Origin of the sequence: Microcoleus sp. F4-D5 (assembly GCF_036704885.1) — a bacterium.
Lineage (GTDB): Bacteria > Cyanobacteriota > Cyanobacteriia > Cyanobacteriales > Microcoleaceae > Microcoleus.
This window is the reverse complement of sequence record NZ_JAUBSX010000034.1, coordinates 1-55,967: the sequence shown is the minus strand read 5'-3', so window position 1 is coordinate 55,967 and position 55,967 is coordinate 1. Positions and strand designations below refer to the sequence as shown.

General features: G+C 46.9%; 64 protein-coding genes and 4 pseudogenes (1 of these 68 running past the window's edge). 51 read left to right on the top strand and 17 right to left on the bottom strand.

Annotation, left to right across the window (positions count from 1 at the left end):
- Window positions 1–89 carry the final stretch of a DUF4327 family protein gene (locus QUA80_RS17400; RefSeq protein ID WP_242719673.1) on the top strand. It extends 142 nt beyond the left edge of the window, so only the last 89 of its 231 coding nucleotides appear in the window; the start codon falls outside the window, past its left edge; the stop codon is at window positions 87–89.
- Window positions 90–163: 74 nt separating this feature from the next.
- Here the strand turns inward: QUA80_RS17400 and QUA80_RS17395 are convergent, their stop codons facing one another.
- On the bottom strand, window positions 164–568 hold the full coding sequence (locus tag QUA80_RS17395) for a hypothetical protein (protein WP_333426378.1): 405 nt from the start codon (window positions 566–568) through the stop codon (window positions 164–166).
- Window positions 569–574: 6 nt separating this feature from the next.
- On the opposite strand from QUA80_RS17395, the gene QUA80_RS17390 reads away from it, so the two are divergent.
- Window positions 575–784 carry a hypothetical protein gene (locus QUA80_RS17390; protein ID WP_333426377.1) on the top strand — a complete coding sequence of 70 codons (210 nt, stop codon included), beginning with the start codon at window positions 575–577 and terminating at the stop codon, window positions 782–784.
- Between the two features lie 141 nt (window positions 785–925).
- Here QUA80_RS17390 and QUA80_RS17385 read toward each other — a convergent pair whose 3' ends face one another.
- Window positions 926–2,059, bottom strand: a complete 1,134-nt coding sequence (locus QUA80_RS17385; RefSeq protein WP_333426376.1) for an ABC transporter ATP-binding protein — start codon at window positions 2,057–2,059, stop codon at window positions 926–928.
- Between the two features lie 50 nt (window positions 2,060–2,109).
- Window positions 2,110–2,680: pseudogene (locus QUA80_RS17380) on the bottom strand (HD domain-containing protein).
- A 144-nt stretch (window positions 2,681–2,824) separates the two neighbouring features.
- Here QUA80_RS17380 and QUA80_RS17375 point away from each other — a divergent pair.
- The 9 genes and pseudogenes from QUA80_RS17375 (at window position 2,825) to QUA80_RS17340 (ending at window position 13,263) form a co-directional block, all read left to right on the top strand.
- Entirely contained in the window at window positions 2,825–3,448 is a 624-nt protein-coding gene (locus tag QUA80_RS17375; protein ID WP_333426375.1) for a Uma2 family endonuclease, read from the top strand.
- Window positions 3,449–3,695: 247 nt separating this feature from the next.
- Window positions 3,696–3,917, top strand: a pseudogene (locus QUA80_RS33835) (SDR family NAD(P)-dependent oxidoreductase); the annotation flags it as partial.
- 277 nt (window positions 3,918–4,194) lie between these two features.
- Complete coding sequence (locus QUA80_RS17370; protein WP_333426374.1) at window positions 4,195–4,416, top strand: hypothetical protein; 222 nt, start codon at window positions 4,195–4,197, stop codon at window positions 4,414–4,416.
- A 105-nt stretch (window positions 4,417–4,521) separates the two neighbouring features.
- Window positions 4,522–7,287 (top strand): ATP-binding protein, encoded by a 2,766-nt coding sequence (locus QUA80_RS17365; RefSeq protein WP_445302253.1) that lies wholly within the window; start codon window positions 4,522–4,524, stop codon window positions 7,285–7,287.
- Window positions 7,280–8,611 carry a response regulator gene (locus QUA80_RS17360; protein WP_333426372.1) on the top strand — a complete coding sequence of 444 codons (1,332 nt, stop codon included), beginning with the start codon at window positions 7,280–7,282 and terminating at the stop codon, window positions 8,609–8,611. Before QUA80_RS17365 ends, QUA80_RS17360 begins: the two co-directional genes overlap by 8 nt.
- A gap of 255 nt (window positions 8,612–8,866) precedes the next feature.
- Window positions 8,867–10,960 (top strand): ATP-binding protein, encoded by a 2,094-nt coding sequence (locus QUA80_RS17355; RefSeq protein ID WP_333426371.1) that lies wholly within the window; start codon window positions 8,867–8,869, stop codon window positions 10,958–10,960.
- 22 nt (window positions 10,961–10,982) lie between these two features.
- Window positions 10,983–11,201 (top strand): hypothetical protein, encoded by a 219-nt coding sequence (locus QUA80_RS17350; RefSeq protein WP_333426370.1) that lies wholly within the window; start codon window positions 10,983–10,985, stop codon window positions 11,199–11,201.
- Window positions 11,198–12,727 carry a thymidylate synthase gene (locus tag QUA80_RS17345; protein WP_333426369.1) on the top strand — a complete coding sequence of 510 codons (1,530 nt, stop codon included), beginning with the start codon at window positions 11,198–11,200 and terminating at the stop codon, window positions 12,725–12,727. Before QUA80_RS17350 ends, QUA80_RS17345 begins: the two co-directional genes overlap by 4 nt.
- Window positions 12,724–13,263, top strand: a complete 540-nt coding sequence (locus QUA80_RS17340) for a dCMP deaminase family protein (RefSeq protein ID WP_333426368.1) — start codon at window positions 12,724–12,726, stop codon at window positions 13,261–13,263. The genes QUA80_RS17345 and QUA80_RS17340 overlap by 4 nt, the downstream gene beginning before the upstream one ends.
- A 241-nt stretch (window positions 13,264–13,504) precedes the next feature.
- On the opposite strand, the gene QUA80_RS17335 is transcribed toward QUA80_RS17340, so the two are convergent.
- From QUA80_RS17335 to QUA80_RS17325, 3 genes are all read right to left on the bottom strand, one after another.
- Window positions 13,505–13,990, bottom strand: coding sequence for a salt stress protein, Slr1339 family (locus tag QUA80_RS17335; protein ID WP_333426367.1), 486 nt, complete (start codon window positions 13,988–13,990; stop codon window positions 13,505–13,507).
- A gap of 73 nt (window positions 13,991–14,063) precedes the next feature.
- Window positions 14,064–14,669 carry a VWA domain-containing protein gene (locus tag QUA80_RS17330; RefSeq protein ID WP_333426366.1) on the bottom strand — a complete coding sequence of 202 codons (606 nt, stop codon included), beginning with the start codon at window positions 14,667–14,669 and terminating at the stop codon, window positions 14,064–14,066.
- 120 nt (window positions 14,670–14,789) lie between these two features.
- Window positions 14,790–15,266, bottom strand: coding sequence for an NAD(P)H-quinone oxidoreductase subunit N (locus tag QUA80_RS17325; RefSeq protein WP_333426365.1), 477 nt, complete (start codon window positions 15,264–15,266; stop codon window positions 14,790–14,792).
- Window positions 15,267–15,701: 435 nt separating this feature from the next.
- On the opposite strand from QUA80_RS17325, the gene rplC reads away from it, so the two are divergent.
- From rplC to prfA, 31 genes are all read left to right on the top strand, one after another.
- On the top strand, window positions 15,702–16,337 hold the full coding sequence (gene rplC, locus QUA80_RS17320; RefSeq protein ID WP_333267894.1) for a 50S ribosomal protein L3: 636 nt from the start codon (window positions 15,702–15,704) through the stop codon (window positions 16,335–16,337).
- 190 nt (window positions 16,338–16,527) lie between these two features.
- Window positions 16,528–17,160, top strand: a complete 633-nt coding sequence (gene rplD / locus QUA80_RS17315; protein ID WP_006635000.1) for a 50S ribosomal protein L4 — start codon at window positions 16,528–16,530, stop codon at window positions 17,158–17,160.
- Window positions 17,153–17,461, top strand: a complete 309-nt coding sequence (locus tag QUA80_RS17310) for a 50S ribosomal protein L23 (protein ID WP_332958394.1) — start codon at window positions 17,153–17,155, stop codon at window positions 17,459–17,461. The genes rplD and QUA80_RS17310 overlap by 8 nt, the downstream gene beginning before the upstream one ends.
- Window positions 17,462–17,636: 175 nt before the next feature.
- Window positions 17,637–18,500 (top strand): 50S ribosomal protein L2, encoded by an 864-nt coding sequence (gene rplB, locus QUA80_RS17305; RefSeq protein WP_333039612.1) that lies wholly within the window; start codon window positions 17,637–17,639, stop codon window positions 18,498–18,500.
- Window positions 18,501–18,613: 113 nt separating this feature from the next.
- Window positions 18,614–18,895 (top strand): 30S ribosomal protein S19, encoded by a 282-nt coding sequence (rpsS, locus tag QUA80_RS17300; protein ID WP_041623488.1) that lies wholly within the window; start codon window positions 18,614–18,616, stop codon window positions 18,893–18,895.
- Between the two features lie 94 nt (window positions 18,896–18,989).
- The gene (gene rplV, locus QUA80_RS17295) at window positions 18,990–19,349 is read left to right on the top strand and encodes a 50S ribosomal protein L22 (protein ID WP_333426364.1); all 360 of its coding nucleotides are present in this window, start codon (window positions 18,990–18,992) and stop codon (window positions 19,347–19,349) included.
- A 114-nt stretch (window positions 19,350–19,463) separates the two neighbouring features.
- Window positions 19,464–20,192: a 30S ribosomal protein S3 gene (rpsC, locus tag QUA80_RS17290; RefSeq protein WP_333426363.1), complete on the top strand. Its 729-nt coding sequence runs from the start codon at window positions 19,464–19,466 to the stop codon at window positions 20,190–20,192.
- Between the two features lie 115 nt (window positions 20,193–20,307).
- Entirely contained in the window at window positions 20,308–20,727 is a 420-nt protein-coding gene (gene rplP / locus QUA80_RS17285; RefSeq protein WP_333234754.1) for a 50S ribosomal protein L16, read from the top strand.
- A gap of 159 nt (window positions 20,728–20,886) precedes the next feature.
- Window positions 20,887–21,168 (top strand): 50S ribosomal protein L29, encoded by a 282-nt coding sequence (gene rpmC, locus QUA80_RS17280; protein ID WP_333426362.1) that lies wholly within the window; start codon window positions 20,887–20,889, stop codon window positions 21,166–21,168.
- A 67-nt stretch (window positions 21,169–21,235) separates the two neighbouring features.
- Window positions 21,236–21,484 (top strand): 30S ribosomal protein S17, encoded by a 249-nt coding sequence (gene rpsQ / locus QUA80_RS17275; RefSeq protein WP_006634992.1) that lies wholly within the window; start codon window positions 21,236–21,238, stop codon window positions 21,482–21,484.
- Window positions 21,485–21,592: 108 nt separating this feature from the next.
- Window positions 21,593–21,961 (top strand): 50S ribosomal protein L14, encoded by a 369-nt coding sequence (gene rplN / locus QUA80_RS17270; protein ID WP_006634991.1) that lies wholly within the window; start codon window positions 21,593–21,595, stop codon window positions 21,959–21,961.
- A 1-nt stretch (window position 21,962) separates the two neighbouring features.
- Window positions 21,963–22,325 (top strand): 50S ribosomal protein L24, encoded by a 363-nt coding sequence (rplX, locus tag QUA80_RS17265; RefSeq protein WP_333426361.1) that lies wholly within the window; start codon window positions 21,963–21,965, stop codon window positions 22,323–22,325.
- A gap of 145 nt (window positions 22,326–22,470) precedes the next feature.
- Complete coding sequence (gene rplE, locus QUA80_RS17260; protein ID WP_333426360.1) at window positions 22,471–23,016, top strand: 50S ribosomal protein L5; 546 nt, start codon at window positions 22,471–22,473, stop codon at window positions 23,014–23,016.
- Window positions 23,017–23,038: 22 nt separating this feature from the next.
- A complete protein-coding gene (gene rpsH / locus QUA80_RS17255) occupies window positions 23,039–23,440 on the top strand; it encodes a 30S ribosomal protein S8 (RefSeq protein ID WP_190737227.1) in 402 nt (133 codons plus the stop codon).
- 184 nt (window positions 23,441–23,624) lie between these two features.
- Window positions 23,625–24,173, top strand: coding sequence for a 50S ribosomal protein L6 (gene rplF, locus QUA80_RS17250; RefSeq protein WP_015178716.1), 549 nt, complete (start codon window positions 23,625–23,627; stop codon window positions 24,171–24,173).
- A gap of 2 nt (window positions 24,174–24,175) precedes the next feature.
- On the top strand, window positions 24,176–24,538 hold the full coding sequence (gene rplR / locus QUA80_RS17245) for a 50S ribosomal protein L18 (RefSeq protein WP_333426359.1): 363 nt from the start codon (window positions 24,176–24,178) through the stop codon (window positions 24,536–24,538).
- Between the two features lie 162 nt (window positions 24,539–24,700).
- On the top strand, window positions 24,701–25,246 hold the full coding sequence (gene rpsE, locus QUA80_RS17240) for a 30S ribosomal protein S5 (protein ID WP_333426358.1): 546 nt from the start codon (window positions 24,701–24,703) through the stop codon (window positions 25,244–25,246).
- Window positions 25,247–25,392: 146 nt separating this feature from the next.
- Window positions 25,393–25,839, top strand: coding sequence for a 50S ribosomal protein L15 (gene rplO / locus QUA80_RS17235; protein ID WP_333426357.1), 447 nt, complete (start codon window positions 25,393–25,395; stop codon window positions 25,837–25,839).
- Window positions 25,840–25,941: 102 nt separating this feature from the next.
- A complete protein-coding gene (gene secY, locus QUA80_RS17230; protein WP_333426356.1) occupies window positions 25,942–27,246 on the top strand; it encodes a preprotein translocase subunit SecY in 1,305 nt (434 codons plus the stop codon).
- Between the two features lie 5 nt (window positions 27,247–27,251).
- A complete protein-coding gene (locus QUA80_RS17225; RefSeq protein WP_333426355.1) occupies window positions 27,252–27,833 on the top strand; it encodes an adenylate kinase in 582 nt (193 codons plus the stop codon).
- A gap of 291 nt (window positions 27,834–28,124) precedes the next feature.
- Window positions 28,125–28,349: a translation initiation factor IF-1 gene (gene infA / locus QUA80_RS17220; protein WP_006276978.1), complete on the top strand. Its 225-nt coding sequence runs from the start codon at window positions 28,125–28,127 to the stop codon at window positions 28,347–28,349.
- A gap of 368 nt (window positions 28,350–28,717) precedes the next feature.
- Window positions 28,718–28,831: a 50S ribosomal protein L36 gene (gene rpmJ / locus QUA80_RS17215; RefSeq protein ID WP_015178722.1), complete on the top strand. Its 114-nt coding sequence runs from the start codon at window positions 28,718–28,720 to the stop codon at window positions 28,829–28,831.
- A gap of 83 nt (window positions 28,832–28,914) precedes the next feature.
- The gene (gene rpsM, locus QUA80_RS17210) at window positions 28,915–29,298 is read left to right on the top strand and encodes a 30S ribosomal protein S13 (protein ID WP_333234747.1); all 384 of its coding nucleotides are present in this window, start codon (window positions 28,915–28,917) and stop codon (window positions 29,296–29,298) included.
- 84 nt (window positions 29,299–29,382) lie between these two features.
- Window positions 29,383–29,781, top strand: a complete 399-nt coding sequence (gene rpsK / locus QUA80_RS17205; RefSeq protein ID WP_006634980.1) for a 30S ribosomal protein S11 — start codon at window positions 29,383–29,385, stop codon at window positions 29,779–29,781.
- Between the two features lie 174 nt (window positions 29,782–29,955).
- Window positions 29,956–30,900 (top strand): DNA-directed RNA polymerase subunit alpha, encoded by a 945-nt coding sequence (locus QUA80_RS17200; RefSeq protein WP_332958426.1) that lies wholly within the window; start codon window positions 29,956–29,958, stop codon window positions 30,898–30,900.
- A gap of 132 nt (window positions 30,901–31,032) precedes the next feature.
- Window positions 31,033–31,383, top strand: coding sequence for a 50S ribosomal protein L17 (gene rplQ, locus QUA80_RS17195; RefSeq protein WP_006634978.1), 351 nt, complete (start codon window positions 31,033–31,035; stop codon window positions 31,381–31,383).
- A 29-nt stretch (window positions 31,384–31,412) separates the two neighbouring features.
- Complete coding sequence (truA, locus tag QUA80_RS17190) at window positions 31,413–32,273, top strand: tRNA pseudouridine(38-40) synthase TruA (RefSeq protein WP_333426354.1); 861 nt, start codon at window positions 31,413–31,415, stop codon at window positions 32,271–32,273.
- Between the two features lie 86 nt (window positions 32,274–32,359).
- Window positions 32,360–32,815: a 50S ribosomal protein L13 gene (gene rplM / locus QUA80_RS17185; RefSeq protein WP_015178725.1), complete on the top strand. Its 456-nt coding sequence runs from the start codon at window positions 32,360–32,362 to the stop codon at window positions 32,813–32,815.
- The gene (gene rpsI / locus QUA80_RS17180) at window positions 32,815–33,228 is read left to right on the top strand and encodes a 30S ribosomal protein S9 (protein ID WP_333426353.1); all 414 of its coding nucleotides are present in this window, start codon (window positions 32,815–32,817) and stop codon (window positions 33,226–33,228) included. The genes rplM and rpsI overlap by 1 nt, the downstream gene beginning before the upstream one ends.
- 196 nt (window positions 33,229–33,424) lie before the next feature.
- Entirely contained in the window at window positions 33,425–33,733 is a 309-nt protein-coding gene (rpmE, locus tag QUA80_RS17175) for a 50S ribosomal protein L31 (RefSeq protein WP_333426352.1), read from the top strand.
- 317 nt (window positions 33,734–34,050) lie between these two features.
- A complete protein-coding gene (gene prfA, locus QUA80_RS17170) occupies window positions 34,051–35,145 on the top strand; it encodes a peptide chain release factor 1 (protein ID WP_333426351.1) in 1,095 nt (364 codons plus the stop codon).
- A 15-nt stretch (window positions 35,146–35,160) separates the two neighbouring features.
- Here the strand turns inward: prfA and QUA80_RS17165 are convergent, their stop codons facing one another.
- A complete protein-coding gene (locus QUA80_RS17165) occupies window positions 35,161–35,598 on the bottom strand; it encodes a hypothetical protein (RefSeq protein WP_333426350.1) in 438 nt (145 codons plus the stop codon).
- Window positions 35,599–35,736: 138 nt separating this feature from the next.
- Here QUA80_RS17165 and QUA80_RS17160 point away from each other — a divergent pair, with 138 nt between their 5' ends.
- Genes QUA80_RS17160 through QUA80_RS17150 form a run of 3 tightly spaced genes read left to right on the top strand, consistent with a single transcriptional unit; the run spans window position 35,737 to window position 36,898 of the window.
- Window positions 35,737–36,102: a helix-turn-helix transcriptional regulator gene (locus tag QUA80_RS17160; RefSeq protein ID WP_333121186.1), complete on the top strand. Its 366-nt coding sequence runs from the start codon at window positions 35,737–35,739 to the stop codon at window positions 36,100–36,102.
- Between the two features lie 43 nt (window positions 36,103–36,145).
- The gene (locus QUA80_RS17155; protein WP_333426349.1) at window positions 36,146–36,499 is read left to right on the top strand and encodes a helix-turn-helix transcriptional regulator; all 354 of its coding nucleotides are present in this window, start codon (window positions 36,146–36,148) and stop codon (window positions 36,497–36,499) included.
- Window positions 36,500–36,550: 51 nt separating this feature from the next.
- Window positions 36,551–36,898 (top strand): helix-turn-helix transcriptional regulator, encoded by a 348-nt coding sequence (locus QUA80_RS17150; RefSeq protein ID WP_333426348.1) that lies wholly within the window; start codon window positions 36,551–36,553, stop codon window positions 36,896–36,898.
- Window positions 36,899–37,163: 265 nt separating this feature from the next.
- On the opposite strand, the gene QUA80_RS17145 is transcribed toward QUA80_RS17150, so the two are convergent.
- The 4 genes and pseudogenes from QUA80_RS17145 to QUA80_RS17130 form a co-directional block, all read right to left on the bottom strand.
- Complete coding sequence (locus tag QUA80_RS17145; RefSeq protein WP_333426347.1) at window positions 37,164–37,625, bottom strand: hypothetical protein; 462 nt, start codon at window positions 37,623–37,625, stop codon at window positions 37,164–37,166.
- Between the two features lie 2 nt (window positions 37,626–37,627).
- Window positions 37,628–38,417 (bottom strand): annotated as a pseudogene (locus tag QUA80_RS17140) (IS630 family transposase); the annotation flags it as partial.
- A gap of 60 nt (window positions 38,418–38,477) precedes the next feature.
- Window positions 38,478–39,203 carry an IS1 family transposase gene (locus tag QUA80_RS17135; RefSeq protein WP_333426346.1) on the bottom strand — a complete coding sequence of 242 codons (726 nt, stop codon included), beginning with the start codon at window positions 39,201–39,203 and terminating at the stop codon, window positions 38,478–38,480.
- 64 nt (window positions 39,204–39,267) lie between these two features.
- Window positions 39,268–39,598: pseudogene (locus QUA80_RS17130) on the bottom strand (helix-turn-helix domain-containing protein); the annotation flags it as partial.
- Window positions 39,599–40,519: 921 nt separating this feature from the next.
- Between QUA80_RS17130 and hemL the strand changes: the two are divergent.
- Window positions 40,520–41,818 (top strand): glutamate-1-semialdehyde 2,1-aminomutase, encoded by a 1,299-nt coding sequence (gene hemL / locus QUA80_RS17125; protein ID WP_333426345.1) that lies wholly within the window; start codon window positions 40,520–40,522, stop codon window positions 41,816–41,818.
- Window positions 41,819–42,249: 431 nt separating this feature from the next.
- On the opposite strand, the gene QUA80_RS17120 is transcribed toward hemL, so the two are convergent.
- Window positions 42,250–43,458, bottom strand: a complete 1,209-nt coding sequence (locus QUA80_RS17120; protein WP_333426344.1) for a glycosyltransferase family 4 protein — start codon at window positions 43,456–43,458, stop codon at window positions 42,250–42,252.
- A 108-nt stretch (window positions 43,459–43,566) separates the two neighbouring features.
- Window positions 43,567–45,879, bottom strand: a complete 2,313-nt coding sequence (locus QUA80_RS17115; RefSeq protein ID WP_333426343.1) for an IMS domain-containing protein — start codon at window positions 45,877–45,879, stop codon at window positions 43,567–43,569.
- 446 nt (window positions 45,880–46,325) lie between these two features.
- Between QUA80_RS17115 and pdhA the strand changes: the two genes are divergently transcribed.
- The 3 genes from pdhA to QUA80_RS17100 all read left to right on the top strand — a co-directional run bounded on the left by pdhA (window position 46,326) and on the right by QUA80_RS17100 (window position 49,807).
- A complete protein-coding gene (gene pdhA / locus QUA80_RS17110) occupies window positions 46,326–47,363 on the top strand; it encodes a pyruvate dehydrogenase (acetyl-transferring) E1 component subunit alpha (protein ID WP_333426342.1) in 1,038 nt (345 codons plus the stop codon).
- 235 nt (window positions 47,364–47,598) lie between these two features.
- Complete coding sequence (locus QUA80_RS17105) at window positions 47,599–48,051, top strand: clan AA aspartic protease (RefSeq protein WP_333426341.1); 453 nt, start codon at window positions 47,599–47,601, stop codon at window positions 48,049–48,051.
- A gap of 574 nt (window positions 48,052–48,625) precedes the next feature.
- Window positions 48,626–49,807: an NAD(P)/FAD-dependent oxidoreductase gene (locus QUA80_RS17100; RefSeq protein ID WP_333426340.1), complete on the top strand. Its 1,182-nt coding sequence runs from the start codon at window positions 48,626–48,628 to the stop codon at window positions 49,805–49,807.
- Window positions 49,808–49,863: 56 nt separating this feature from the next.
- Here QUA80_RS17100 and QUA80_RS17095 read toward each other — a convergent pair whose 3' ends face one another.
- From QUA80_RS17095 to QUA80_RS17080, 4 genes are all read right to left on the bottom strand, one after another.
- Window positions 49,864–50,364, bottom strand: coding sequence for a hypothetical protein (locus tag QUA80_RS17095; protein WP_333426339.1), 501 nt, complete (start codon window positions 50,362–50,364; stop codon window positions 49,864–49,866).
- Between the two features lie 67 nt (window positions 50,365–50,431).
- Window positions 50,432–51,529 (bottom strand): M24 family metallopeptidase, encoded by a 1,098-nt coding sequence (locus tag QUA80_RS17090; RefSeq protein WP_333426338.1) that lies wholly within the window; start codon window positions 51,527–51,529, stop codon window positions 50,432–50,434.
- 152 nt (window positions 51,530–51,681) lie between these two features.
- On the bottom strand, window positions 51,682–52,770 hold the full coding sequence (gene galT / locus QUA80_RS17085; RefSeq protein ID WP_333426337.1) for a galactose-1-phosphate uridylyltransferase: 1,089 nt from the start codon (window positions 52,768–52,770) through the stop codon (window positions 51,682–51,684).
- Window positions 52,771–52,979: 209 nt separating this feature from the next.
- On the bottom strand, window positions 52,980–53,471 hold the full coding sequence (locus QUA80_RS17080) for a helix-turn-helix domain-containing protein (RefSeq protein WP_333426336.1): 492 nt from the start codon (window positions 53,469–53,471) through the stop codon (window positions 52,980–52,982).
- A 221-nt stretch (window positions 53,472–53,692) separates the two neighbouring features.
- Between QUA80_RS17080 and QUA80_RS17075 the strand changes: the two genes are divergently transcribed.
- Window positions 53,693–54,547: a hypothetical protein gene (locus tag QUA80_RS17075; RefSeq protein WP_333426335.1), complete on the top strand. Its 855-nt coding sequence runs from the start codon at window positions 53,693–53,695 to the stop codon at window positions 54,545–54,547.
- Between the two features lie 62 nt (window positions 54,548–54,609).
- Window positions 54,610–55,965 carry a hypothetical protein gene (locus tag QUA80_RS17070; RefSeq protein WP_333426334.1) on the top strand — a complete coding sequence of 452 codons (1,356 nt, stop codon included), beginning with the start codon at window positions 54,610–54,612 and terminating at the stop codon, window positions 55,963–55,965.
- Window positions 55,966–55,967: the final 2 nt, after the last annotated feature.

Genomic DNA, 55,967 nt, shown 5'->3' with positions numbered 1-55,967 from the left:
GCGTGGAGTGCGAGTTAGAAAAATGCGACTTCTTGCTGCGCGATCGCATCGCCGACCTGATTGGTTCTGAAAACTGGGACAATGACTAAAGGTTGGTTCTTTTAAATAAGTTTGCAAATCACTTTGCAAGAAAACTCCGGCTGTATTAAAGACTCTTGATTCTTTAATCCTGGGAATTTTTGACACGCAAAGTTTCCAACTCGGCCCTGAGCGCTGCCATGTGTGCAGTTAATTCTTGAATCTCTAGCTTTACGTCAGGTTGTACAACCGACTCGGGAGGAGCATCAGTCGCTACATCCGATTGTTTGGGCGATACAGATTCGCTCTCTGCATTCTTCCGAGCGCTCGGTTGAGAGAAAATAGTATCTACAAAATTCCGGGCTTCTCGATCGGTCATTTCTCCTTTTTCCAGGAGTTCGTGCGCGAGCTCGCCCAAATCTGACTTCAGTTTGTCAAGATTTTCTTCTCGCTTTAATGGATCTTGCAATGTCTCAATTAAAAAGGAAGTTGCACCTAAAGTTAGGTGAAATCCTGTTTGCAGCATTTGAGGCAGGTTGTCTGAATTCATCTAAAAATGCCGCTAGAAGTTTTTCCGAGTTTTTGGTCGCAAGTTGCTAAAATGCGGCGGGCTTGCCGCTTCTTGAGGAGGGAAGATGCGAAGTTGTCGATCGCCCGCGCCCCGAGTCAGGAAATATCTGCTTTTGGAGGGATGTTTTTGGTCTTGCCAAGACTAATAGTATCATTACTTCGTAAATTAATAAATGTCAAGTGTAAAGTTTTATAACTAGGAATAGATACCTCTTCACTGGAAGGGTCAGTGTATTTTAGATTTTAAATTTTAGATTTTAGATTGAAGAGGACTTATGCACTGCGACTCAAAAAACCCGGTTGCCGATCGCCCGTGCCTAAGTCCTCTTCAATCCAGTTAAGGATACAGCGCCTCACCGGTGGAGGGGTCAAAGATAAATAATCGATTGAAATCAAGCTGTACCTTGAGGCGATCGCCCGATCGCAAGCGAACACTCGCAGGTATTTGTAACTGTACATTAGTTTCCGCGCTCAACAAAGGCAAACTCGCCCGGATTAAAGTTTCTCGCCCCAGAGGTTCCACTACTTTTACCTCTACATCGAGAGGAACTTTTTCTAAAGCCCAAACATCGGTTTTCAAATCATCATCTTCTGCTGTTTGCGGCGTAAAGATTTCTATATTTTCTGGACGGAGACCCAAATCAAATCCTTGTCCTTCTCTCGGCTGCAATTTTTTCTGAATCGAGGGCGGACAGGCTAAAGCTTGATTTCCTACTTGAAAGGATTCGTTAGTATAAATTACAGGTAAAATGTTCATGGCGGGATTGCCTAAAAATGTGGCAACCATGCGGTTGGCTGGTTTAGCATAAATGCTTTGCGGGTCTCCAATTTGTTGAATTTTTCCCCCATTTAAGACGACAATTTTATCAGCTAAAGTCATAGCTTCCACTTGGTCGTGGGTGACGTAAATTGTGGTAATTCCCAGCCGTTGATGCAGTTGTTTGAGTTCGGCTCTAGTGTCGTCTCGCAGTTGAGCGTCGAGGTTAGAAAGCGGTTCATCTAAAAGGAATACTTTCGGTTCGCGGGCGATCGCCCTTCCCAGTGCTACCCGCTGCTGCTGTCCGCCTGATAGCTGTTTGGGCTTGCGCTTGAGGAGGTGGTCGATCGAGAGCGATCGGGCTACTGTTTCAACTCGTTCTTGAATTTTAGTCGGGTCAACATTCCGCATCCGCAATCCAAAAGCCAGATTTTCTGCGACAGTCATGTGCGGGTAAAGCGCGTAATTTTGAAACACCATTGCTACATCGCGCTGTCTCGCCGGAATGTTGTTAACTAAATTGTCTCCGATGTAAAGATTACCGGAAGTTGCGGTTTCTAAACCTGCAATTGTCCGCATAATTGTCGATTTCCCGCAGCCGGATGGCCCGACTAATACCCAAAATTCCCCGTCCGGAATTTTGAAGCTGATGTTTTCGATCGCGGTGACGTTTTGGTAGCGTCGGGTAATATTTTCTAAGCGAACATTTGCCATTTTGTGACTGTAATTGGTAATTGATAATTAGTGATTTTTACCTTCAGTCTTCAGCCTTCAGAAAACTGTTGCAATTCTAAAACTGTGCGGTCTAATTCTTCAACTATAGGCGTTAACTCAGCTTTGCGGAATGCTTCTACTAAAGAACGATAATACCAGAGAGAACCCTCTTTACCACCTTTGAAGCGTTCCCAAACAACGTCGCCCAATTGACGGGAATCTTTCAGGATCGATCGAACATTATAAAGTTTATCGGCAGCCGAGACTAATCTGACCGAGCCAGAAGCTGTAGAAATGCGATCGATATAGGCTTGTTTTCGCTGACGCCAAGGGGGTTTTGGCGTCTCGTCACTGTCGCTACAGCCGTCTACAATCGCTGTGACGGTATCGCCTGCATCGGCGGCGGATGGCTTCGCGGGTGGTGGGGCCGCCTCGATCTTCGATCGCATCGTGAAGCAAAGCTGCGATCGCCTCATCTTCCGAAGCCCCATATTCTAAAGCTATACTAGCAGTCCCCAACAAATGGGCAATGTAGGGAACGCCCGAACCTTTGCGAACTTGGGTACCGTGCAATTCGGCGGCATAGGTGAGGGCTTCAGAAAAACGGTTTGAGAGAATCATGAAAGTCACCTTTCTTTATTGCTATGATATATAAATTATTGGGCTAACTTGAACAGACAAAATCTACCAATTTCAATCATGTCATAAAATGCGAGCGAGAGCGATCGCTTGTACAATTATAATCCTTAAATAGAGGTTGCTAGCATGAAAGCTACTATAATTACACCCAAAAATGCCGACAAAAACTCAGAGCATGAATCACATTTCAAATTAGAAAATATACCCGAATTTCCCCCACAATCTCAGCCAGAAAAAGTCATATCTCTAGAAGAGTTTTTAGTCAAGCCTCCTGATAGAATGGAATGGGTTGACGGCAACTTAGTGGAGAAAACAGGAATGACATTCAAGCACAGTCTAGCTCAATCTAAATTAGCCCGTTTCTGGGGAAATTATAAAGACTCCAGCGGACAGGGAGGAGAAGTTCTTACCGAAATACTTTGCCGCACTAGCAAGCAGGGTCGCCGTCCCGATGTTGCTTACATTACTCCTGAACTGCTGCCAGAATCAGGCAATTTTACAGCATTTTCCCAAAGTTTTCCTTTGATAGCGGAAGTTGCTTCCCCCGAAGATAGCGGTGAAGAGTTATTTGCAAAAGCTCAAGAATATTTGGAATCGGGATGTTTAGAAGTTTGGTTGCTGTGGACTGAAGCTAGATTAATATTTGTGAATGCAGGGCAACGCTGGCAGTTGTTTAATGCGGATGAAGTTGTTAACACTCAAAGGGTACTTGCAGGTTTTAGCGTAGCTGTGAGTGAATTGCTGGCTTGATAAATTTATTTGTTAAACTAATTTATTAAAACCATAAAAAATAAACTAAAGGTGACAAACTTTAGCAGCTTAAGACTGGATTTAGTGAAAATGTGGGAGCAAGCAAATCGAGTTTAATAACGCTCTACAGGTAACTTTGAAATATTGATACAGTCGATCGCGCTCTACCTATAACGTTCCGCTTTTTCAAATCCACGTCAAAGGCGTTTTTCTAGGTTTGTAAGACGCCGCAACTCGGCTTGACGATCGCGGACGGGCAATCAATTTTTCTGCGTCTGCTACCAGTTTGATGTTGCCGACTGATGGCGTTTACTCAGTAACTAAAGTAGGAGTAGAGCAGTTAACAGGGGCGTTTGCAAAAGAAGTCGCAGCGCGGGGCCTCACAGTTAATTCTTTTTCTCCAAAATCTACAAATACTGACTTGTTTCTAGAGGGTAAAGTAGTTCAATACCCTAAGCAGTATAATTAAGCTATCTCTAGCTGTAGTATCTGTCAATGCCCAAGCCCGATGTATTGATTACGTTTTGCATCACTCAAGAAGAGAAAAAATTATTAAATAAAAATTGCGATCGACAAGTGAGAAATCAAACCAGTTGTGCTAAGAGATCGGATTAGGAGGGTGCGGTTTAGACTGAAAAGGACTGACCCTAAACGGTAAGTAGATTAATCGCACGACTAGAAGCCATAGGCTTTCTCTGCAATTTTATGTAAGCGGTAGTCTTCTATGGGAATTGGGTTGAGAGATTGTGGGTGAAGCGCGATCGCCTTTAAAATTGAGCCAGAACGATCGCCCGATTTACTACAAAAAAAGTCGGCTAACAGATCCAAGCCGATCGCAGCCTCCCAGCCACTCCACCAACCAACGGCACATCAACCAACTCACCGATTGTTGTACTTCCGTGACAAAAGAAAACTACTCGCAACTTACTAATGCGACTGCTAGTTTGAGGCACGACATTAATTGTTAGCGTCGGTGTCTAGCCAGGAATTTAAGCACCTTGAAAGCTCTACCAAGGTGGATTGAACATCAAGCTAGCAATTCCTCAAGTATATTTTCTATAGAAGCCACTACCATGTCTGTGCCAAACTCATCCCTGAATCTATCTAAACTTAAGCGCAAACTTTCCCTGGGATCGCTCTTGATTGTCCCGTTTGTACTACAAATCTTCGTAGCAGTTGGATTAACGGGATATATTTCCCTGCGGAATGGACAGAAGGCAGTCAATGATGTTGCCAGTCAGTTGCGACAAGAGATGAGCGATCGCCTCAACCTGCAAGTTTTGAATTATTTGGAACAACCTTATATTGCCGGACAAGTAATTGTGGCTGCGGCTCAGGAAAAACAGTTAGATTTAACCGATCTAGCGAAACTGGAGCAGATGCTATGGCTGTTAGTCAGGCAAGACCTCATCGAACAAATGACGATTGCCAAGCCTGACGGCACGAGCGTCTCGATAGAGGAGCTAATAGATGGAAGTATCGTTTCTCGGATTGGCAAAGAGAATCTCCCGCAGCGCTCAATTTATAGCCTAGACGATCGAGGTCAACAGATTGCTCCGATCGAAATTCAACGAGATTTTAACCCGCTGAAACGACTTTGGTATAGGCTTGCACAGGAAACCGGAAAACCTGGCTGGACAAAGCCCTTCCTAGGCCAGGGCATTAAAGAGGCTGCAATTTCCCTATACCAGCCAATCTATAGCGAGGATGGAACGTTGTTGGGGGTTCAAAATAGTGTTTTTCGGACTAGCAAGATTCATCGCTTTCTGAGTGAGCTAAAGGTGGGGCAGACGGGTCAAACTTTTATTATCGATCGGTCCGGTAATCTGATTGCAAGTTCAACTATCAAAGAGCCTTACATCATTGACGTGAAAAATGACGATTTGCAACAAATTCCCGCCGAGAAGTCTGAAAATTCTGTAATTCGTGCCACAGCGCAAGCAATCCTCGATCGGTTGGGCAACTTTACCGACATTCAACAAAGTCAACAGCTTGATTTTATGCTGGCAAATCAGCGGCAGTTTGTTCAAGTTTCACCCATTAAAGACGAACGAAATATCGACTGGTTGAGCGTGGTTGTGGTGCCTGAATCTGATTTTATGGCACAAATCAATGCCAATACTCGCACCACCATTTTGCTGTGTCTAGGGGCTTTGGCGGTTACGACTATACTGGGTTTGTTAACTTCGCGTTGGATTACCAAACCGATTTTGCAGCTACAAAAAGCCAGTCAGGCTATTAGCTTCGGACAGTTAGATCAAACACTTCACGTGCAAGGCATTAGTGAATTAGAATCGCTGGCAGATTCCTTTAACCAGATGGCAGGTCAACTCAAAACCTCCTTTATCGAACTGGAAAGTCGGGTTGAGGAACGCACCGCAGAACTGCAAGAAGCAAAACTGCTAGCTGATAGCGCGAACCAAGCAAAAAGCGAATTTCTCGCCAACATGAGTCACGAACTCCGCACTCCCCTCAACGGTATTTTGGGCTATGCTCAAATCCTCAATCGCAGCAGCGCATTGCCAGCAAAAGAACGTCATGGGGTAGAGGTCATTTACCAGTGCGGTTCTCATTTGCTGACGCTGATTAACGATGTGTTGGATTTGTCCAAAATAGAAGCCGGCAAACTAGAACTCACACCTAAAGCGATTCACTTTCCCTCATTCCTCCAAGGTGTGGCTGAAATCTGCCGTATTCGTGCTGACCAAAAAGGCATTGACTTCGTTTACGAGCCCGATCCGCAGTTGCCGGAAGGGGTTTTTGCAGATGAAAAACGGCTGCGTCAGGTATTACTCAACTTGGTGGGAAATGCGATTAAATTCACCGACAAAGGTACTGTTACGATCGAGGTTGCCGTAGTTGATAATCATGCCAATCCGTCCACTCGCTCTTTCAAATTTCAAGTTAAAGATACGGGCGTAGGAATTGCGCCCGATCAATTGGATCGAATTTTTCAGGCTTTTGAACAAGTGGGCGATCGCAAGCGCCAAGCCGAGGGCACGGGTTTAGGACTGGCGATCAGCCAAAGAATTGTCCAACTCATGAACGGAGAAATCCAAGTTAAGAGCCAACCCGAAGTCGGCAGTGAGTTCTTTTTTGAGGTGGAACTGGCGATCGCCACCGATTGGGCACAGCAAAACTCGATCGCAACAGGAAAACAAATTATTGGTTACGAAGGACAACGACGCAGCATACTTGTGGTAGACGATCGTTGGGAAAACCGAGCCGTTCTCGTCAACTTGTTAGAGCCACTAGGATTCCAACTTAGTGAGGCAGAAAATGGACAAGCCGGATTGGAAAAAATCCGACAGTCTCAACCTGACTTAGCGATTACAGACTTGGTGATGCCAGTGATGGACGGCTTTGAACTGCTCAAACAAATTCGCAGTGCAAATGATTTGCAACACCAGAAGATCGTTGTCTCTTCTGCATCAGTGGCACAAGCCGATCGACAGATGAGTTTAGAGGCAGGGGCAAATGATTTCTTAGCAAAACCAGTGGAAGTTAGCGAATTATTTAACCTCTTAGCCACTCATTTAAAATTGGAGTGGAAATATGAAACGACATCAAGTAATTCTCAGCCATCCACTCCGACGGCTGGATTACAAAATTCAGAGATAACTATTTTTCCTGCCACTGTGGAGTTAAAGACGTTACTAGAAATGGCCCAAAAAGGCAATTTAAAACGGCTCCGAGAACACACAGAGCAGATTGCTCGCTCTAACCCTCACTACGCTAGTTTTGCCTCACAAGTTATTCGACTTGCGAAGCAATTTAAAGCCGAAGAGATTGAAGACTTGCTGAAAGAACACCTCACAAGGGAGAAAGCTGATGTCTAGTCCTGAATTAATTCTGGTGGTGGATGATACCCCTGCAAACTTAGAAGTGGTTTGTGAAACCTTAAGTGATGCGGGGTACGAAGTCGCAACCGCGATCGATGGCGATCGCGCTCTTAAGAGAGTCCGAGCTTATCCTCCGGATCTGATCTTGCTCGATATTCAAATGCCAGGAATTGACGGCTTTGAAACCTGCCAACGTCTGAAGGCAGATCCCAGAACAGCCAGTATTCCCATCATTTTTATGACCGCTCTCTCCGATGCCGACAGTAAGGTGAAAGGATTTGTCCTGGGTGCTGTGGACTACATCACCAAACCTTTTCAAGAACAAGAGGTGCTAGCACGGGTGAAAACTCATTTGCAGCTACGGCAGTTAACTAAAAATCTCGAACAGCGTGTAGCTGAGCAAACGGCTGATTTAGAAGCAGCACTCACACAACTGCAACAGTCTCAGCTTCAGTTAGTCCACACAGAAAAGATGTCTGCGTTGGGCAATTTGGTGGCGGGTGTCGCGCACGAGATTAATAATCCGCTTGGCTTTATTGCTGGCAATCTGAAACCCGCTCAAGACTATATTACAGACCTCTTTAAACTGATAGATTTATACCAAAAAGAACTCCTTTATCCAAGTGCCTCGCTACAGGCAATGGTGGAGGAAATAGATTTGGAATACTTACAAGATGATTTACCCAAATTGATCGATTCGATGCAAGAAGGAGTCGATCGCATTCGCACCATTAGCACCAGTTTAAGAACATTCTCGCGTTCGGATTGCGATCTCCCCATTCATTACAATATCCACGACGGGATTGACAGCACGCTCTTGATTCTCAAACATCGCCTCAAAGCCAACGAATCTCGCCCGGAAATTCAAGTCATCACAGATTATGGCGATCTGCCACTGGTAGAATGCTTTGCCGGACAGTTGAATCAGGTATTTATGAATCTGCTGGCAAATGCGATCGATGCCCTTGAGGAATCAAATAAAGGACGCAGCTTTGCTCAGGTTAAAGCCAACCCCAACCAGATTACTGTCAAAACTCAACTGTCGGAATCTCAGGTAGCGATCCGAATTCAGGATAATGGGATTGGCATGACGGATGCGGTGAAGCCAAAAATCTTTGAGCATTTGTTTACAACCAAAGACGTGGGGCAAGGCACAGGGCTGGGATTGGCGATCGCCCATCAAATCGTAGTCCAGAAACACTGTGGCAGTCTAGAAGTCAACTCAACTTTAGGTGAAGGTACAGAGTTTGTAATTTCAATTCCGGTGAAGGCGATCGCTGTAGAAGACATTCAGGCAAAGATATGCGTTGACGCAGTATGACAAATCATTGCAGCGGCAGCATCAAGATGATTGGTGATACTGCAAAGGCGATCGGCCCCCGCTAAACTCAACCGTTGTTATTGATACCATTAACCAAACAATGCCAGTATGCCTAGTGAATCATCGGGTCCTTTCTTCCCCAAGCTCTTTAAAGAAGTACCTTTACAAGCGCTATTAGTTGTACCGTTCGTCCTTCAAACAGTGGGGGCAGTGGGTATTATCGGTTATCTTTCCTTCAGGAATGGACAGAAAGCAGTGAACGATGTAGCAGCTCAGTTGCGCAACGAAACGAGCGATCGCATCGCACAAAATCTCACTCACTTGGTTGCCACTCCTTTTCAAGCATTTGAAAGTTATGAAGCTGCACGAAGACAAAACCGGATCGACCTTAATAACGGCAGGGATATAGAGAAGTTCCTGTGGCGACAACTTCCTGCTTTTGGAAATCTCAGCCTGACAGCCTTCGTTACAAGCAATCAAGAATTTTTTGGTGCTGAGCGGCAAGATGGTGCGATCGTGATCCGCACTTCTGAAGTAGAAAATAACCGTGCGCTGACAACCTACCGTACTAACTCAACTGGCGATCGACTCGAAGTCATCAATGCTGGCAAGCCGAACTTTGACCCGCGCAAACGGCCCTACTACAGAATTCCAGTCCAACAAAGGCAAGCAACCTGGGGAAAAGTTTTTCCGCACATCACTGGCAAAACCATGTATATTGCGCCCGGTCAACCCATATACAACCAGGCAGGCGATCTGGAAGGGGTGTGGATGGCAAGCTTAAACCTGTCAACGATCGGGGATTTTCTCAGAAGCCTCAAAATAGGAACAACCGGACAAAGTTTTATTCTGGAACGCTCTGGAGAAATGATTGCCACCTCTACAGGCGAAAAACCGTTCCGATATTATGCAGACAAAGTTGTGCAACTTCCAGAACAGCGAGTTGAACGACTCAATGCGATCGATAGCAAAAATTCCACCACTCAGAAAACAAGCCAATTTTTGCTAGAGAAGTTTCAAGATTTCCATCAGATCCAGACATTTGAGCAGCTTGAGTTTTCTATTAAAGGTGAACGCCAGTTCGTGCAAGTTGCTCCTTTTCGGGATGGCAAGGGGATTGACTGGCTGGTGATTGTCACCGTTCCAGAATCAGACTTTATGGCACAAATTAATGCCAATACTCAAACTACGATTTTGTTAAGTCTACTGGCGCTAGGTATCTCTCTGGGAATTGGCATACTCACCACTCACTGGATTACTCAACCGATTTTGCAGCTCAATCAAGCATCTTCGGCAATGGCTGCCGGAACTCTGAGCCCAGCGGTGACAGAATCATCTGTGTATGAATTGCAAGAACTCACGCAGTCGTTTAACCGCATGGCTCAACAGTTACAGGAATCATTTAAGACGCTGGAACAAGCCAATGAACAATTAGAGAATCGAGTCGAAGAACGCACGGCTGAGCTAAAAGCGACAAAGGAGGAAGTTGAAATGGCCCTGAGAGAACTACAACGGACTCAGACTCAACTGATTCAAAGCGAGAAAATGTCGAGTTTGGGGCAGCTAGTTGCCGGAGTTGCCCATGAAATTAATAACCCAGTGAATTTTATCTATGGCAATCTCGGTCATGCCGATCAATACACTCAAGAACTATTAAAACTCGTGCAAGCTTACCAGACTCATTATCCCGAACCTCCACCAGCGATCGTGCAGCAGTCAAAGGCGATGGATTTAGATTTTATGGTTAACGATCTATCTAAGCTGATCGAATCAATGAAAGAGGGGGCGCGACGAATTCGAGAAATTGTCTTAGCATTACGAACATTCTCTCGACTGGATGAAGCAGAAGTTAAATCAATTAATATCCATGATGGTATTGATAGCACGCTAATTATATTGGGCAACCGTCTGAAGCCGAAGCCGAACCATCCAGGAATAGAAATCCTGCGAAACTATGGTTCTCTTCCCCTTGTAGAGTGCTATCCGGGACCACTAAATCAGGTTTTTATGAACATCTTATCTAACGCCATTGACGCCATTGAACTAGCGATCGAGCAGGGAAAACAAATTACTCCCGCAATTTCCATTCATACGGGCCTCATCGACGAGAGTCGAGCCCAGATCCGAATTGGGGACAACGGCAGCGGCATTCCAGAAGCTATCAAACAGCGAATCTTTGACCCCTTCTTTACAACTAAGCCGGTTGGAAGCGGCACTGGTATGGGGCTGGCAATCAGTTATCAAATCGTCACCGATCGGCATCAGGGCACTTTAAGTTGCAGGTCACAATCTGGAGAAGGCACGGAGTTTGTAATTCAAATTCCCCTCAAACAGAAGTTGAGACATTAGCAGCGATGTAGAGAGTGAGTAGTTGTCATTGACCCGTGCGATCGCCGCTTCACACGGCACTGAATTCGATGAAACAGACTACAAAGGACTGGTTGACAACAGGAAGATGACTATCATTAAAGGTTCTTTATTCTTTGGCTGCATTCTATCCGATCTCTCGAAGTGTTCCGCCAGATCGCCCTTTCAAACCATCCAAACTATTGATATAGTAGTACGCGGTGCAAAAAACGGTAAACCATGACAGCCCAAAATCTCGTCAATAAATTTGAGTACAAACCCCTATACAAACCGAATCAATTAATTTGCGGAACGGGGCAAACAGCCATTGTCAGCGGCTGGACGGTAAAAAGTGCGATCGGCAAACATTTACAACCTCAAGAATATGCTGCGATCGGACAACTGTACTCTCCTACTCGCGGTATAAATTTCTTAATTAGAAACTTGCTGTGCAATCCCCAAGTCCGCTTTTTAGTAATTCTCAACGCTACCAAAGAAGACCGCAACTCTGGTGCAGCAGCGTGCCTGATTGACTTTTTTCGCAACGGCTTTGAAGCTGGCAAAAGCGATACTGGTAGAGATTGCTGGCTAATTAAATCTTCAATATTTGGCTACATTGATATTGAAATAGCAGCAGAAGCCTTAGAACTATTGCGTCATTCCATCGAATGGAAAGAAGCAAAAAACATAGCAGAAACAGTGACATTTGTCAAGGATTTTGCCCAAAAAGAATCTGTTGAACCTTGGGGAGAATCCGTAACTTTTCCGCTAGTCGAAATCGTCCCGACTGTACTCCCCGGTCAGAAATACGGACACAGAATCGAAGGCAAAACTATCGCCGAAACTTGGGTAAAAATTATCCACCGAATTAAGACCACCGGCACGCTGCGGCCGACTGGTTACGACGGACAGTGGCAAGAATTAATCGACTTAATGGCAGTGATTACAGATGAACCTGCGGAGTTCTATTTTCCCGAACCGAATTACTTACCAATAGACCGTGATTTCCTCGAACAATACAAACCGCAAATGCTGGAAGATGCCCCATATAACGAAGGTATTAAATATACCTACGCACAGCGGATGCGGTCGTGGTTTGGACGCGATCAAATTGAAGAAGTTATAGCCAAACTAATTAAGGAAATTGACGCGGCAAGCGCTGTAATTAGTCTGTGGGATGCCGGCGGAAATATTAACAGAAGACCTGACGGTTCCTCCGACCACCAGCACAGCGGCAGTCCTTGTTTAAATCATATTTGGGTGCGAGTTGTGGATGAGGAAATATCGCTAACTGCAACTCTCCGCAGCAACGATATGTTTGCGGCTTGGCCTGCAAATGCAATGGGTTTGCGGGCTTTGCAGCAGCACATTCGCGATGAAATTGCGAGGCGTTCCGATTATAATTTGACAATGGGCCCTTTGGTAACGCTGAGTCAATCGGCTCACTTGTATGACGATACCTTTGAAAATGCCGATCGACTAATTCAAACCCAATATGCTAAAATTAGCGAAGAGCGAGACTTTTTCGATGCAGCGGGCAATTTTTTAGTTGAAGTAGCGGACAATCAGATAGTAGTCACGCAAACCACCCCCGGCAGCGGCGAAGTTGTCACCTGTTATTCTGGAAAAAACCCTCTCAAGTTAGTGCGAGAAATTTGTGCGGCTTCCCCTGCCATCAAAGGCGAGCATATTGGTTATTTGGGAATAGAATTGCAGAAGGCTGCCGAGTGTCTCAAAACGAGCAAGCAATACATCCAGGATAGACGATGAATTTAGAAGAAGAAAGACCGACTTGGGACGAATACTTCTTAATGTTAGCAAAATTGGCCGCTACTCGATCGACTTGTCTGGCTTTTCCTGTAGGGGCGGTGATAACTAAAAACAGGCAAGTTTTAGCAACGGGTTACAACGGTTCGCCGTCAGGTTCGGCACACTGTACAACTCAAGGCTTCTGCTATCCCGGTTTGAGTAGTTGCGACGCCAGCAAAATTTTGCCATCAAGGGCGGTTCACGCTGAAGCAAATGCGATCGCCAAAGCTGCTAAACACGGTATATCTACTGCTGGGGCCAGTATTTACGTTACCTTAGAACCCTGCATCTATTGTTTGAAATTAGTCATTGCGGCTGGAATTCGAGAAGTGTTTTACGAAACGACTTTTAACAGCGGAGAAAAAGCTGCTTTGAGAGATACTTTTATCAGTGAAGGTATTGTTGAGTTAAAACAAATTCAGCTATCTGAAGATACAGCAAAAAAGGCGGCTTTGTTTTTGTTGAATCCTACTTCTGTAGCCCAAAAATTAGTGTAGGATCGATCCTCCCCGTGGTTGTGGCAGCTAGAGGAAATAACTGTGCTGTGTTCCTATAAATGATATTTATTTGCTGGTAATTTCTAGGGATACAGCAGTGTCGTATCCTAAATCCCGCGAGATACAAGTGATATTTATTTTACCTTTTGTAAAGACACGGCCCTGCCGTGTCCTTACAAAAAATAGAGATGGCAATTAACCAAAAAACGTCCTTACAAATTGTGAATACCGTGTAGTTGAATCAATCAAACTCATTCACAGCTTGCAAATAGTCGATCGCCGCATCTATCCTCGAAGAATACTTAAAAGCAAACTGATCGAACCAATATCCCTCATCGGAATTCTTATCCAACTTTTTCAGCCAAACCTGAGCTTGCCTAACTTTCTGCCTGTGCGTTTGTACCTCCAACTGCGGCCCCGCGACTTTTTCTGCTGGCTGCGGTTCCAGTGAAGCCACTTCCTGAGCTTTATTTGGTGCTTCGTACTCAGCCTTAAGCCGTTCCAGTGAAGCTGCTTCCTGAGCTTTATTTTGCGCTTCGTACTCAGCCTTAATTTGAGCTAAATCCCGATCCAAAGGACTAGCATACAAATTTATATCTGATGTTTTAAATGTTGGATTTGACGGCGCTTGTGCTTGCACCGACGCCTGACTTTTTAACTCAGCAATTTTTTGAGATGCTTGATACTCTGCCTTGAGTTCACCTAACAGGCGATCGATCGATTCCATAACTTAAACCCCCTAAAAAAATGCTGCTGGGCTAACTAGCCCCAATATAATCACGGAAACTTCGCCCGCCTCCTCAATCAGTTATTGCATTCAGCAATACCTCCGTCAGGGTCATTCCTTCAATATCATCAATCGTGACAGTATCAACGATATCGAATTTAGCCCCGGCGCTTTGCAGTTCGTCATCCAATATCTTGAGAAACTTAGTCGCTTCCGGCGCATTCCCTACTTGAATGAAAGAAATCGCCAACTCTTCATCTCGATCGAGCTTCCGGGAAGCTTCTATAATCGTTTTCATCACTTCTTTGCGATCGTCCGGTTCTCCGTCCGTCACCACTAATATTGTTTCCCCATTTTGCTTGGTCTTACCGGATGCTTTGCGCTGAAAAAAATTGTTCAGGGCATCTTGCAGAACAGCAGCTAAATTCGTAGTCCCCGAAGGTTCGTTTTCTTGGAAAATTTGCACGACTTTAGCGGATGTTACGTTGTCGTAGCGCTTGAAGCGACCGGAAAACACATAAACTGTTATGCCATCCGGGTCGAGTTCTTCGCATTTATTCGCCAATGCGATCGTCGATTCTTGCATGAGCGCCCACCGACTTTTACCGCCCATCTGGTCTTTCGTGTACATACTGCCGCTTTTGTCAATGATGAGTGTATAATCGCGGTTCTGAAGCATAAGATTTTTCCTGTTAATTAAATTTTTTCCCAACAATATCAAAACCAGCGAGCAGAAACTGTTGAGCGTTAGTTGCTCGCTGCGTTTTTTTAGTTGATTTGCGATCGCAAATACCCGAATTTAAGCTGCAACTAAAGCATCTTTAAGTGGCTTCCAGCTAAAAGCTCGATCGCCCCCCATCTCAACTGCTATTTTAACTCGCGGTTCTAACGTCGGCAAAACAGTCAAATACTCAATCTCCTGACTCGACAAAATCTGCCCTTCAATAATCCACAGCACCAGTCCTTTTGCTTTCGGCGGCAAATTGTCTAATTGAGTTTTCAACATCGGCGGCACGTAGTATGTATAACCAACCGACGCTTCATTGCCAGTAGTTTTCTTGCCCAAATGCGGCGGCCGCACGCCGTGAACCCCTGTCAAATACATCGCCAAATCGCCCAAACCCCGCGCCGTAACTGTGTACGCACCGTAGCCCGCAGCCCTCAGCCTGCGCAGGTAGCGCCCCTCAAATCCTCCCTCTAAAGGAACGTACAGGGCCAGCGACCCCGACTTTTCCAAATCCCGAATCAGATCAGATCCCGTCGTAATCAGTCCCATAAATTTGTGTTTCCTGCTGTATCAAAATTTGGTCGATCGCTGCTTGCGAGCTTAAAATATTATAAATCCTAAAGTTGAGCCGAAAAATTCCGATCGCGGCCTTGACAAACGGCAAACACTTCATGTACTATTGTGAATTGTCGTCGCCGTAAAGGATACTGAGTATATTTATACTCAAGTCCTGGCGCAAACAAGCAAGACCGAAAAAAAAAATCGGAGATTTAGCAGGTAAAAAGCCGCAAATCTAAACCCTTGCAAGACTTCCACAAGCTCGCTCCCAAATTTAAAACTCCAATTTTAAACACCGAGGAAGGCTGTTGGTTGATAACAGTTAATTGCAGGAACACTGAAATAAATGTTTCTGCACAAGAGCAAGCGGATTGACGTAAACAGCGCAATCCGAAACCTCTTGCGTACATAAAAGGAAAAAAATCCGTGTCTGTAGGCATTCTTGGCACTAAACTAGGCATGACTCAAGTGTTTGACGACCAAGGGAGAGCAATCCCTGTCACCGTCATACAAGCAGGGCCTTGTACAGTAACGCAAATTAAAACAAAACAAACTGACGGCTACAGTGCCGTTCAAGTTGGATACAACGAAGTAAAACCAAAGGCTCTCAACAAGCCAGAATTGGGACACCTTGCCAAGTCTGGGGCAAATCCATTGCGCCACTTGCAAGAATACCGCTTGCAAGATACCAGTTCATTTGAATTAGGTCAACAGCTAAAAGCAGATACCTTTACACCGGGACAAATAGTAGATGTCATCGGTACAAGCATCGGTAAAGGTTTTGCAGGTTTTCAAAAGCGCCACAACTTTAAACGAGGCCCCATGTCTCACGGTTCCAAGAACCACCGCGAGCCTGGATCGATCGGGCCTGGAACAACCCCCGGTCGCGTTTATCCCGGGAAAAGAATGGCAGGACGTTTGGGCAACGTTCAAGTCACCGTCCGCAAACTAACAATTGTCCGGGTGGATGCAGAGCAAAATTTGCTGCTAATTAAGGGAGCAGTTCCCGGCAAAGCTGGCGCCTTAGTCAATGTTGTGCCTGAGAAAAAAGTAGGACGTTAGTCAGTAGTAAGTAGTCAGTAGTCAGCAATCAGCAGATAGTGGTTGGCCGTTAGTAGCAAGCAATAACTAAGAACTAAAAGCTGAAAACTAAGAGCTGAAAACTAAGAGCTGAGAACAGACAACAGACGACAGAAAACAGACAACAGACAACTAACAACAGACAACTAACAACAGACAAAGGACAAAAGATATGGTTAATTGTGTAGTCCGAAATTGGCAAGGCGAAGAAGTTGGGGAAACAACTTTAGAACTGCGCGTAGCCAAAGAAGAAAATGCGTCTCACATCGTTCACAGAGCATTGACGCGGCAACTGAATAACGCCCGTCAAGGAAATGCTTGCACCAAAACTCGATCGGAAGTCAGAGGCGGTGGCCGCAAACCCTGGCGTCAAAAAGGCACCGGCCGGGCCAGAGCAGGTTCGATCCGTTCTCCGCTGTGGCGGGGCGGCGGTGTCATCTTCGGGCCAAAACCGAGAGACTTTGAAGTCAAAATGAACAAAAAGGAACGCCGTCTCGCTTTGCGGACAGCATTCCAAAGTCGCACCGAAGACATCATTGTGGTTGAAGAATTTGCAGAGCAATTTCCGAGACCGAAAAGCAAAGAATTGCTGAGTGCGATCTCCCGCTGGGGCATCGAACCAGATACAAAAGTTCTGTTAATCTTGCCAGAACCGCAACCAAACGTCTACTTATCAGGACGCAACATCGAATTAGTAAACGTCATCTTGGCAACTTCCCTAAATGTTTACGACGTTCTCGCGGCTGACAAAATTATCGTCACATCTACAGCCATAGCTAAAATTCAGGAGATTTACGGTGAGTAAAATCGACCCCCGCGACTACGCAGATTTGATCCAGCGTCCGATTCTCACCGAGAAAGCTACCCGAATGATGGAATTAAATCAATTCACGTTCGACGTAGCCCCCAAAGCGACCAAGCCTCAAATCAAAGCTGCAATCGAAGAACTATTTAAGGTGAAAGTCATCGGCGTCAACACCCAAAACCCGCCGCGCAAAAAGCGTCGAGTTGGCAAATTCGTCGGCTTTAAACCTTCTTACAAGCGAGCAACCGTAACTCTGACCGACGGAGACTCGATCCGCAAACTCCTATTCCCAGAAGTCTAGACGATTTTGGATTTTAGATTTTAGATTTTAGATTTTAAATTGCGGTTAACTGGTGGAAATTATCGAACCAGAAAACTCGTAAGTTAACCAAAGATCGGCAATCTTCAACCTAAAATCTAAAATCGATAAACGTCAAATCCAAAATCCAAAATCCAAAATCTAAAATAGATCGATTATGGGCATCCGTTCTTACCGGCCTTATACCTCCAGCACCCGGGAACAAACCGTCTCGGACTTCGCTGAAATTACCAAATCAGAACCAGAAAAGTCTCTAACCAGCAACAAGCACACCAAACAAGGCCGCAACAACCGAGGCGTCATCACCTGCCGCCACCGGGGAGGCGGTCACAAACGGCTTTATAGAGACATCGACTTCCGCCGCGACAAACACAGCATTCCCGCTACCGTCAAGGCGATCGAATACGACCCCAATCGCAACGCCCGCATCGCCCTCCTGTTCTACAAAGACGGCGAAAAACGGTACATCCTGCACCCGCTCAACTTAAACGTCGGTACAGTAATTGTCTCAGGCCCAGACGCGCCGATCGAAATCGGCAACGCCCTCCCCCTGAAGAACATTCCCCTCGGTACCAGCATCCACAACGTCGAGCTAGTACCCGGAAAAGGCGGACAAATCGTTCGTTCCGCCGGCTCCAGCGCTCAGCTAATGGCAAAAGAAGGTAGCTACGTCACCCTCAAACTGCCATCCGGCGAACAGCGCAAAGTCCGCGCCGACTGCTACGCCACCATCGGTCAAGTCGGCAACACCGACGCCAGAAACATCAGCCTCGGCAAAGCAGGTCGCACCCGCTGGAAAGGTCGCAGACCCACCGTTCGCGGTAGCGTCATGAACCCGGTAGACCACCCGCACGGCGGTGGCGAAGGCAGAGCTCCCATCGGGCGTCCGGGACCTGTCACTCCTTGGGGTAAACCAGCATTGGGTGCAAAAACTCGACGCAAAAACAAGCGCAGCGACGCTTTAATCGTCCGGCGCCGCCGCAAATCTTCCAAACGCGGCAAGGGCGGCAGACAAAGTTAGCCATCACTCAGCAGTCTTCAGTCCTTAGTTGTTAACTGCTAACTAATGACTGAGGACTGATGAGTCATGACTGCTGAACCCTGATTAATGACTCCTGAATCACTAAAAAAATCATGTCTCGATCGCTAAAAAAAGGCCCTTTTGTCGCAGATCATCTGATGACAAAAATCGAAAAACTCAACGCCGCCGGCCAAAAACAAGTAATTAAAACTTGGTCGCGCTCTTCCACAATCCTGCCCCAAATGGTAGGTCACACGATCGCCGTTCACAACGGCAGACAGCACGTACCAGTCTACCTCACCGACCAAATGGTAGGCCACAAACTCGGAGAATTTTCCCCCACTCGCACCTTTAGAGGTCACGCGAAAAGTGGTGATAAAAAGGCAAAAAGATAGCCTAATTAGGTGACAGGTAATAGGTAGTAGGAAAAAAAAACCAATTACCAATTACCTTTTCCCCAATTACCAATTACCAATTACCCAAATCGAAATGGTTATAGATACCACATCCGAAATTAAGGCGATCGCCCGTTACATCCGGACATCCCCCTTCAAAGTGCGCCGAGTCCTCGACCAAATTCGCGGCAAAAGCTACCAAGAAGCGCTGATTTTACTCGAATTCATGCCCTACCGCGCCTGCGAACCAATCGTCAAAGTTTTGCGATCGGCAGTAGCCAACGCCGAACACAACGCAGGACTAGACAAAACCAAGCTAGTAGTTTCCCAAGCTTACGCAGACCAAGGCCCAGTTCTCAAACGATTCAGACCCCGCGCTCAAGGTCGTGCCTACCAAATCCGCAAGCCAACCTGTCACATTACCGTAGTAGTAGCTCCGCTCGTAGAAAACTAAACCAGGGAAAAACGTAAGAGGTAATAAACAGCTTAAAGTTGAAAAAAATGGGTAATCACCAATTACCAATTACCAATTACCAATTACCAATTACCAATTAACTCATCAACTATTATGGGCCAAAAAATACATCCAATTGGTTTTCGCCTCGGCATTACCCAAGAGCACCGATCTCGCTGGTTTGCCGATCCCAAAAACTATCCAGAACTCTTGCAAGAAGACTTTAAAATTCGCAAGTACGTTAGTAAAACCCTCAGCAATGCTGGCATTTCATCGGTCAAAATTGAGCGGAAAGCCGATCAAATCGACCTAGAAGTGTTCACCGCCAGACCGGGCGTTGTCGTAGGTCGCGGCGGAGCAGGCATCGAAACCTTGCGCGTCGGTTTGCAGCAGCAACTCGGCAGCAACCGCCAAATCCGCATCAACGTCGTCGAAGTCCAGCGAGTAGATGCCGATGCCACACTGATCGCGGAATACATAGCTCAGCAACTAGAACGGCGCGTATCCTTCCGCCGAGTCGTCCGCCAAGCAATCACCCGCGCCCAAAAAGTCGGCATTCAAGGCATCAAAATTCAAGTCAGCGGACGCCTCAACGGTGCAGAAATCGCCCGTACCGAATGGACGCGGGAAGGAAGAGTCCCCTTGCACACGCTGCGGGCCGACATCGACTACTCCTACTGCACCGCTCAAACCATCTACGGTATTCTCGGCATTAAAGTTTGGGTTTTCAAAGGCGAAATTATTCCCGGACAGGAACAGGAGGCTGCACCAAATGCAGCAGTGCCCCGCACCAAACAAAAGCGCCGCCGCCAGAACTTTGAAGATCGATCGAACGAAGGCTAGCTAATTGTTAACTGTTAGTTGTCACTTGTTAAGTGTCAGTTGTTCCAAACCAATTAGCAATTAGCAATTAGCAATTAGCAATCACCAATTACCAATTACCCAATTCCCTTTCGCCATGTTAAGCCCTAAAAGAACAAAATTCCGCAAACAACAGCGCGGGCGAATGAGCGGTCAATCCACCCGCGGCAACACAGTTAGCTTTGGTGACTTCGCGCTCCAAGCCGTCGAACCCGCCTGGATCACTTCCCGCCAAATAGAAGCCGGACGCCGCGCCATGACCCGTTATATCCGCCGGGGTGGCAAAATTTGGATTCGCATTTTTCCCGACAAACCAGTCACCCAGCGCGCAGCAGAAACCCGGATGGGTTCTGGTAAAGGCTCGCCAGAGTTTTGGGTTGCCGTGGTCAAACCGGGCCGGGTAATGTTTGAAATTGGCGGCGTAAATGAAGAAACTGCCCGCGAAGCAATGCGTTTGGCATCTTTCAAATTACCAATTAAAACCAAGTTCATCACTCGCGAAGAAGGCCAGTCATAGCGAAGAGCGAAGGTAGAATTAGGTCGGCATTAGTCAGCATTTTAAACGGCTACAGCAATTTAAAATTTGGCATTCACAACTTTTCTTTCCTTCGACCTTCCGCCTAAGAGACAACTCTGTCTTCTGTAATACCGATCGCTAACGAGAAAGCACACAATTATGTCTTTGCCCAAGATTAAAGAAGCTAGAGAATTAAGCGATGCAGCACTAGCAGAGCAAATTTTAGCCGCCAAGCGCCAACTAATGGAATTGCGGCTCCAGCAAGCTACCGGCCGCATGGAAAAGCCTCACCTGTTCAAGCACGTCAAGCACCGCGTCGCTCAATTGATGACAGTTGAACGCGAGCGCCAAATCGCTGCTGAGGCAGAAGAGGTAGCAAAATTAGCCGCATCTAAAGAGGCAGCACAGTCGGCCCCAAGCGCAGAAGTCAGCCAAGAGTGAGCAGCAGCCTAGCCTCGGCTCGCACAGTAGCTAAAAAAAGTCAATTGCACAACAAAAATAGGTAGCTATGGCAATTAAAGAACGAGTTGGCGTAGTAGTCAGCGACAAGATGGATAAAACCGTCGTGGTAGCAATCGAAAACCGCTCCTCCCATACCAAATACGGCAAAATCGTAGTCCGCACCAAGCGCTACAAAGCTCATGACGAAGAAAATCAGTGCAAATCGGGCGATCGCGTCCGAATCACGGAAACTCGCCCGCTGAGCAAAACCAAACGCTGGACGGTTGCTGAGATTTTTGGGACAAAAAACGGCTAACAGTTAATTGCAACATCGCGATCTCCCGATCGAAAACTAACAATTAACTAACAGTCAAAAATCAACAGTCAACAGTTAACACTCAATAGTTAACACTCAACAACCACCATGATTCAACCCCAGACATACCTCAATGTCGCCGACAATAGCGGAGCCCGCAAACTGATGTGCATCCGCGTATTGGGAGGCGGCAACCGCCGCTACGGCGGAGTCGGCGATGTCATCATTGCCGTCGTCAAAGACGCCATCCCCAATATGGCTGTCAAAAAATCAGATGTCGTCCGGGCCGTCATTGTCAGAACCCGCAAAGGCCTTCGCCGCGACAGCGGTATGAGCATTCGTTTTGACGACAACGCCGCCGTTATTATCAACGTAGATGGCAACCCCAAAGGCACTCGCGTTTTCGGCCCCGTAGCTCGCGAACTGCGCGACAAAAACTTTACTAAAATCGTTTCCTTAGCCCCGGAGGTACTTTAAAATGTACGGAAAAAAGGGTAAAGCAACTAGCGAACCGCAGCGCCACAGAATGCACGTCAAAGCAGGCGACACCGTTCAAATAATTACTGGCAAAGAGAAGGGAAAAGTCGGAGAAATCTTAAAGACATATCCTAAAGTCAGCAAAGTAATTGTTAAAGGTGTAAATATCAGAACCAAGCACGTCAAGCCCCAGCAAGAGGGAGAATCAGGGAAAATAGTCACGTTTGAGGCTCCCATTCACAGCTCAAATGTCATGCACTATTCCGAAAAAGAGAAAATAGCCAGCCGCATTTGCTATACATTTAGCGAAGATGGCCGGAAACTCCGACAGCTCAAAAAAACCGGAGAAATCATCGATAAATAGTGATTGGTTATCAGTCATCAGTCATTAGTCCGCCTTCTGACAATTGACTTCTCAACTCATAACTACTAACAGCTAACATCGGTGGAACAGACAATCGAAAAATTCCCTGACCAAGCCCAGGGACAGTTAACGAAACACAAAAACTATGCCGGACAAACTCAAGGTTATTTATCAAGGAAAAATCGTTCCGAAACTGATGGATCAGTTTAAATATACTAATATCCATCAGGTTCCCAAACTCGTCAAAGTCACCGTCAACCGCGGTTTGGGAGAAGCATCTCAAAACGCTAAGGCACTGGAGTCGTCTATCAACGAAATTGGCATCATCACCGGGCAAAAACCCGTGGTGACGCGGGCGAAAAAAGCAATCGCAGGCTTCAAAATCCGCAAAGGAGTACCCGTCGGCGTTATGGTGACGCTGCGCGCCGATCGGATGTACGATTTTCTCGATCGGCTGATCAACCTCGCACTCCCCCGAATCCGCGACTTCCGCGGCATCAGCCCCAAAAGCTTCGACGGGCGCGGCAACTACAGCTTGGGTCTGAGAGAACAGCTCATTTTTCCAGAAATAGAATATGACCGCATCGATCAAATTCGAGGCATGGACATTTCAATTATCACCACAGCAAACACCGACGAAGAAGGACGCGCCTTGCTTAAAGAAATGGGAATGCCGTTCCGGGACAACTAAGCACTAGAGTAAGAAGCAAAAGATGGCAGCTAACGATACCATAGCAGATATGTTGACGCGCATTCGCAATTCTTGCATGGCGCGCCACCAAACAACGCAAATTCCAGCTACAAAAATGACCCGCAGCATCGCCCAAGTCCTCAAAAGTGAAGGCTTCATCGGCGAATTTGAAGAAGCAGAAGAAGGGGTCAAGCGACATTTAGTGCTTTCTCTAAAGTACAAAGGTAAAACTCGCAAGCCCATTATCACCGCACTTAAGCGAGTCAGCAAACCAGGACTGCGCGTTTACTCGAACCGTAAAGAATTGCCCAGAGTATTAGGCGGAATTGGCATTGCCATTATTTCCACCTCCAGCGGCATTATGACCGATCGAGAAGCCCGGCGCCAAGGTTTGGGCGGTGAAGTGCTTTGTTATGTTTGGTAGTCATTAGTCATTAGTCAGCAGTCATTAGTCATTAGTTATTAGTTATGGGTTAGTGGTTAGTAGCAAATAATGACAGCTAACAACTAACAACTGACAACTAAAAACTGACAGCTAACAACTGACAACTGGCAACTAACAACTGACAACTGACGACTAATTAACTAAAAACAAAGGACAAAAAACTATGTCGCGAATTGGCAAGCGTCCGATTAGCATTCCCAATAAAGTCACCATCACCTTAGACGGTCAAAAAGTAGCCGTCAAAGGCCCTAAAGGTGAACTTTCCCGAGTGATCCCAGCCGAAATCGTCATGGGAATTGAAGGCGAGACTTTACTCGTTACCCGCCGAGACGAATCTCGCGTCGCCAGACAACTGCACGGCTTGTGCCGCACCCTAGTCGCCAACATGGTCGAAGGTGTATCCCAAGGTTTTCAGCGGCGCCTGGAAATTATCGGCACAGGTTATCGGGCACAGGTTCAAGGACGGAACCTGATTTTAAACGTCGGTTACAGCAAACCGGTTGAAATGCCCCCTCCAGAAGGGATCACAATGGCAGTTGAAGGCAACACCAACGTCATTGTCTCCGGCATTGACAAAGAACTCGTAGGCAACACAGCAGCACGCATCCGCGCGGTGCGTCCGCCCGAAGTCTATAAGGGCAAAGGCATTCGCTACAGCGGCGAAGTCATCCGGCGCAAAGCTGGTAAAACAGGCAAAACAGGTAAGAAGTAACAATGAAGCTTACTCGCAAAGAATCAGTCCACCGCAGACACCGCCGGGTGCGGCGCAAGGTGTTCGGCACCTCCGAACGTCCCAGACTAGCGGTATTTCGATCGGAGCAGCACATCTACGCCCAAGTAATCGACGACACCGCACAGCACACTTTAGCTGCTGCGTCAACCCTCGATCCAGAATTGAGGTCAACTCTAAGTTCTGGTGCCAACTGCTCCGCGAGCGTGCAAGTCGGTCAGTTGATTGCCAAACGCTGTTCCAGCGCTGGCATAGTCAAAGTCGTATTCGATCGCGGAGGCAACCTCTATCACGGTCGTGTCAAAGCCCTTGCAGAAGCAGCTCGCGAAGCGGGGTTAGACTTCTAGAGGGGGTAATGGGTAGCGGGTAATGAGTAATTAAAAAGTAAAAAGTCAAAAGTTGAAAGTTAAAAGGCAAAATCCAAATTTCTTCTATTTTTACTTTTTACTCAAACAATTACCACTTGCCGATCGCCTTTCACCAATTACTAATTCCCACAGGACAAAACTATGGCAGAACAAAAAGAACAGCGCACCAAGAAAAAAAGCAGCAGCAACAAAACGCGCGAAAAAGAATCCGAATGGCAAGAGCGGGTCGTTCAGATCCGGCGCGTTACTAAAGTAGTCAAAGGCGGTAAAAAACTTAGCTTCCGCGCCATAGTCATTATCGGCAACGAACGCGGTCAAGTTGGAGTAGGAGTCGGCAAAGCTAGCGACGTAATCGGTGCCGTTAAAAAAGGCGTCGCTGACGGCAAAAAGCACCTAATTGAAGTTCCACTCACCAAATCTAACTCCATCCCTCACCCCATCAACGGTGACGGTGGCGGAGCTAAAGTCATGATGCGGCCGGCCGCTCCGGGAACTGGGGTAATTGCAGGGGGAGCAGTTCGCACTGTTCTCGAACTAGCAGGAGTCCGCAATATCTTAGCCAAACAGCTAGGTTCCGGAAATCCCTTAAACAATGCCCGAGCCGCAGTCAACGCCCTCTCAACCCTCCGCACCTTGTCCGAAGTTGCTCAAGAACGCGGAATTTCAGTAGAAAACCTCTACGGTTAGGGGACGCGAGAATGGGAAACTGTAAGTTTTGAGTGTTAAGTGCTTGCGTGAATAATAAAAAAATCCGCAACTCAAAACTCACGCACTCAAAACTACTGCGTACCCGCTCTCTAAATACCAATTACCAACTACCAATTACTAAAACTATGAGATTGCAAGACGCCCGACCCAAAGCAGGCTCCCAAAAGCGCCCCCGACGCTTGGGCAGAGGTATTTCTGCCGGTCAAGGCGCGAGCTCCGGCAAAGGGATGCGCGGTCAAAAATCTAGAGCTGGTAGCGGCACTAGACCCGGTTTTGAAGGAGGTCAAAATCCTCTCTACCGCCGTCTTCCCAAGTTGAAAAGTTTCCCTCTAGTGAACCGGAAAGAGTACACTACCATTAATGTAAGTAAATTAGCATCGCTGCCAGCAAACACAGAAGTTACTCTCACCTCTTTGATCCAAGCAAAAATTGTCACCGCAGACGACGGGCCGCTGAAAATCTTAGGAGATGGCGAACTGAATGTACCTTTGCAAGTGCGCGCCTCGGCTTTTACCGCAGGTGCTCGCACCAAAATTGAAGCCGCCGGCGGCAGTTGCGAATTAGTTGCGTGAAGATTTGAGGTTTGAGAGTATGTCCAAATCTCAAATCCTCAAGCTTGCTATCAGAAAATGATTTAGTCGAAAATCGCAAATCTAAAATCCCAAATCGTAACTATGGACGTTAGTAGAGAGAAAGCGCCAACTGCACAAGAGACGTTCATGCAGATGGCTCAAGCTGCTGGTTTGCGAGGCCGCATCCTCGTAACCATTGGCTTACTGATTTTAGTACGCCTGGGTGTCCACTTGCCAGTCCCCGGCATTGATCGAGTCGCCTTTGCCCAAAACGTCGAAAATAGCCCTTTAATTGGCTTTCTGGATTTGTTCTCAGGAGGCGGGTTGTCAGCTTTGGGGATTTTCGCGTTGGGGATTTTGCCCTACATTAATGCTTCAATTATCGTGCAACTTCTAACTGCGGCTCTGCCAAGTTTAGAAGACTTGCAGAAAAATGAAGGGGAAGCAGGGCGGCGCAAGATTTCTCAAATTACTCGCTACGTTTCTTTGGGCTGGGCAATTCTGCAAAGCGTTGGCATTGCGATTTGGGTCAGCCCTTTTGCTCAAGCTCCCGCGCCTTTATTCATAGCACAAACTGCTTTGGCACTGACGGCCGGGTCGATGTTTGTTATGTGGGTGTCGGAATTGGTGACGGAGCGCGGCATCGGAAACGGAGCTTCGCTGCTGATATTTATCAACATTGTTTCGGTTTTGCCACGCTCTTTGGGACAAACTTTTGAATTGGCTCAAAGTGGGGACACGCAAGTAGTCGGCCGCGTAATCGTTCTGCTGCTCGTGTTTTTGGTGACGATTGTCGGGATTGTGTTTGTTCAGGAAGGTACTCGCCGCATTCCGATTATTTCGGCCCGCCGCCAAGTCGGCCGCAAAGTTTATCGGGAGAGCCGCAGCTATCTACCGCTACGGTTGAATCAAGGCGGGGTGATGCCGATTATTTTTGCATCTTCGGTGCTGATCGTACCTTCTTTCCTCGCTCAATCTCTCAATAACCCGTTTTTGGTTCAAGTGGCTAATGTTTTGAGTCCGAACGGGCCGACACCTTGGGCTTACGCGCTGTTTTATCTGACTTTGATTCTGTTCTTTAGCTATTTCTACGCTTCGTTGATTGTCAACCCCGTAGATATGTCTCAGAACTTGAAGAAAATGGGTGCCAGCATTCCTGGGATTCGTCCGGGTCAGAAAACCAGCGATTACGTGGAGAAGGTTTTGAACCGTTTGACTTTCTTGGGAGCCATATTTCTAGGTCTGGTGGCAATTGTACCAACGGCTGTCGAAAGTGCGATCGGAGTGCAAACTTTTAGAGGTTTTGGCGCAACTTCCCTACTGATTTTAGTAGGTGTCGCGATCGAAACTGCTAAGCAAATTCAAACTTACGTCATCTCCCAGCGATATGAAGGAATGGTGAAGTAATCGCAATGCAATTTATTTTCATGGGACCTCCTGGGGCGGGAAAGGGAACTCAGGCTCAGATATTAGCCGCTCTCTGGAAAATACCCCACATTTCTACAGGTGATATCCTGCGCGCCTGCGTAGTTGCCAAAACTGACTTGGGTCAAAAGGCACAGTCCTACATGGATCGGGGAGAGTTGGTTCCTGACGAGTTATTGATGGATATCGTGAAAGAACGCATGAATCAGCCAGATGCCAGTGCTGGCTGGATTCTCGACGGCTTTCCCCGCACAGTTCCGCAGGCAGCTTTTTTTGACAAACTGCTCTCCGATGTTGGCGGTGGGGCAAGTTCGTCTGGAAAGGGCTGCGAGATCAAAGCTGTCAATTTGGACGTACCTGACAATGTTTTGGTGGCTCGCCTGCTGTCGCGGGGGCGTGAGGATGACAACGAACAGACGATTCGCCGCCGTTTGCAAGTTTACCGCGAGCAAACTGAACCTTTGATTGAGTTTTACAGAAACCGCAAACAGTTAGTTGCGGTTGATGGCGATCGCCAGATGCAGGAAGTTACCGCAGAACTTCAAAAGGCTCTCTCAGGAAACTCTTGAGCCTTCTCAATCGAGCCTGTCAGCCCCAACAACTTTTGCTAAGATGTGTTAACTAGGAGCTTTTTGTGCTATTTGGTTTTCTGAGGGTTGCTAGTTCCAAGATTGAGGTCTATCAATTCTAATTGCCCTAACTTTATTTGAGTCTCACTAAAGTTAGCAGTTGGTTGAGTCTTTAAGTCGATCGAGTCTCCCTTTCCCCGGTGCTGGTTTGACACCTACCAATCAATAGGTTGTCAAGGCGAACCCGGACACTCCTAGTTAATCAAATGTAGAGTTGAGGTAAGTACCAAATTGTCTAAGCAAGATTTAATAGAAATGGAAGGGACAGTGACGGAATCCCTGCCTAATGCGATGTTTCGCGTTGACCTAGATAATGGGTTTAACGTCTTAGCTCACATTTCAGGCAAGATCCGCCGCAACTACATCAAAATTCTGCCTGGCGATCGCGTCAAGGTCGAATTGACTCCCTACGACTTGACCAAAGGCAGGATTACTTATCGCCTTCGGAAAAAATAGGCTTAGATAAAACTTTCTAAAAACTAATTCTAAGTTTAATTTAGAGAGAATTTGGTAAAAAGCTTCAAATTTATGCTATAATGCTACGTTTGTAGTGTTGCCGAGAAGGGCGTCAACAACCCACCGGTGTACCGGGTTAAGTCATTGTTACACCGTAAAAGTATAGCTCGCCAACACTCTGGCGCAGGCGAACTTTACCCAGCAATGGGAATGGGTGCAAGCGGGCTCCTTCATGAAACAACCCGCACTTTATACAATTTAATCGAGGAGAGGCCTACACCTTGCCCAGCCTCTCCTCCCACCGCTCTACGGGCAGTCCCAGCGTGCCTGCTCTGCGGTAGAGCGGGGTTCTCCAGGCAGGAAGAAAGATGAAAGTTCGAGCATCTGTCAAAAAAATTTGTGAGAAATGTCGCGTCATCCGCCGTCGCGGTCGAGTGATGGTGATATGCACTAACCCGAAACACAAACAGCGCCAAGGTTAGAAAAAAGGAAGATTGGGCAATGCACGCAGGTGCATCCTAATTGAACATTGTAGCCAAACAGGAAAACTAGGGAGACAAAAAGTGTGGCACGGATTGCCGGGGTAGACCTTCCACGCGATAAGCGCGTCGAAATAGGTCTGACATACATTTACGGAATAGGCTTGTCGAGGGCCCAACAAATTATCGCTGCAACAGGCGTAAATCCTGACACTCGCGTCAAGGATTTAACAGAGGCCGACGTGACTGCTCTGCGGACTCATGTAGAAACCACCTACCAAATCGAAGGAGACCTCCGGCGCTGGGAGTCAATGAACATCAAGCGCCTGATGGACATCGGAACTTATCGCGGTCGGCGTCACCGTTTGGGTCTGCCGGTGCGGGGCCAGCGAACCCGTACCAACGCCAGAACCCGTCGCGGCGTCCGCCGAACAGTTGCGGGCAAGAAAAAGGCACCTTCCAAGAAGTAACATCTTTTTGGGGAAAATACGCTGGGGGCTGCTGGCTCCTAGCGCTTCGGGACATTAGTTGAGAGAAACGTTAAAGAGACTAATATGGCGCGACAACAAACAGGCAAGAAATCTGGTGCAAAAAAGCAGAAACGGAATGTACCCAATGGGGTAGGCTACATCCAGTCTACCTTTAACAACACAATTGTGACTATTACCGACCTCAACGGGGAAGTAATATCCTGGGCATCAGCAGGTTCCAGCGGTTTTAAAGGAGCTAAGAAGGGGACTCCCTTTGCAGCTCAAACAGCAGCCGAAAGTGCTGCCCGCAGAGCAAACGACCAAGGAATGCGCCAAATAGAAGTAATGGTGAGCGGGCCGGGAGCAGGTCGAGAAACTGCTATTCGGGCGCTGCAAGGGGCGGGACTGGAAATTACCCTGATTAGAGATGTTACCCCAATTCCTCACAACGGCTGTCGCCCTCCCAAGCGGCGTAGAGTCTAAAACGATTTGAGATTTTAGATTTTAGATTTTGGATAATGGCTAACTGCTTAAAGTCAAAAACTAATGGTTCTAACTGTTGCCCCGTCCATCCAAAATCCGAAATCCGTTCAGGGGTATGCTCTGCAATCTAAAATCCAAAATCAAAAATCCAAAGTGGAAAAGGGAGGTCACTCCGTGGCGCAGTTTCAAATTGAATGTATAGAGTCTAACACTGACAAAGACCGCAGTCAGTACGGAAAATTTGTCCTGGAACCGCTCGATCGCGGTCAGGGAACAACTGTTGGGAATGCGCTGAGGCGAGTTCTGCTGTCAAATTTGGAAGGAACGGCAGTAACTTCAGTCCGAATCGCGGGCGTCAATCACGAGTTTGCCACGATCGAAGGGGTACGCGAGGACGTTCTAGAAATTCTCCTGAACATGAAAGAGGTCGTCCTCAAAACTCATTCTCAGCAGCCGCAAATCGGCAGGTTGCGGATTGAGGGCCCCGTCACAGTTACGGCCGATCGATTCGATTTGCCCTCAGAGGTGGAATTGATCGATCGCTCCCAGTACATTGCAACTCTATCCCCTGGCTCTGTTCTGGAAATGGAATTCAGAATTGAAAAAGGCATCGGATACCGAGCAGTAGACCGCAGTCGGGATGATGGGTCGGCTTTGGATTTCCTCCAAATAGACGCCATATTTATGCCGATTCGCAGAGTCAACTACAGCGTTGAAGATGCTAGGGTAGGCGGCACGGTCGAGAAAGACCGGCTGATTATGGAAATCTGGACTGATGGCAGCGTGACTCCTCAAGAAGCTTTGAGTCAATCTGCCCACATCCTGGTAGATTTATTTGCACCTCTCAAAGACATCACTCAAGATTCTCTCAAACCAGAGTATCCAGGTGAAGCCGATCCTACTAGCCAAATTCCGATCGAAGAATTGCAGTTGTCAGTCCGAGCTTACAACTGTCTCAAGCGGGCTCAGATCAACTCAGTCGCAGACTTATTGGATTATACCCAAGAAGACTTGCTCGAGATCAAAAACTTCGGGCAGAAGTCTGCTGAAGAAGTGATTGAAGCTTTACAAAAACGCTTGGGCATTACCTTGCCACAGGAAAAATCAGCTAAAAGTTAATCAACGGGTAACGGGTAAAAAAGTTCTGAATTTTAAGTCGGTGAGTTTTTAAGTTAAAGAATTCACCGCTCAAAACTCGCGCACTATCCCCACGCCCAATTACCAATTACCAATTACCAATTACCAACTGCCATGCGTCACCGCTGTCGCGTTCCCCAACTCAGCAAACCGGCTGACCAGCGCCGCGCCCTACTGCGCTCGCTGACCACCGAATTAATCCGCCACGGTAAAATCACTACCACTCTAGCCCGCGCCAAAGCGCTGCGCTCAGAGGCAGACAGGATGATTACCCTTGCCAAAGATGGCTCCTTGGCCTCTCGCCGCCAAGCTATGGGCTATATCTACGATAAACAGTTAGTACACGCCTTGTTTGAGGCGGCACAAGAACGGTACGGCTCGCGCAACGGGGGCTACACCCGCGTAGTACGAACTGTCCCCCGTCAAGGAGACAATTCCGAAATGGCGATCGTTGAACTGGTTTAATTCAATTTTGGGTTGGAGATTTGTGATTTATGACTGACAATCCAAAATCCCCAATCGAAAATCCCCAATCGATACAGCGCGTTGCTCTGGTGATCCAATACCTCGGCACTAACTTTCACGGTTGGCAGCGACAGCCGAACCAGCGTACAGTACAAGAAGAAATTGAAACAGCAATATCGACTGTTCTGGAACGCCCGGTAACGCTGCACGCTGCTGGGAGAACCGATGCGGGAGTTCACGCCGCTGCTCAAGTAGCCCATTTTGATGCCCGCGGCCCAATTCCGGCTCACCGCTGGGCAAGCGTTCTCAACTCTCGACTGGCAAAAGATATTTTAATTCGAGCTTCGGCAAAGGTGGAACCTACCTGGCACGCTCGGTTCTCAGCCAGTTGGCGGCGCTATCGCTACACCCTTTATACAGACCCGACCCCTAATTTGTTTGTGCGTCCTTTTGCTTGGCACTGCTACCGGCCCCCTGTGGATGAATCTTTGATTCAGACAGCTTTGACACCGCTCATCGGGCGGCATCACCTGGCTGCTTTCCACCGCGCGGGGTCTGCCCGCCCCCATTCCTGGGTGGACGTGCAAGCTGCAGAGTGTCAGCGTTCTGGGCCTCTTATCTATATTGAGGTTCAGGCGAGCGGGTTTCTGTACGGGATGATGCGGCTGCTGGTGGGGTTGCTGGTGCAGGTGGGTAGCGGGGAAAGGCCGATCGACAATTTCACAGATATCTGGGTCAACGAACGCCGAGAAATGGTAAAATATGCCGCTCCCGCTCAAGGTTTGTGCCTGCTGCGGGTTGGCTATTCAGAATTTCCATTTCCCCCAGATATCTGGTACGACACTCAGCCAAAATTAGTCATGAGTCATGAGTCATTAGTCATTAGGTAACTACTAATAAAAAACTAAGGACAACTAACAATTAAAAACTGACAACTGACAACAGACAACAAACAACAGACAACAAACAACAAACAATGAACAAAACTTACGTCCCTACTCAAGACTCCCTAGAGCACAAGTGGTACGTGGTCGATGCCGCCGACCAGCGGCTGGGCCGTCTGGCAACAGAAGTTGCCATGTACCTCCGGGGGAAACACAAACCGACTTACACTCCTTCTATGGATACCGGCGACTTCGTAATAGTCATCAATGCTGACAAAATCGCTGTTACTGGCAAAAAACGCACCCAGAAAATCTACCGCCGCCATTCTGGAAGACCGGGCGGCATGAAAACAGAAACTTTTGCCAAATTGCAAGCACGTTTGCCCGAAAGAATTGTCGAAGAAGCTATACGAGGAATGCTGCCTCACACTTCTCTGGGCAGACAACTGTTTACTAAGCTGAAGGTGTACGCTGGTCCCAACCACCCGCACCAAGCTCAAAAACCAGAAGAATTAATTGTTCACACGATTCCCGGAGGAAATGAGTAATGCAAGCAACAGATACATCCGGTCGCGCTGTGTACTGGGGTACCGGCCGCCGCAAGTGTTCCGTAGCGCGGGTGCGCTTGGTTCCCGGCACAGGCATACTGACTGTCAATGGTAAAGATGGGGATTTGTACCTGCAATTTAACCCTACTTATTTGGCTCTAGCTAAGGCCCCTCTGGAAACTTTGGGTCTGGAAAATGAGTACGACATTTTGGTAAAAGTCGAAGGCGGTGGCTTGACAGGCCAAGCTGACTCGATTCGCTTGGGTGTCGCTAGAGCGCTGTGCCAATTAGACCCGGACAACCGCAAACCCCTCAAAATTGAAGGCTATTTGACTCGCGACCCGCGGGCAAAAGAACGGAAAAAGTACGGTTTGCGGAAAGCTCGCAAAGCTCCTCAATACTCGAAGCGCTAATCAAGGGAAGAAGGAAGAAGGAAGAAGGAAAAGCAAAAATTACATCTCCAGTTTTGATCTGGCTTTTTTGAAGTTTATTTCCGATTCCTGATTCCTGGTTCCAACAGATATAAGGCAAAATTCCTGCTGTTGTTGGTGTACAAGTCACGCGGCAGCTAAAATGGTTGTAAAGTCAAAAATTAGAGAGTAAAAAACAATGGCGAAAGCTGGCATTCACCCTGAGTGGTATCCGGAATCTCAGGTTTATTGCAACGGAGAACTGGTAATGACTGTTGGTTCGACTAGACCAAAGCTTCAAGTTGATGTCTGGTCAGGAAATCATCCTTTTTATACTGGCACTCAGAAGATTATTGATACTGAAGGTCGTGTGGAACGCTTTATGCGGAAATACGGCATGACCGAGCTAGAAATGCCGAAGGCAGATGCTTCCTCTGGACCGCTGAAAATGGAAGAGCCGAAAGCAGATGCTTCTAAGGCTGCTGGTAAAGGCAAAAAGAAAAAGTAGCCGGATTGTCATTTGTCCGCAGTTTGTTGAGATTAGTTCTTCTACTGACAACTTACCGCCCTCGGATTTTAGATTTTAGATTGAAGACTTGCTGCGGCTGGCAGTAGAGTTCGATCGAGATTCGCTCCTAACTGCTCTTGAGTTCTAAAATCTAAAATCTAAAATCTAAAATCTAAAATCGATCCGCCCTCGGATTGGAGAGTTGAGATTGAAGACTTGCTACGGCTGACAGTTGAGTTCGATCGCGTAGAGTTCGATCGAGATTCTATCCCAACTGTTCTTCAAATCTAAAATCGATTGAAAAAGGACAACTGACAATGGCTGAATCTTATTTGCTGGATAAATTGAAGTCGGTAGAGCAAACTTTTAATGAGTTGACTCGCCGCATGGCTGACCCGGATGTGGCTAGGGACAATCAAGAGTTTCAACGGGTAGCTAAAGCTCGATCGTCCTTGGAGGAAGTGGTCGATACTTTTGCTCTGTGGAAAACCGCTCAGGACGATTTAGTAGGCGCTAAACAAGTTCTGAAAGAGGCAGCAGGCGATCGAGATATGCAAGAAATGGCTGCGCTGGAAGTTCAGGAACTTGAGTCGAAGCTGGAGAATTTGGAAAGTCGTTTGAAGGTTTTGCTGCTCCCCCGCGACCCGAACGATGACAAGAATATTATGCTGGAAATTCGGGCGGGTACTGGCGGAGATGAGGCTAGTATTTGGGCTGGAGATTTGCTGCGGCTGTATACCCGTTACGCTCAAACTCAAGGCTGGCAGGTGAAGTTGGTGAGCGAGTCGCTGGCGGAAATGGGCGGGTTTAAAGAGGTGATTCTGGAAATTACAGGCGACAGCGTTTACAGCAAGCTGAAGTTTGAGGCTGGAGTACACCGGGTGCAGCGGGTGCCTGTGACTGAGGCTGGCGGCCGGGTGCATACTTCGACGGCGACGGTGGCTGTGATGCCGGAGGTGGATGATGTGGAGATTCACATCGATCCGAAGGATATTGAGATGAGCACGGCTCGATCGGGCGGCGCTGGCGGTCAAAACGTGAACAAGGTGGAAACTGCTGCGGATTTGTTTCACAAGCCGACGGGAATTCGGATTTTCTGTACGGAGGAGCGGAGTCAGTTGCAGAATAAGGAGCGGGCGATGCAGATTTTGCGGGCTAAGCTCTACGAGATGAAGTTGCGGGAGCAGCAGGATGAGGTGAAGTCGCGGCGTTTGGCTCAGGTTGGTACTGGTTCGCGATCGGAGAAGATTCGCACTTACAACTATAAGGACAATCGGGCTACCGACCACCGTTTGGGGGAAAATTTCTCGCTCAATACTGTTTTGGAAGGGGATATTGAGGGGATTATTCAGACTTGCATTTCTCAGGATCAGCAGGAACGTTTGGCTGAGTTGGCTGCTTCTACTAATTGATGGAGTGATGGGGGACTAGGCGCATTGTTTGCTCAGCCTCAGTTCCCTTGTTACGCGGGAGATATGGTTGAGTAGGGCTTCCCAAATTGCATCGGCGGTCGCCACTGGATATTTGAAATGTTCGAGGTCGTATTGTACAATGACTTCTAGAGGTGCTAGGATTTGCTGGTTTCGACAACTGGCAATTGCTGCGATCGCCTCTTGTTCCCATCTGGCAAATAGTCTGTAGCTGAAAAAAGAACTGCATTTTTGTCCTTTTTTGTTCAGGTAAACGACTATTACTTGATGTTGTTTGGGGTAGACTTTGACTATGCGGTTGACGGGCATTCTCAGGGCTTCGGCTGCTTCCATTTTGGAGATTTGCCAGCACTGGGGTTTTAGCCAACCGGAGGCTGTAAGGCTTTGGCGTGTGTGACTGGGCTTGTGAGTTTTTAGATTGCGTCTCTTGGTCATTGCTATTTCTCCTAAATCCGTTTTCAGTAAAATTAAAAATTTCAATCTAATTAAAAGAATATTTGTTAAATCTTCTCCTGTCAAGCAAGACAGGTAAATTTGTTGGTACACAAGTAAACTAGGAATTGTGGTTATCTCGTGGCTGATACCGTGGACGCAGAAGCTAAGAAAAAACTGAGTGAGGTTGTTAAATTAGCGCGGGGCTCGATGAGTCTGACTGCTTTTGGCAAGCTGTTGGGAGTTTCTGCTGCTTCTGTCTTGTATTGGGAAAAGGGGCAGGTAATTCCAGATACGAAAAATTTGACTCAGATTGCGACAAGAGCAGGCTTTACGATGGAAGAGCTCATGGCTCACCTCGAAGGCAAGCCGGTGCAGGAACCTCTGGATACCAACGAGCTGCTTAAGAAAATTCAATGTATGCCACTGAGTGACTTAGCAGTGATTGTTCGAGCTGGTATGGAGCGACTGGCTGCTGCTGCTGTAGCTTCTGGAAAGTATGGTTGATGTTCTGTAAACTGGGAATTGTGGTTATCTGGTGGCTGATACCGTGAACGCAGAAGCTAAGAAAAAATTGATCGAAATTGTCAAACTAGCTCGCGGTTCGATGAGTCAGCGGGCATTCGGCAAGCTTCTGGGCGTCTCTGCGACTGCGGTTGAGTTGTGGGAAAAAGGTCAGAGCATCCCAGATACAGAAAATTTGGCTCAGATTGCTGTGAGGGCCGGGTTTACACTTGAAGAGCTACTCGCTCATCTGGAAGGCAAACCCATGCGTGAACCGATAGATACTAACGATCTGCTGAAAAAAATTCAATGTATACCAATTAGTGAGTTAGCCGTGGTTGGTAGAGCCGTGATGGATAGACTCGCGGCGGCGGCTGAGTCGTCTGGGAAATATAGTTGATGTATCACTTCGTAAGTAGACAGGTAGATACGGTTGAGTAACCTTCGAGTCGTGAACATCCAAAATAGGCAAAAACTTAGCGAAATCATCAAAACTTCTGGCGAAACAATGATTCAGCGAGCGTTTGGTAAGCTTTTGGGCGTTTCCGCTACCGTTGTTCAGCTTTGGGAAAGGGGCGATACGGTGGCTGATACTGAAAACTTGGCTAAGCTCGCTGCCAGAGCTGGTTATTCGATGGAAGAACTTCTGAGATTTTTGGATGAGAAGCCAGTGTCAGATCCGTTAGATATTCAAGATATTGTCAATAAAATTAGGTTCTTGCCTCTGAGTCAGGTGGCGCTAATTGGCAAAGCTGTAGCGGAGAGATTCGCTGCATCGGCTGAGGCTGCTGGGGAATGAGTTAGGACCGATCGCGATCGCCCGTTTTGCAGAAGTAGATCCCGATCGCCCTTAAAAATTTCCACAACTCGTGCATATCACAAATCAAGTAATTTGTCAAGGCAAAATCTACTTGATTACGGAGTCCGATCGCCCTTATGGACTTAGGCACTCCAAGCAAAGAAACCGGGTTTTTTACCGAATCTGCGGGATACAACGAAGTATTTTCGTAAAAAACCCGGTTTCTGGGCCCTATGCGATCGCCCTTAGGAAAAAACCACTCGCCCTATCCCTGACTCAATATGTCTAAAAATTCTCGGACAATGCGATCGGGTTCTTCTGTGCATCTGTTAGCGTCGCAATAGTGGATGATGCTGATACCGTGAGATGCAAACAGGCGATCGCGCCTTTCATCTTTTTCTGTGTCGGGATGCGATATTTCCAGAATACCCCATTTGCCTTGGTGGAATATGAGGAAATCTGGTTCTTGGTTTTGTCGCCCGGAGGGTGTGGTGAGGCGGGCTTTGGAGTTGGGGAAGAATAGGGTGTTTGTGGGATCGAGCGCTTCGGCTATTTTTACTTGTTCTTGGCTGTGAAAGCGCAAATCATGCCAGTGATAAATCCGTTCTTCTCTGCTCGACAAAATTCCCTGGTTATGTGCGTCTTCAGCCTTGATAATTTCATCTGATTCTTCAGCCTTGATAATTTCATCTGATGCCGTCTTATTATCAGTTATAAGCTGTTGCACATTTAAACTGTGATACAAGCATTACCCTTATTTTTGATTTTGCGACCCCATTTAATTATTAATTGTCCTTCATTTAAGAGGCGGTGCAATAAATACTCTAGTTCTTCAATAGATGTAAAAAGTCGATTGGCAATATATTCTTTTGCCGAATGCCATACTAATTCAATTAAGTTATAGTCGGGGCTGTATTCGGGGAGGAATTCTAAATGAAGGTTAGGCATTTCTGTTTCAATTATTTTCAGGTACTCTTCTTTCTTGTGAAAACTAGCATTATCAAGTATCATCACTATTTGGGCTCCTTTTTTCGCAAATTCTGAGGCTCGCTCTCCTGCTGATACCATTCATTAATTAGCTCTTCATAAAAGAGTTTTAACACTCGATGAAAATTAGATGAATTGCCTTTTTCAGGAACTCTACTCACCTTTTTTTATCGGAATCTCTCACTCTTACCATTACATTAACTCTGCCTTTTCTTCTGTATTCTCTAACCTTTTTTCGGCTGCCTTTTTTACACCAGTTCTTTCTTCTGGTGACTCTTAAACTAAATCCACTCTCGTCCCAAAACCATACCTGCAATCGTTCTGGCGATTCTTTTTCTATTTTTAAATACTCTGCTATCTTTATTTTAAACGCTGTTATTTTTTCGGGATTTCTCTTCGACTCTAGGCTATATTTAGCCCAGATGTAAACATACTTTTTTTTGTTTAATATCCTCCTAACTTGTCCTCCACTTAATTTTATTCTTGTGGATTCCTCTAAGTATGTTGCTAATCTCTGCGCTGTCCATCGTCCGGTAGTGCCCTGAAGGAAAGGATCGAAAGAATAAAACTTAATTCAAAGAAAAGTAGACGTTTAGAGTTGTAAATTAGCATTGTAATGATGTACAAAGCGCCAAATTGCAGCAAGATGATTTTCTAATTTTTTAGAAAAGGCTAAGCTCTTTCTTACCAACCCTTGATACTCGTTGTCGAATAGTACAGTTGAAGCGCTCGATATAGCTGGTACAACCACTATCTTTATCCACACGGCGCGATGACGTTTGCTGGGTAATACAGAATCATAAGCACTCCAATGGTCGGTATAAATTACTGCACATTGACGGTACACTGGTGGCATTGAATTCCATAAAGCTTGAGCCGATACTGCACTACGATCTCCAATATGTACACCAACAATTTCTCTAGTCTGGGCATCCAATGCCAGCCAGACCCACTGCTGATTCCCTTTATTATCAACGAATGACCATAACTCATCCATCTGAACACTCAAGGGATTTTTTTGTTTGGCAGTCACCTCCACTTGCTTCTTAACAGCAGTAGCTTGACTATTAACATATCGCTGCACTGTATCTTCTGACACTTGCAGTACCCGAGCTATTCCCGCCTGAGAAATACGTTCAAGTAACATCCGTGACATTAATTCCTTTTGTTCTTTTGTAATAGACTTCCATGCCGGATTCAAAACAAATTGACGACCACATTCTCGGCATTTATAGTTTTGTTTGTGATGTCGAGTTTTACCGTTCCTACTAACTTCTTTTGAACCACAATTAGGGCAACAATGAATTTCTAATGTCATATCACGCTATGGCAAACACTTCTCTAATCATAGCTTACTCCGATCCTTTCCTTCAGGGCACTACCCATCGTCCAAATTCATATCCTAATTTTTGAGGGTCTTTCTCTATAGTTTTTAATAATATTTCAAGATATTTGTCTGTGGCTTTTTTGTGATTGCCCTTAATCCTTTCATCTATTAGACTTTCTAGATTGTTGGGGTCTCCCTTCATACACTCTTTTAGATACTTTGTTTACTGAACAACCCAAAAAATCAGCAATTTTAGATTGAGTCTTGCCGTCATTGAGCAATAATAAAATTAGAATTCTTTCTCTAATATTTGCCTTTTTTTCCTCTCTTAAGGCTTTTTGTAGTTGATCTATTTGTTGGGGATCGAGATGGTTTTTAGCTGGCATTTTTGTAGAGATTGACTAAACTCATTTTTGATTATACCCTATTTAAAGGCACAACAGCTTACATATTCATGTTTACATATTTTTAGATAGTTTTTTTTGTACCTACCTGCTTATTTGGTCAATACTAAGCAATTCAAAAACTGGTTCACAAGCTGCTGGTATTCTACTTTATCAACCTGGAATAAGCTCTATGTCGGTTAATTGTTTGAAGTTATGAAACCGTGATTTTGGCAACATATAAATTAATAATGTGTCGGACATGAAGCATCGTTTTGAGTAGTTAAATAACCTAAAAATGTTAATAAATATGAGATGATTTTACTTCAAAAATCTGTTATATTTTGATTGCAACACTGTCAAAGCCTTATGTAATCGTTGGTTTCTCGCTCCCTGGCATTTGAGGGGAACGCAGTCAGAAATTAATATTATAAAGATTTTGAGAGTGCTTGAAGAGGTCTAATGGGTGTGTTGGAAACGCGGTGTGTACTTTGATAAAGTCAATAAAGATTACACTTCGGAAGTATGCCCGGAGTGTGACACCTACACCGACAAAAAATAACTGAAAGAACGAGTTCATCATTTCTATGAGTGTGGATACACCACTCATAGAGATGTAGCAGCAGCTCGAGCGATGGGTAATCGCGGATTGTCTGGGGAGGGACGCTTCCTGGACAATAAAGAAAATGTCTGTGGAGATGGTCTGAGGGGGACTGGTAACAGTCTAGTTAAGAATCGAAGAGACAAGAAGAAGGGTGGAAACGCGCCCTCTGAGGCCCGCCTTGTAACATCCTTTGAGAATCCCCCGTCTTTTAAACGGGGGAGTACGTCAATAACATAGTTTCCTTAAATAGACCTAACCTTTATGCTGAACTGGCTATAAAATTATTCTACCCACAACAGACGTTCACTAAGGAGAAAACATTGGTTTCCACAACCTTGAAAACCACCAAATCAGAAGAAATTTTCGCCGCTGCCCAGAAGTTGATGCCAGGTGGCGTCAGTTCCCCCGTCCGCGCCTTCAAATCCGTAGGCGGACAGCCCATCGTCTTTGACAGGGTAAAAGGAGCCTACATTTGGGACGTTGACGAAAACCAATACATTGACTATGTAGGCACTTGGGGCCCGGCCATTTGCGGCCACGCCCACCCGGAAGTCATCAAAGCCCTTCACGAATCTTTAGAAAAAGGTACGAGTTTCGGCGCGCCATCGGTGTTGGAAAACGTGCTCGCCGAAATGGTCATCGATGCGGTTCCCAGCATTGAAATGGTGCGATTCGTCAATTCCGGTACCGAAGCCTGTATGGCCGTTTTGCGGCTGATGCGAGCCTTCACCGGACGCGATAAAGTGATTAAATTTGAAGGCTGCTATCACGGGCACGCCGATATGTTCTTGGTAAAAGCCGGTTCCGGCGTGGCAACTCTGGGTCTTCCCGACTCCCCGGGCGTGCCGAAATCAGTTACCGCCAACACCCTCAACGCTCCCTACAATGACTTAGAAGCAGTCAAAGCTTTATTTGCCGAAAATCCGGGCGAGATAGCAGGCGTAATTCTCGAACCAGTGGTGGGGAATGCCGGTTTTATTACCCCGGATGCTGGTTTTCTCGAAGGTTTACGGGAAATTACTAAAGATAACGGTGCTTTGTTAGTTTTTGATGAAGTAATGACCGGTTTCCGCATCGCCTACGGCGGAGCTCAGGAAAGATTCGGCGTTACCCCGGATTTGACTACTTTAGGTAAAGTTATCGGTGGCGGTTTGCCGGTGGGAGCTTACGGGGGAAGGCGGGATATTATGGGGATGGTGGCTCCTGCAGGCCCGATGTATCAAGCGGGTACGCTTTCGGGAAATCCTTTGGCTATGACTGCTGGGATTAAGACTTTGGAATTGCTGCAAAAACCCGGCACTTACGAACAGTTGGATAAGATTACCAAAAAACTGTCTGACGGATTGCTAAAAATTGCTAAGGAAACCGGACACGCAGCTTGTGGCGGGCAAATTAGCGGGATGTTTGGCTTGTTTTTTACGGCGGGTCCGGTTCACAATTACGAGGATGCGAAGAAGTCGGATTTGACGAAGTTCAGCCGCTTTCACCGGGGAATGTTGGAGCACGGTATTTATCTGGCTCCTTCGCAGTTTGAGGCGGGATTTACTTCTTTGGCTCATACTGAGGAAGATGTCGATCGAACTTTGGCCGCCGCTGGCGAAGTGATGGCAAGTATTTAAGGTTTGTAGTAAGGACTTTAGTTCTTAAAACTCAGGAATGAATGATTGAAGTCCTTGCTGTTTTTTGCAGTAAGGACTTTCATTTTTAAATGATATTAAATCTGCGTTGAAAACGCCTTTATGGCAATACTTCCAGGATTCGTAAATTTTTTATCCCACCCCAAGCCTCCCCGAACCCGCTTGCTAAAGAGTCACAAATTTACATAATGATGCGAGTATTGCTATATAAGACAATACCCTTGGGATAAGAACACTCTGATATCCTTTGATAGGTCTGTATTTCTATAAATTTGTGAGAGTAAATGTGTCCGATCTCGCTAACCCAAACTTATTGTATCAGCAATTAAAACGATTTAAAAATTCATTTAAAACTTGAGTCAAGGAGATCCGGACAACTGCTAAATGCCTAGGTAGGGATTGAAACGCGCCAACTACAAAATTATTGGCTCAAAAATAGATTTGTCCATCCTCTCGCTATTTCGATCTCCCACCATAACCTCAAGCAATCGATCGACTGCGTGTCTCCAAGTAAAATTTTCAGCTACAAAACCCGGGCCCGCAACTCTAGCTTTCGCAGCCCATCCAGCCTGTTCGATCGCCCCCTGCATCAAATAACTCAAATGTTCCCACTCAGGAGCTAAGATAAATAACGTTTCTCCGTCGATCGCCACAGCCGTAAATTTACTTTCGATCCGCTGTGCAAAGTCCGATCGCGTAAAATCATCAGTCGGGCCGCCCTCCGTGCAAATAACAGGCAAACCGCAAGCTGCTGCTTCCAACACCGGCAGATTAAAACCTTCTGCTAAATACGGAGAAACATAAGCATCTGCTGCTTGGTAAAACTCAGCTATTTGAGCAAAAGATAGCTGGCTACCAGTATAAATTAATCTCGCTAAAACTCTCGCTCTTTCCGCATCGTCGAGCACAACTCGGCAGGCTTCTGCAATCTCGTCTCTCGACGGATAAAGCAGTTCTGAACCTTTTAAAACTAATCGGGCATGAGGATATTTGTCAACTACGGCAGCGAAGGCTTTTAATAAAGGGCGAATGCCTTTGCGATCCGTTTGTCCTCCGATGTTTAAAAATATAAAATAGTTTGACCAGCCCAAGCTTTGGCGCAGCGATTGACGCCGATCGCCCGAGAGAGGATAATAAATCTCAGGATCGACTCCCAAAGGTACGACGGCAATGCGATCTGCCTCAACACCGCTGCGAATTAAACCGGCTTTTGACCAGGCTGAAGGTGTAATAATTTTCGTGTCTGAGTTAACGGGGGTTTGGGCGATCGACTTAACACCCATCGCCTGTAATACTGAACTGGTAATAATCCCCCATTCTGTGGCTGCAAATACCCAAGTTTGAGCGCTGCTGGAGGCCGAGAAGTCCCAAGGGCAGTACATTCGCAGGGTAACATCGGCTGACTGATTTACCGCAGGGCCTTTAATGCTGCGGAGTAAAGTTTCATTTTGGCGATCGAACAAACTAATTTTCGTCTCCCAAGCTGCGTCTATGTAGGGCATATCGCGGTGGAAAAGCTCAATTTGTTCTCGCGGGCGAGCGAGCATTTCCAGTAGTTGAAATTGATTGGCTACGCAGTAGGAATGATAAATAAAACGCCAGCCTTCAACAATAATCTGCAATTCACAACTCCCGCTTTTGGGATTAAAATTTTAACTAACAATCAGAAATTGGTAATTAGCAACTAGCAAGCAGAAATTACCAATTACCAATTACCAATTACCAATTTCTTATTTAAGCACTTGCCAATCCATAATCCGCCACTGTCCATCTTGGCGGATCAATTCGTAGCGCACGCGCAGGTTTTCGTTGCGGGAAGAAACTAGCCGATCGGCATCGAACACTTCGGCTTTTTCCGCGACTTGGGCTTCTACTTCAGCGCGATCGGGATTAGTCGGATTCGTCTTGACTCCATTAACTTGCAGCTTGTGTCCGTAACGCTGGTGCGCGTTGTTTCGCTGTTGAGCTTCTGCCATCAATTGCCAGCGAGACAAAGCCGGTTCTGTCAGAACTTGCTTTAATTCTTCGACAGCGTGGTTGGGACCCAAAGCTGCTGCTTTCGCCGACAGCCAGCTTTGAACAATGTCTCTTGCTGCTGTCTCAGTCATTTCTCCCGACACCGGGGCCGCGGCGGTCTGGTCTGGGATCGCGGAAACAGCGGGGATTTCTACGGGCGGTGCTTCCAGGCCGACGAGGGCTTGATCTCCTTGGAGGGATGGGCCCGAGAGGGCTTGCAGGGCGCTCGCCAACAGACTGAGTATTAACCACAGGAGTAACAGGCTGAGGACACCTGCGACTAGAAACAAAGCCAGCCTATTTGGAGGCATGGACTTGACTTGGGCGGTAATTTCTGTTGCCTTGGTGCGCGCCCGATCGACCAAATCCCCTGTTAGCGCCTTGCCCGTTGCTCCGCTGCGCCCTGAATGTTGGCGTCTGCGTTTGGAGGTGGAGTCTGAGGGCCCTCCCGCCGTAGCTGTTGGGAGAGAGACGGCGGCAGCAGGGTTCGGCGCGGTCGCCGCAACCTGAGATTTCGGGCTGGAGGCGGCGGTGGACGTGTCGACGGGTACGGGGGTCAAGGTGACGGTACTGGCTCCCTGCTTGGCTGTGGGTGGCTGTGGGGGTGCGGGCGGGCGAGCGCCGAGGGGTTGCAGTCGCCCCTGGGGCTTGCCCGAGCGGGGCTGCACGACGACCCATTCGTTGGCGGTTTCTGTGTCAAGCGGCAAAGCTTCCAGGTAAGCTTGTACTTTCGGGTCGGCAAAGTAATCTTTCAAGGAGACTGACTCGTTGGCCAAGTCGCGGAAATGGGGAAACACTTCCTCTTGCAGCCAGTGTTCGGCGTACAAGCAAAGTCCGGGCAACAAATCGGGAGAATCTTGGGAATGTTCGCGGATGAACGCGAGGGGTTCTTTTTCCGAACTCAGTTCGAGGGCTCTGCTGGCTTCTTCTGTCTGGCCAAGCAGCAACGAGCACACGGCTTTTTCCAGGTGAACGTCTTGGCGGCGGCCGAGCTGCATCAGCATCAGCTTGGCGCGGCGGATCATCGATGGCTGTCTGGCGGCAAATCCTTGGGCTAACAGGGTGTATACCGAGAGGTAAGTGGCGACTGCGGAGGGGCGGCCAGCTTCAGCTTCAAATAAGGTCTGCTGCTCGCTGCTGGTTAGGTGTCTGCGCATTTGCTGGACGAAGCGGAGGAAGTCTTCTATTCCTAAACCCGATCGATCGTCTCCCGATCCGTCGATGCCGCCCCGTTCTTGGAGCATTTCTCGCAGGATTTGCAGTCCCCGGCGACGCTCGGCGACTTTTTCTTCGGGTAGGGATAGTAGCTCTAAAATGTTGTACGGACGGAGTTTGTATATGTCGGCTTGCATTTCACCCCTCACGCTTGGAAATAGGCTTTCGCGCAGCAGCAATTCTTGGCCTGCTTCTAATGATCTTGCGGCATTTTCGTACTGACCTTGCTGCCATTGTTCGCGACCGAGTTCTAGACAGGCAAGGCTGACGGTTAAAACTATATCTGGCCGCACGAGCTGAGGGTCGCCGAAACGACCTTCGGCGATCGCGATGCTGCCATTGTTAAGATACGGGCGACCCAGCTTCTGTACGAGTTCGTATTCCCCCAGTTCTTGCAGTACGAGCAGGGCTCCTACGAATTGGTTGTCATCGATTTCAATACTTGGAGTGTGGGGATCGGGAGCAGCCTCTAAAGTTTTGGACTCTGGCCCAGCGGTTTCTCCTGCGTCTTGCAGGAAGGTGGCCGTGCCTGCTGAGGTTTTCGACCTCTGGTGCTTGGCTTCGAGTGCGGCTTCCGATTCTCGATCGTAAGTTTTGGCTAAAAAACTGGCATCGTAAGCTTTGCGCCCCTCTGAGTCTGACAGAACGGCGCAGGCTTCATCGAGCAGTTGTTTGCGGGCGACGATCGCCACTTCGGAATACTCCCTGCGCGGAAGCTGTAAAGTTCGATCGCGGTGAGCCTGCTGCAACTGTTCGGCAGTAGCTTGAATCGGTAGACCCAAAATCCGGTAGTAATCTAGTGGAATTAACACTGTCCACTTCCCCAAAGCGCTAGCAACTGAATTAGCCTATCTTAAGTGACATACTCCCGCAAACCAAATCAAAAATTCTGGTGTTGGCTTCCAACCGCCCCATTCACGGTATGTTGGACTTGCCGTAGAGATCCTCTGATTTTTTTCCGTCTACAGCGTTTTACAGTGAGGAAAATGCACGGCCCCACTGCCCCTGAGCTCAATGAGTTGTTTGACTCTTGAACATTTTCGGGTTTGAGAGTAATGGAATTATATCATTCGTTGGCATCGGGTTTCGATGGGAGTTGGTTCTCCGACTCGGGCCAATCCGCCCTGCCTGCCCTACTCATTTTAACAATTGGTGAACTGCTGCACAGAAAAGGTGCGATCGTTTTCTGCTGCGGTTGTGTCCCATCTCGGTTTAAATTTAGATGTCTAGGAAGCCGATCGTCGGGTATTAATTATTTATGGTTCAGGAACGGACTTTACCAGTTTTTGACGCGCAAAGCGTCAACCTTTCTCGGGATGAGGGCTTGATGCTCTACGAGGATATGGTCTTGGGGCGCTACTTTGAAGACAAGTGTGCTGAGATGTACTACCGGGGCAAAATGTTTGGTTTTGTCCACTTGTACAACGGTCAGGAAGCTGTCTCTACTGGCGTGATTCGATCGATGCGCCGGGATGACACCGATTACGTCAGCAGCACCTACCGCGATCACGTTCACGCTTTGAGCGCGGGCGTGCCGGCGCGAGAAGTAATGGCGGAGTTGTTCGGGAAGGAAACTGGTTGCTCGAAGGGCCGCGGCGGTTCGATGCACATGTTTTCGGCCGAACACCGACTGTTGGGAGGTTATGCTTTTGTGGCTGAGGGGATTCCTGTAGCTACGGGGGCGGCTTTTCAATCGAAGTACCGGCGCGAAGCTTTGGGGGATGAGAGTTCCGATGGCGTGACTGCTTGTTTTTTTGGCGACGGTGCTGCAAATAACGGGCAGTTTTTTGAGTGTTTGAATATGGCGGCTTTGTGGAAGTTGCCGATTATTTATGTTGTGGAAAACAACAAATGGGCGATCGGGATGGCCCACGAGCGAGCTACTTCTGACCCCATGATTTACAAGAAAGCTCATGCTTTTGGCATGGCTGGCGTCGAGGTTGACGGGATGGATGTTTTGGCCGTGCGGGAAGTGGCGAAGGAAGCTATAGCGCGGGCGCGCGCCGGCGAAGGGCCGACTTTGATCGAGGCTTTGACTTATCGCTTTCGCGGGCATTCTTTGGCAGATCCCGACGAGTTGCGTTCTAAGGAAGAGAAGGAATATTGGTTCCCCCGCGATCCGATTAAGAAGTTGGCTGCTGATTTGATCGATCGAACTTTGGCAAGTGCTGAAGAATTAAAAGAGATCGAAAATAAGATTCAAGCAGTAATTGATGATGCGGTAGATTTTGCAGAGAAAAGCCCCGAGCCCGATCCCAGTGAATTGTATCGATTTATCTATGCTGAAGATGAGTAAGCTGTTGTGCATTTAACTTGTATGTTTAGGGCGGGCATCCTGCCCGCCCCACAAGAGTGATAGATCCCCGTAGGGACACGGCGAAAGCTGTTGTCCCTACTGCACTTCATAAACCTGCGATCCGCTGTAAGACTTACGCACAGACTTTACTTGTAGGGCGATGCACACCGCACCTTACTACCATAAATTAAAGCTAGAATCACAGGTAAACTTTCTAGACGAAAAGAGAGGCGATATGATAAATCTCGATCGAGATCTAACTCAATCCAGCAAAAATATCGGTGCAGTTCGAGTCAAAGTCAAGCTAACGAATGCCATTGATGAAGATTTAGTCAAGAGTGGATTGCTCAATCCAAATCTGTTGCGGGTGTACGAAGCAGAAGCACTCATAGATACCGGTGCAGTACGCACAGCTATTCCTGTAGAAGTCTGCGAACACCTGGGTTTAAGAATTCGGAGTCAGGAAATAGCAAAATATGCCGATGGCCGACAAGAAACAGTGGGATTGACTGGGCCTATTATCATTGAAATAGAAGGGCGCGAGACAATTGAGCCTGCAATGGTTTTAGGCGATATGGTGCTAATCGGTCAAACTGTGTTAGAAACTTTAGATTTGCTGGTAGATTGCAAAAATCAGCGTCTAATTCCCAATCCCGAAAATCCCGAAAGGCCTGTATTGAGAGTTTAACAATCAATCCAGCTTAAATACCTGCTTTATTTATTATGTTCGAGTGCCGGTGCGCCATGATGCCAGCATTTTTAATCAGCACAAATTCAACGGTTTACGCAGGCTTGTAAATGTAGAGCCATTTTTGAAACTCATCTTGTATTAGAGACTTTTTTTCTATTTTTTAAGCTGAGATACATCAATTTTTTGAACTTTATTGAGTTGATAAATTACAGTCCAGATATCAGATTAAATCTTCATCCGAACCGACGGTGGCGATTTCTAGATCGACTCGAGCGAATCCTAAAAACTTTTAGTTTCTTTTGATTATTATCATAACTTAGGGTAACACTATCCTACTACATTATTTACAGAAATTTGACCCCGGGCGATCGTTGAAGCTATAGTTGCTATGCAAGCTGGTTACAGGTTGCGATCGCGCCCGCCTTCTTTTGCAATAGGTATCTTTTATTGATTAGTGCGCAAGTGTATTATTATCAAGCAGAACCTACATCATCTCACACGAAGCGCGATTAGCTTCGCTAGTGCTTAAGGCAATCGCTTTCGTGGCTGCTACTTTTAACCGTATTTAAAAATGAGTGAAACCCCAACTTTCGATATCGCCATTATTGGTGCAGGACCAGGCGCACTATGTGCAGCCCATGGGCTAGCCAATTTAGGTTTTTCGGTAGGCGTGTTTGAACGAGCTAGAGCTTTACGTCCCATCGGCGCTGCCCTAGGGTTGGCAGAAGCGGGGTATAAGGCATTGGCTCTCATCAATGCGGATCTCGCTACCCAAGTTCGTTCCTTAGCTGCCAACCCACAGCGACAACTGCTGATGAGACCCAATGGCGAGGTTCTGTTTTCTGATGAATCGCCCTTGGCGGGTACTCCCTTCACTTGGCTAGCGTGGTATAACCTACAAAACTCATTGCACAACACGCTGCCACCTACGGTATCCGTTCACCTTAACCATAAGTTTGTCAACTTCACTAAGGTCGCCGATCCGTCCAAGACTCCGTTGCGTTTGCACTTTGAGAATCAGCCCGATGTTGGTGCACGACTGTTAATTGGTGCCGATGGGTATCACTCAGCGGTTCGCGGTCTTACCGTGGGAGATGGTGCGCCTCTGTACACTGGAACCATGACTTGGCGAGGAATCTTGCCCCGTCAAATCCTAGCCTCCCTCGCTGAACCCTTTGCAGAAGGGGCTGGTTTTCAACTGGTGGTCGGAGACCAGAAAAATTTTTGGATTATGGATGCAGGACCCGAGGTACTGGCTTGGACAGGGACTGCACTCCATCCGACTACAGAGAAGAGTACCGATGTTTTAGCTATGGTTCTCCAAGTTTTTGACCAATGGACTCCCTTTGTTGAAAGGGTGATTCGAGCAACTGACCCTACCACCATTGTGGAAACTGGCGTGTTCGATCGGGAACCGGTATCCCAATGGGGGGATAGAGAGAGAATAACCTTATTAGGGGATGCCGCTCACCCGATGCGACCGTCCTTAGGATTAGGGACTACTATGGCATTTGAGGATGCTGTTGCTTTAACAAAAAAACTCAAGGGGCTGAACTTGCAGGATACTGCTTCTGTTGCTCAAGCTCTTACGGACTATGAAGAGGAACGGATTGCGATCACTGCACCGTTACAACTCAAAGCAAGGCAAGGAGGAGAAGCATCCCATGCCCCGGACGTAGCTGACCAACTCAAGGCAGGCTTTGAATTAGCCTTAGCTGCTCGCAGACAAAAGGAGATGACCGTATCGGATTAATTCACTTGCTCCCACATTTTGAGGAATTGGATTTTTTGCATTAGTGCTAGATGGAGTTATAAAATCCTCAACCAGCCAATTACTAAAAGAAAGATTAAGTTGGCTGACCAAAACAACAGCAGTATCCACAGTAAGCCCTGCGCTACTAGATCGCCAACCTTACCGCTTGGATCGCTCATCCTTAAAAAGTGTTGACTTTGCCACAGTTGCCAAACTCGAAATGTAGTGTAAAGGGTGCCGATGATGACTAATATACTAGAATAAAAAACGCGACTGAAAATTTGCTCGCTGACAATTTGAATGGCCAGAACTAACAAATAAAATCCAAAAACAGTCCGCAGTTTGGGGTGACGTATCCACACCAAAAATGCGACTCCAGGCAAGAGCAAGCCAATCACGATCGCTAGCTGGAGCCAAATCTGCACAAAACTCCGCTCCGCCTCGCTGTAGTCGATCGCGGCTTGAACCTGCAGGAGATTTGCGACCATCAGCCAACCGCTCAACAAAGTCATGAGTGTTGCACTGACAATAAATGAAAGTATCGTTTTCCAGGTCATGATGGCTCGACGATCGCACCTGAGATGAAAATAGAGCGACAAGTTAAATGGACAATGGTCGATCGCTTCATATTTCCAGCGGCATCGGGCGCAATCTTCCCTCTACTTCTACACTCGGCCAATTGCGATCGAATGTCAAATTTTCCAACTTTCCATCGCTGTGAATTACAAATGTATCCTCAATTTTTGCTCCCGACAAACTCGGATTCCAAGCCACTGCCATATTTTCTGCTAAAATATCTGAAGTAGCCGGATTCGCCACAATTTCCCGCGCCAAATATCCGGTTGTTCCGCCTTGATGGTGTTCCAGAATTGCTTGAGGATATCCGTGCTGTTCGTAAGTTTTTTTAAGCGTAGCATAAACCGCATTTAGCGAGACTCCGGGCTGGCAAGAATTCAGCGCTGCGGCTTCAATTTCTCTGACTGTTTGGTGCAATTCATCATCCTTTGGTTCCAGGAAATCGAAACAGACAAACCTGGTTAAATTCGCATACAAACCGCCTCCCCTGGCGCAAAATACTAACATTGCTTGTCGCCCAATTTGTTCGGCGGTTGCTGTGGCGTGGCGGTACAGCGGCAAGCGCCTTTCTCCAGCAACTAATGTCAGGGCTGGATGCAAACCTCTGGCCCACAATGCCTCTGCACCGGCTCCCGCTAGCTGATATTCTGTCCATGTTGGTTTGGCTGCGGAAAGTACCTCTGTCATCGCTTCGCTGGCTAAACGCCCGACTCGCCGGTACCGCTCTAATTCGCTTGACATCATTGTCTGTTTGCGGGATTGTAAAGATGCGATTATTGGCGTTTCTTGGGAATTTGGCCGATCGCTCATCACCTTACCGCCACCAGTAATTTCTTTGACAAAAGCTTCGCGCTGTGAAACATCTGCCCAAGGATAGATGTGCATTTGAAAGTTGGCTGGCAATTCTTCATCTTGCAAGCGCTGGGCTTCGATTTCATCGGTGAGAACCCAAGCGTTTTCGGCGGTAATTAATATTTCTGCAACTCCGGTTTCTGCGGTTAGCAATACTGTGTGGGAACCGCCGGCTGTGGCCCAGGCAAACCAGTCTGTACCGCGCAAGCGAAGGGCGATCGCTTTTGTTTCAGTTAAGGCTTTGCGGATGAATTCGAGTTTGCTGTCAACTTCAGGGTTTAATGAGTTTATCATTAGCTTTATTGCATCTAAATTAGATTTTTAGGGCGGGACGCCCACCCCACGAAGAAGGAAGAAGGAAGAAGGAAGAAAATCACAGATTTTAGTTAACATTTCCTAAATCAAAAATCTACAAAATCTAAAATCTAAAATCTAAAATCTAAAATCTAAAATCTAAAATCGATAGATACTGCTTGCAATTCTTTAGCTTTTTCTTCGGGTAAAGCGTCGTTGGCAAACATTCCGGCAGCTAGTTCGGTTCCTGCTAGATATTTTAACCGATCGCTCGATCGATAGGGCGGATAAAATTGGGCGTGCAAATGCGCTTCAGGATGCGGTTTTCCGTCTGTCGGGCCTTGAAACCAAGCCATCAAATAGGGAAACGGGCGGTGCCACAAACCGTCATATTTGAGGGTGACTGTTTTTAACGCTTTAGCGAGCGATCGGCGCTGTTTTTCGGTAAGATCGATAAATGTAGCAGCGGGGGCGATCGGGGCAATCCACACTTCGTAAGGGTAGCGGGCGCAAGCGGGGACAAAGGCGATCGCCTCTTCGTCTAAATAAATAATTCGCTGTTTGTCAGCAATCTCTTTTTGAATCAAATCTGCCAGCAAACCGCTACTGTTTTTTTTGTAGTAAACTGATTGACATTCTAACATCCGCGCGGGCACCGGAGGCACGAACGGATAAGCATAAATTTGACCGTGGGGATGGTGCAAAGTTACTCCTACTTCGACGCCGCGATTTTCAAAAGGCAAGACGTATTGAATTTCGGGATTGCTGCCGATAACTGAAGTGCGATCGGCCCATACTTCTAATAACAATTCTAAGTGACTTAACTCCAAAGCACCGAGGGAAGCATCCGGATCTTGAGTGAAAACAACGACTTCGCAAATCCCGTTAGCGGGCAAAGTTTCGACAATACTTGCAGGTGCGTTTTTTGCCTGCAAAGTCAACGAGGGAAACCGATTGTCAAAAACTGCTACGTCGTAATCTCCCGGCGGCAATTCTGTCGGAAATTTGGGATTAATTGTAGCAGCCAGCGGGTTGTATTCCGGCGGCGGCATGAAAGTTCTTCCCTGACGGTGGCTGGCGTATGCTACCCATTCCCCCCGCAAAGGATGCCAGCGAAAGTGCGGGTTGGCCTGTACGGGTTCATTGCTGGGACTTACGGCCGCGATTCCTTCTGGGATTGGGTAGCGGCTGTAGAGTGTGAGTCGGCGGCCGTCTGGTTTTAGCAATGTTTGGACGTACATTTTGGTTGGGCGGGCGATCGGTTTTAATAGATGTTAGGAGTATAACTTCGTGCTTGGAGAATTCGCCCCTATCTAAAGTCGCAAATTATGTTAAAAAGATCCTCGGCGGTTGAAACCGCGTCTTGTCAAACAAAGTCCGCTTTCGCGGACTGAAGAATAAAGGAGGTATTTAAGTGTGATTTGTTATGAGGAGTGCGATCGCACTTTCGTTAGTTTTCACCATTGCCATTGATATCAAACTTTTCTATAATGGGAATCTCTGAAGGTGAGGATGCTACGATTCGCAGGTTGATATCAACTAGGATTTGATTTTTATCAACAACTACATTTGCTTTTTTTATTAAGAATTTTATTGGTAAACAATCGCCTGATTCAGGTTCGGGAGATGGCTGAGTTTTATATCCTGCGTCCTCCAGCCATTCACAAATCTTCCTCCAGTTTTCTACCTTTTCATCAGCTTTACCTACAAGATTTTTTACATATTGGTATAAAGTATTACAGAAATCTACGGCAATTCCCTTGGGGTTTTTACTGAGCCTTTCGGCAATTTCGGCGGGACTGTAGCCGCAGAGTAGACCCCGTAGATGTTGTTTCTCTGTGGGCGTGAGTCGCTTTCCCTTGGCGGATGCTAGGTCTGTGTAAAGAGTTTCTAAGTCCCAGTCGCGGGCAGCTTCGGAGAAGCGATCGTTAGAGGATGCCATTGCAGGGGATAGGTTTCTGGATTTTTTATAATCAAAGTCTAACACAATTCCTAATGCTTATTAGTTTCTTTGTTAAGGGTAGTTAGATTAGTATCAGGGAAAGCACAATCGTGATTAATTTTACACAGAAAATTCGGGGAAGGCTCACTGCTGCGCGGTAGAGTTTTCTGCTGGACAGAGTTATCAACACAAACTCCTCATAATTAGGTATTTACCCGTAAATGTTTAACCACGAATACAAAAAAGAGGCACAAGAGAAACTGCGCCGTGCAGTAGAAAAGTACCAAAGAGATTGTGAATATTTACAAAATGCCGCTGGAAGTCTTTATCAAACGCGAGTTAATCGTGGAGTTGAGATTATCCAACTATGCGAAAATTACATTAACACGTTGGCCAACTCGCCAAAAGAGTTTAGCAAAGTCGTTACAAAACTGAAGTTTCAGCTCAAGGAAATTACGGGCAAAGATTGGGATCTAATTTATGCGGCTCATAACAGCAATGTAGCCGCAGCAGCAGGTGGTGCAGGAGTCATGGCTGGAGCAGGAGTTGCCTGTTTTGGGCCAGCAGCAGCAATGGCAATTGCCACAACTTTTGGAACAGCCTCAACAGGTACTGCGATTGCTTCTCTTTCCGGTGCAGCCGCCGTTAATGCTGCTTTAGCCTGGTTGGGAGGTGGCGCTCTTACTGTGGGTGGTGGCGGTATGGTGGCTGGAAATGCACTGCTGGCACTAGCAGGGCCGATTGGCTGGGGGATTGGTGGTGTAGCTTTGGCTGGTAGTGCTTTTTGGACAAGTAGCGAGAATGAGAAAATTGGGAGAGAAGCTACTAACCGCGCTATTGAAATTGAAGGTGACACAGCTAAAGTCAACATAACAAAGAAAGAAGTCAATCTTCTGGAGGGGGAAACTGTCAAACTAGCTAACTTGATTCACGGTGAACTGCAAAACTTTAAGCACAATGCACCGTTGAATTACCTGGATTTTAGCCCCTCTCTCAAAAAAAAGCTGGCGAATTTAATCAATTCCATTAATTCGCTGAGCGAGTCACTTAAAAAGACCGTAGACCTGAAAATGTAATTATAATTTTGAGTGCAGCATTAGGCTCTAGCAATTAGGGAGTAATGCTGCAATTTTTTAAAATGGAAAAAAGAGAAGATAGACATCTAACAACTCAATTAGTTGCTGCAATAGTAGCAGAGGAAAATCTGCGTCAGGCAGAACAGCTTGCCACGGAACTCAGTAAACAAGACCGAGCTTTTTTTGCAGCGGTCGGGGAGATTGATAAAGTTCGTGATTTTGTAGGTAGCCCCGAAAAAATTCTGGGAAACACAAGCACAAAACACGGTGAAATCGCTGAGCAAGTGGAAGTTGGTATTCGCAATGCAAAATCTTTTTTAAATTCCTCTGAAACTCGCGCTACTTTTGAGGGAGTGGGTAGAACAGCACCCGAAGATTATTTAATTGATGGTATTAAAGTACAGTCTAAATTTGTGAATGGAGTTGGCAATAATTTAGACCACGTTCTCGACCACATGAAGAAATACGAAAACTTTGGCAGAGATGGGTCATATTACCATATCCCTAAAAACCAATATGAAATTATTGATAAAATCTTGAAAGGAGAGCAAGTCGAAGGAATCACCGGCCGCACTGCCCAAAAAATTCAAGAAAAAGCTCAAGAAATAGAGCAAATGTCGGGTCGTACTTTCAGTGAGACTGTTCGAGCTGGATCGTCTAACTATGAAGATGTGCAAATAGGCAAAGTTAACGAGACTCTCGATCGCAGAGAGCATGAATTAAAGCAAGAAAGCAAACAAATTAAGGATGGGATACGCGACGGCGCTCGACCTACTCTGATTGATTTTGGTCAGGTTGCTGTTAAAGGCGCGGTTATTGGGGGTAGCATTCGATTTGCTACTAAGCTTTACGCCAAGTTCAAGCAAGGTAAAAACGTTTTTAAGGGCGAATTAACCCTCGAAGATTGGCAAGAAATCGGACTCGATACTGCAAAAGGAGCGGCGCTCAGTGGTATATCGGCAACGGCTATTTATGGGTTAACCAATTTTGCCCAAATGTCTGCACCTTTAGCTGGTGCTTTTGTTAGTGCGGGCATGGAAATTGCTAGTTTAGTGGGTAGTTTGAATCGAGGAGAAATTACTCCCGATCGATTCGTTGAATTAAGTTTGTTTGCTTGTGCTGATTCAGCCATTGTTGCTGCTGGGGCTACTGTCGGACAAGCTTTGATTCCGATTCCTGTTATTGGGGCAGTTATTGGCGCGATCGCAGGTCGAATGGTGACTGGTTTCTGCAAGCAGTTATTGGGGGAAGACACTCATCTTGCCCGACAAGTGGAACAATACTATCAACAGTCCCTCGCTCAAATCGATCGAGCGTACAAGGCAGTTGTTGCTAATCTTGTTGCCCACATTCCGCACCCCAAACTGGCACATAGTCGGATTGAGGGGGTAAAAGTGAATCACCCGAGACAAGGGTGAGT

Bases quoted from the DNA above. Each gene is read 5' to 3' on its own strand.
- prfA (WP_333426351.1), top strand. From the start codon at position 34,051: ATGGCTGAATCTTATTTGCTGGATAAATTGAAGTCGGTAGAGCAAACT.
- QUA80_RS17385 (WP_333426376.1), bottom strand. From the start codon at position 2,059: ATGGCAAATGTTCGCTTAGAAAATATTACCCGACGCTACCAAAACGTC.
- rplF (WP_015178716.1), top strand. From the start codon at position 23,625: ATGTCGCGAATTGGCAAGCGTCCGATTAGCATTCCCAATAAAGTCACC.
- rplV (WP_333426364.1), top strand. From the start codon at position 18,990: ATGGTTATAGATACCACATCCGAAATTAAGGCGATCGCCCGTTACATC.
- rpsE (WP_333426358.1), top strand. From the start codon at position 24,701: ATGGCAGAACAAAAAGAACAGCGCACCAAGAAAAAAAGCAGCAGCAAC.
- QUA80_RS17335 (WP_333426367.1), bottom strand. From the start codon at position 13,990: ATGGAATCGATCGATCGCCTGTTAGGTGAACTCAAGGCAGAGTATCAA.
- rpsQ (WP_006634992.1), top strand. From the start codon at position 21,236: ATGGCAATTAAAGAACGAGTTGGCGTAGTAGTCAGCGACAAGATGGAT.
- rpsS (WP_041623488.1), top strand. From the start codon at position 18,614: ATGTCTCGATCGCTAAAAAAAGGCCCTTTTGTCGCAGATCATCTGATG.
- QUA80_RS17105 (WP_333426341.1), top strand. From the start codon at position 47,599: ATGATAAATCTCGATCGAGATCTAACTCAATCCAGCAAAAATATCGGT.
- secY (WP_333426356.1), top strand. From the start codon at position 25,942: ATGGACGTTAGTAGAGAGAAAGCGCCAACTGCACAAGAGACGTTCATG.
- QUA80_RS17100 (WP_333426340.1), top strand. From the start codon at position 48,626: ATGAGTGAAACCCCAACTTTCGATATCGCCATTATTGGTGCAGGACCA.
- pdhA (WP_333426342.1), top strand. From the start codon at position 46,326: ATGGTTCAGGAACGGACTTTACCAGTTTTTGACGCGCAAAGCGTCAAC.
- QUA80_RS17360 (WP_333426372.1), top strand. From the start codon at position 7,280: ATGTCTAGTCCTGAATTAATTCTGGTGGTGGATGATACCCCTGCAAAC.
- QUA80_RS17345 (WP_333426369.1), top strand. From the start codon at position 11,198: ATGACAGCCCAAAATCTCGTCAATAAATTTGAGTACAAACCCCTATAC.
- QUA80_RS17165 (WP_333426350.1), bottom strand. From the start codon at position 35,598: ATGACCAAGAGACGCAATCTAAAAACTCACAAGCCCAGTCACACACGC.
- QUA80_RS17395 (WP_333426378.1), bottom strand. From the start codon at position 568: ATGAATTCAGACAACCTGCCTCAAATGCTGCAAACAGGATTTCACCTA.
- QUA80_RS17330 (WP_333426366.1), bottom strand. From the start codon at position 14,669: ATGCTTCAGAACCGCGATTATACACTCATCATTGACAAAAGCGGCAGT.
- QUA80_RS17095 (WP_333426339.1), bottom strand. From the start codon at position 50,364: ATGACCTGGAAAACGATACTTTCATTTATTGTCAGTGCAACACTCATG.
- rpsI (WP_333426353.1), top strand. From the start codon at position 32,815: ATGCAAGCAACAGATACATCCGGTCGCGCTGTGTACTGGGGTACCGGC.
- QUA80_RS17090 (WP_333426338.1), bottom strand. From the start codon at position 51,529: ATGATAAACTCATTAAACCCTGAAGTTGACAGCAAACTCGAATTCATC.
- rpsH (WP_190737227.1), top strand. From the start codon at position 23,039: ATGGCAGCTAACGATACCATAGCAGATATGTTGACGCGCATTCGCAAT.
- QUA80_RS17075 (WP_333426335.1), top strand. From the start codon at position 53,693: ATGTTTAACCACGAATACAAAAAAGAGGCACAAGAGAAACTGCGCCGT.
- QUA80_RS17375 (WP_333426375.1), top strand. From the start codon at position 2,825: ATGAAAGCTACTATAATTACACCCAAAAATGCCGACAAAAACTCAGAG.
- rplN (WP_006634991.1), top strand. From the start codon at position 21,593: ATGATTCAACCCCAGACATACCTCAATGTCGCCGACAATAGCGGAGCC.
- QUA80_RS17390 (WP_333426377.1), top strand. From the start codon at position 575: ATGCCGCTAGAAGTTTTTCCGAGTTTTTGGTCGCAAGTTGCTAAAATG.
- rplO (WP_333426357.1), top strand. From the start codon at position 25,393: ATGAGATTGCAAGACGCCCGACCCAAAGCAGGCTCCCAAAAGCGCCCC.
- rplE (WP_333426360.1), top strand. From the start codon at position 22,471: ATGCCGGACAAACTCAAGGTTATTTATCAAGGAAAAATCGTTCCGAAA.
- QUA80_RS17135 (WP_333426346.1), bottom strand. From the start codon at position 39,203: ATGACATTAGAAATTCATTGTTGCCCTAATTGTGGTTCAAAAGAAGTT.
- rplR (WP_333426359.1), top strand. From the start codon at position 24,176: ATGAAGCTTACTCGCAAAGAATCAGTCCACCGCAGACACCGCCGGGTG.
- rpsC (WP_333426363.1), top strand. From the start codon at position 19,464: ATGGGCCAAAAAATACATCCAATTGGTTTTCGCCTCGGCATTACCCAA.
- rplD (WP_006635000.1), top strand. From the start codon at position 16,528: ATGGTTAATTGTGTAGTCCGAAATTGGCAAGGCGAAGAAGTTGGGGAA.
- rpsK (WP_006634980.1), top strand. From the start codon at position 29,383: ATGGCGCGACAACAAACAGGCAAGAAATCTGGTGCAAAAAAGCAGAAA.
- QUA80_RS17340 (WP_333426368.1), top strand. From the start codon at position 12,724: ATGAATTTAGAAGAAGAAAGACCGACTTGGGACGAATACTTCTTAATG.
- QUA80_RS17070 (WP_333426334.1), top strand. From the start codon at position 54,610: ATGGAAAAAAGAGAAGATAGACATCTAACAACTCAATTAGTTGCTGCA.
- rpmE (WP_333426352.1), top strand. From the start codon at position 33,425: ATGGCGAAAGCTGGCATTCACCCTGAGTGGTATCCGGAATCTCAGGTT.
- rpmC (WP_333426362.1), top strand. From the start codon at position 20,887: ATGTCTTTGCCCAAGATTAAAGAAGCTAGAGAATTAAGCGATGCAGCA.
- QUA80_RS17365 (WP_445302253.1), top strand. From the start codon at position 4,522: ATGTCTGTGCCAAACTCATCCCTGAATCTATCTAAACTTAAGCGCAAA.
- rplB (WP_333039612.1), top strand. From the start codon at position 17,637: ATGGGCATCCGTTCTTACCGGCCTTATACCTCCAGCACCCGGGAACAA.
- QUA80_RS17080 (WP_333426336.1), bottom strand. From the start codon at position 53,471: ATGGCATCCTCTAACGATCGCTTCTCCGAAGCTGCCCGCGACTGGGAC.
- rplP (WP_333234754.1), top strand. From the start codon at position 20,308: ATGTTAAGCCCTAAAAGAACAAAATTCCGCAAACAACAGCGCGGGCGA.
- QUA80_RS17225 (WP_333426355.1), top strand. From the start codon at position 27,252: ATGCAATTTATTTTCATGGGACCTCCTGGGGCGGGAAAGGGAACTCAG.
- rpmJ (WP_015178722.1), top strand. From the start codon at position 28,718: ATGAAAGTTCGAGCATCTGTCAAAAAAATTTGTGAGAAATGTCGCGTC.
- QUA80_RS17325 (WP_333426365.1), bottom strand. From the start codon at position 15,266: ATGGGACTGATTACGACGGGATCTGATCTGATTCGGGATTTGGAAAAG.
- truA (WP_333426354.1), top strand. From the start codon at position 31,413: ATGACTGACAATCCAAAATCCCCAATCGAAAATCCCCAATCGATACAG.
- rplX (WP_333426361.1), top strand. From the start codon at position 21,963: ATGTACGGAAAAAAGGGTAAAGCAACTAGCGAACCGCAGCGCCACAGA.
- rplM (WP_015178725.1), top strand. From the start codon at position 32,360: ATGAACAAAACTTACGTCCCTACTCAAGACTCCCTAGAGCACAAGTGG.
- rplQ (WP_006634978.1), top strand. From the start codon at position 31,033: ATGCGTCACCGCTGTCGCGTTCCCCAACTCAGCAAACCGGCTGACCAG.
- galT (WP_333426337.1), bottom strand. From the start codon at position 52,770: ATGTACGTCCAAACATTGCTAAAACCAGACGGCCGCCGACTCACACTC.